Origin of the sequence: uncultured Desulfovibrio sp. (assembly GCF_944327235.1) — a bacterium.
GTDB lineage: Bacteria > Desulfobacterota > Desulfovibrionia > Desulfovibrionales > Desulfovibrionaceae > Desulfovibrio.
Genome location: NZ_CALVHE010000008.1, coordinates 1 through 51,672 on the forward strand (window position 1 = coordinate 1; position 51,672 = coordinate 51,672).

A 51,672-nucleotide genomic window follows, 5' to 3' on the forward strand; every position below is an offset into this window, starting at 1 on the left:
TGCCGCCATATAGTCTCTCCTCATTGTAAGTGAAGAGATTATAACATACTATTTAATTTGACGACACCACCTAGAGCGTTTCACCTTTGAAAAAGGTGAAACGCGAGGCGGCGGACCGCGCCGCCCGGCCCAAAGTGAGCGGAAAAACCGCGCTTTTTCCGCGAAACGACAGGCCGTATGGTTTGAAACGCAACGCGTTTCAAACCGAAATTGCTCTGGCATGGACGGGGGAGGGCGGGGATATCCTGCGAGAGGTGGCGCTTTCCCGATATCGTCAGGGCACGGGAAAGGTGGTCTTTGTCGTCGTCGGCGGGCTGTGGTCCGCCTTTGGGCCTGACAGGGAAACAGGTCGCGATACGGCGGAGCAACGGACAGAAAAACAGCGGGAGGAGGCCAGCTCCTCCCGCTGTGTGGGGACGGGGGGACGCCGCTCGTACGGCGGGCGGGATGCGTCAGGCCGTCTGGTGCATGGCCCGGCGAACGGCGGCGACTTTGCCGACGATGTCTTCAGCGCCGACCAGCTCGGAAACGAGGGCGCAGCATTTGGCGCCATGTGCGGCCACCTCGGCTATGTTATGTTCCTTGATGCCGCCGATGGCCACAAAGGGCGTGTCGATGTTGGCCGCCACCCAGTCCAGATAGGCATAGCCCACGGGCGCGGTCACATCCTCCTTGGTCTGGGTGGCGAAGATGGGGCCGACGCCCAGATAATCCGCCCCGAGGCGGACGGCTTCCTGCGCCTGTTCCGGGCAGTGCGTGGAAAGGCCGATGCACATCTTGCTGCCCACCAGCGCCCGTACGTCCGGCAGGGGGATGTCCTCCTGTCCGATATGCACGCCGTCGGCTTCGGCCAGTATGGCGAGGTCGATGTGGTCGTCCACGATGAAGCAGGCCCCCGCCTCGCGGGTAAGGCGACGCATGAGGCGGCATTGTTCCAGCATCTCGCCGCCCTTCAGCTTTTTTTCCCGATACTGGATGATGCGTACTCCGGCGGCCAGCAGGGCGGACACCACGGTCTCCAGCGGACGCCCCAGAGAAAGGCGGGAATCGGTCAGGGCATAGATGTCGGTCTCATTGGGCAGGATGACGGGCATGGGGACTCCTAGGATTTGAAGGAAAGCCAGAAACGGCGCAGGCAGCTTTTCAGCAGACGCCAGGGACGAAAAGACGTGTGCAGCAAATGTGCGGGAACGCGAAAATCTTCCACGGCGCATCCCGAAGGGTGCAGGAGGGGATAGCGCGGACGACAGCCGTTGGCAAGGCAGTCGGCGTGTCCCCGACGCATCAGGGCCGCGGCCAGCGGCACATCCTCCACGGGACAGCCGAGGACGGCGCACAGGGCTTCGTCCAGCGCCACGCAGGATGAAGAGGCGGCCAGCAGGCCGAGCGGATAGGCGGCTCCGTTGGAAGGGCCGGTCACATGCATGGCCACGATGCCGTCCAGCAGTCCGGCGGCAGGGGGCAGAGCGGTCTGGAGGGCCGCCAGACAGGCGGCAAAAAAGTCGGGGTCCTGCCCCTGTGCGGTATGGATGACGGCCTTGCGCAGGCCGCTGACGCAGCCGAAAAGGTTCTTGGCGCTCAGGGTCAGGCGCATCTGGGAATGCGCCTTGACGCGGGCCGCCGAAAGGATGAGGTCGCTTTCCAGCGCAAGACGGCTGACCGGGAAGCTGACGCCGGTATCCAGCGCAAGACGTTGTGGAGCATCCAGCGCTTCCACTCGCAGGCCCAGCGGGGCGAGGGCATCCGTCAGGCCGATCTTGCGGGCCACGGCCGAAGCTGTGCCGAAGCCGGGCGAATCCGCTACACGGACGCGCGCGCCCTGATCCAGCAGCCAGCGGCAGGCCGACGCCACCACGGCCGGACTGGTGCAGGCCAGGGGACGGGCCGTCACCAGATTGGGCTTGAGCAGTACACGCTTGCCGTAAAGGTCCCGCAGGGGGGCCTCCTCCGCGCAGGCATCCAGCAGGTCGGGCAGCACTGCGGGCGTCTCGTTCTCGTGCGGGCAGCGGGCAAGGGCCACCGTAGGACAGCGTCCGCTCCCTTTTGGAGCGGGGTCCGCCGCGCGGGGCAGGGCAGAGGATGGCGCTTCTTCGTCATGCATGGAAGCACTATGCCGCCCGCTGTGGGGCTTGTAAAGCCTCGCTCGGCAACTCCCCACAGGGGGGCATGTACGCTTTTCAAGGGGCGGGTCTTGGAGTAGGCTCCTCCTGTTTCCGAAACTGGAGCCCGCTTTGCCGGGCACATCCCCTTTTTTCTAGCCGAGCGGAGGGAGGAATGCCCCGTTATCTGCGTCTGTGTCTGACCGTGCTTGCGGTCTGCACCTTGTACATGTGTTTTCAACCCGTCACGGCGGGCTGGGCGGCGGACGCCCCGACTGCCGACGCTAAGGCTGATGCCGGCGCCCAGCAGAAGGACGGCGCAGCCGATGCGGAGAAAAAGAAGGGGCCGGACAAGCCCGCGCCGGATCCGTGGGGAGACATCTGGGAAGGACAGCGCGATTACCTGATCCGCGTCATCAGTGAAGTCCGCCAGATGGATTCCCAGTTTTCGGGGCGTATCACCAGCCTTTCGGTCAGCGAGGAAAATGAGGCCCGCCGTCTGCTGGTGCTGGCCAATACTTTCAAGAAATGGCCCAATGCCCTGGAAGCTGTGGACCGCCGTCTCGGACTGACCTACCGTCGCGTCCAGATGTTGCTGGAGGAACCTCTCCAGCAACGGCTGCAGGTGCAGACTCTGCTGGAGAGGATGCGTACCCTGTCCACCTCCCTGCCGGACGATACCCAGAATGCCGGTCCGGAGATCAAGGGCTATGCCCGGGATATCCGGCAGGCGCGCAGCCGTCTGGAAAGCCTGCTCAAGCGCTACAATACGGCGCTTGCCCCGGCGCAGAACCTGCTGCGGGATCTGGAAGCCGCTCAGAAGGACATCAATGCCCTGTTGCCCGGCTTGTGGAAAAACTACTATCTGAGCGGGGCTGTTTCCTATCTCAATCCCGAGACCTGGGGCAAGGTGCTGCAGCAGCTCCAACTTTTCACGCAGGGTATCAAGCTCCGCCTGCCCGTGGAGTTGCCCACCACCAGCGAACAATGGAAAAGCGTCGCCCTGCGCCTTTTCCTGAGTCTTGCTTTCAGCCTGCTCATCGCCGTACTGCTGCGCCGTCGCTGCCGGAGTTGCCGTACGGACGTCACCATGAAGCATCTCGTCAATATCAGCGTCCCCTGGCTCCTGCTGGGCATGAGCGTGCTGTCCGCCTCCCTGTCCGCGACGGATGATACGTTCCGGCTGTTCCTGGCCGTGGGCAACCTCACTATCATCGTGGCGCTGGTCTTTCTGGCCTGGGATCTGCGGCGGCTGCGCCATACCGAGGTCCCGGCGGAGCCGTCGCCGCTCTGGCGGCTCATACCGCTGACGTTTGCGGCCTATATCCTGCTCTATGTGCCGCTGCCGCGAGCGGTGGCCGTGGTGGCCTGGATCGCGTCCATCATCGTGTACATGATCGTGCAGCGCAAGCGCCGCTTTGATACGGATTTCGGGCCCATGCAGCTGGAGTCCTCCATCTGTACCGGACTGCCCGTGGTCTTGTGGATAGTGCTCGTGCTGGCCCTGCTGGGACTGCATGTCTACAGTATGGCGCTCTATCTCTTGTATGCCTCCGTTTCTCTGGCCATCCAGCTGGGCATGGGCAGCATGTCCATGATCAACAAGATCAATGTGCAGCTCAACAAGGAAGGCGGGACCGCCGCCCTCACCAGCGTGCTGCTGGCGCTGGCCGCGCCGCTCATGCTGGTGCTGGCGGTCTGCAGCATCGGCCTTTGGGTCATAACGCTGCCGGGCGGCTTCTATATCCTGCAGGACTATGTCCTGCAGGGGGTGGATGTGGGCAGCACACGTTTCAACGTGGTGCAGGTGCTGCTGATCTTCAGCATGTTCTTCATCACCCGTACGGCCGTGCGCATGGCCTGCCGCTTCCTCGGCCGTCTGCCCGAAAAGGGCATGACCATCGACGCCACGCTCATCCAGCCGCTCCAGACCGGCGTCACCTATGCGCTCTGGGCTTTCTTCGGCCTGTTCATGCTCCGGGCGCTGGGCATGGAACTGAGCAATCTGGCCATGGTCGCCGGTGGTCTTTCCGTCGGTATCGGTTTCGGTATGCAAACCATCATCAATAACTTCCTTTCCGGCCTCATCCTCATTTTCAGCCGCACCATGCAGGAAGGGGACGTGGTGGAAGTGGGCAACACCACGGGCCGGGTCCGCAAGATCAGCGTGCGCGCCACCATCGTCGAGACGTACGATAACGCCATCATCTACGTCCCCAACGCGGAATTCGTCTCCAGCCGTCTCATCAACTGGACGCGCAACAGCCGTTCCGTGCGTCTGCAGGTGGATGTGGGCGTAGCCTACGGCACCAGTACCGAACTGGTCATGCGCATCATGCGCGATATCGCCAAGAGCCATCCCAGCATCCTCAAGTATCCCGAGCCGGTGGTGCTCTTTACGGCCTTCGGGGACAGCACGCTGAATTTTGCCCTGCGTTTCTGGGTGCAGGACTATGACGTGGGCGTGTCCACCTCGTCCGACATCCGGTTGAGCATGGAGCGCGAGTTCCGCGCCCATAACATCGAAGTGGCCTTCCCGCAGCTCGACGTGCATGTGAAGCAGATGCCGCCGCGGGCCATGACGCCGCGCGATCTGCCGCCCCGGCAGAATCCCCGGACGCCGGCCCTGCGCCGTCCGCGTCCCAAGGTCGCACGGCGGCGGGGCGTTGCGGATGCGCAGCACAGGGAAGCCTGATCCCCGATAATTCATGCCTGACGCCATCCCCGCCGCATGGCTGCCCGTCCGTGAGGGCAGAGGGATCCCGTCAGCAAGCGCGGCAAGGCCGCAAGGAGGTAGATATGATTCGTCGCAAACAGGATGCCGTCACGTTTGAGCGCAGCATGTGGGGTGGGCCCGGGCTGGGCCAGGCCCTGCAGATCCTCAATGAGGGGGAATTTTCCGGCAAGGGCCGGTTGTTCAACCATGTGCGCCTCGCGCCCGGCTGTGCCATAGGCAAACATGCACACCACGGGGAGTTTGAAGTCTATTACATCCTCAAGGGAGAGGGTACTTATGACGACAACGGGACGGAATGCCGCGTCGCCGCCGGCGACGTGACCGTCTGTCCTGACGGGGAGACGCACGGGATCGTGAACACGGGCAGCGAAGATCTGGAACTCATCGCCCTGATCCTGCTCGTGTAGGATGGATGTCCGCCGTGAGCGGAGTGTGACAGACGACAGGCCGTCTGAAGGTGTTCGGGCGGCCTGTCTTGCGTCATGAGCAATTCCACATTGAAATGTGGATTGCTCCGGTAGTCGCGAGAGCGACTACCCGCAATCGAACACACGGAAAAACCACGCTTTTTCCGTAGTGTGAGGGCAGCGTCAGCAGGGAAATTGGACACAATTTCAATGCGAATCCGCTCATGCGCCCCGCCCCGGGACGGCCTTTGTCCCCGTACTTGGCCCGTGGCCCGCTTTGCGCTAGTCTGCCGGGATGCAACATCGTCGACTGCCCCCTGCCGCTCGTTCGTCCCGTTCCGGCCATGCTCCCGCCAGCGCTCCTGTGCGGGAGAGGACCGCTCCTGACACGTCCGCCCGTGAGAGGGGCGGAGGGGGCCCCGTACAGCCGCCGTCCTCCCAGCCGGAATGGCGCAGGCAGCGACGGGAACGGCGTGCCGCCGCACAGGCCGATGAGCGGCGCAAGCTGGCGCAACGCTGGCCCCTGCTGCCGCGTGAGGCATTGCCGCAAGAGGATTTCACCGTACAGCTGGCCCCGTACGGCTATATGGAGCCGTTGCTCGAAGAGCTGGGCGAGCGTGTCCTGACGGTGCGCGGCCGCCTTGTGCTCGCGCGGGGCGGCGAGGCGGCCGCCTGGGCCCAGAACGTCTGGACAGCGCCGCGCTGGCTGGAAGCCGCCTCCATCGGGCAGGCGGTGCGGGCGTTGACGGCCCTGCAGCGCAATTGGCGAGGACATGCGCTGCCCGAAAGCGGCCATCAACGGCGGCAGGCCCTCATGGAAGCGGCCTTGCCGCATGTGGGCTCCCGTCCCCTGCATTTCGGGGAAGCGGCCCCCACGGCCCCGTTGGGAGCCTTTACGCTCTGGGAACATGATCTGCTGCTGGCTTCGCCGTCCACAAGTTCGCCCTTTGCCGATGGTGAGGCCCATTTCGAGGAAAACAGGACAGAGCCGCCGGGGCGGGCGTATCTGAAGCTCTGGGAAGCCTTCACTCTTGATGGACGGCGGCCGCGGCACGGGGAGCTCTGCGTGGATCTGGGCGCATCGCCGGGCGGCTGGACATGGGTGCTGGCCGGGCTGGGGGCGCGGGTATTCAGTCTGGACAAGGTCGAACTGGCTCCGCAGGTGGGCTGTCTGCCCAACGTGAACCACTGTCTCGGCAGCGGATTCGGTCTGGACCCCCGGCATGTGGGGCGCGTGGATTGGTTGTTTTCAGATATGATCTGCTACCCGGAACGTCTCCTGCAGGTCGTCCGTCAGTGGATCGGGGCGCGCGCCTGCGCCCATGTCGTCTGTACGCTCAAGTTCCAGGCGGAAACGGATCATGCGGTGAGCCGGGCCTTTGCCGCCATCCCCGGCGGCAGGCTCCTGCATCTTTTCTGCAACAAGCACGAACTGACCTTCATCTGGCATGAGGATGCCGCCATTTAGGGCCTGTTAGGGTCAGGGCTCATTACGCTTTTTTTGAGGGGGAAGAAATCCCTTTGCTCTGCTGTCGATGCCCGTAGCTTCCTACGTCGCAACGGGCACAGCCCTTCGGGCTGCCTTCCGGTCGCGCTCTGCTGTCGATGCCTGTAAGGCTCCTGCGTCGCCTGACAGGCACGGGCCCTGCGGGCCGCTGCCAGCGCGGGAGCGAGGGAGCTTCCTTCCTGCAAAACGGGCCGCCTTTCTCGACACCCTCAGGCCCGCGCCTGCCCGGCTTCGGCAGGGTGGTCTTTCAGCCAGCGTTCATAGATAGCGGCGAGCGGGGCCTGACGGCGTCGACGCGCCTCCTGCCAGTAACGCTGGATGAGCGCCCGCTTGCGGGATGGATCATCGCCGTGCGCCTCACGTTCAACGCTTGCCGCAAGTTCCGTCTGCCCGCAGCGCAGGGCCAGGCGATGCAGCGGCTGCCAGATGTCCGGCAGGGGGAAAAAGCGGGACGCCCGTTGCAGGATTTCCAGTGCCCGGGCTTCTTCTCCCTGACGTTGGAGCAGGTCGGCCAGACGCCGCCAGCCTCCCAGCCAGAGCGGTTCTTCCCGCAGAAGGCGAATGCCGTCCTCCACCGTCATGGTGGCGGCGTCCGCTTCCAGCGCCTGCATCCGGGCGGGAGGCAGGATCAGATAGGTCCTGCCTGTGGGCCCCAATCGGACTTCATAGCCGTCCACCGCGGCCTGTATATGCAGGTCCGGCTGGATCTTCTCCCCCCAGCGGGAGGAAAAGAGGGCGGCATTTTCTTTGTCTCGGTCAAAGCGGCCCGGCGTCCGGCTGGTGTGATGATAGAGCAGGCTTTGCCCCGCAAGCCGCAACTTTGCGCCGTGGCTGTGCAGATTCAGGCAGAGATCAAGATCTTCGTAGCCGTTGCGGTAGCCTTCGTGAAAGCCGCCTGCCTCCTGAAAAACCGCGCGCGGCAGCAGCAGCGCGGCCCCGGTGAGCGCCTGGAGAGGATGGACGCGCCGCAGGGCGGGATGGTCGCCCGGAAAGCCTTCATAGAGATGACAGAGCGTATACAGCGGGCTGAAGCTCACGCCGCAATGCTGGCAGGTGCCGTCGGGATAGAGCAGCAGCGGCCCCACGGCCCGCACATGCGGCAGAGACAGGGCTTCGCGGAGCGGCGGCAGCCAGCCGGGCGTGAACGTGATGTCGTTATTGACGAAAAAGAGCGCCTCGCCGTCGGCAGCGCGGGCCCCGGCATTGCAGCCCCGTGCAAAGCCCTGGTTCTCCGGCAGGAGCAGCGCCGTGAAGCGGGAGCCGAAGAGCTGTTCCCCCAACGGAGCCAGCGCCTCGCGAGTGGCGTCCGTAGAGCCGTTATCCACCACGATGACCTGTATGTCCTCGCCCTGACTGTGTTCCGCCAGCGAGTGCAGACAGGTGCGCGTGGTCTCCCAGAGATTCCAGGCCGGGATGATGCAGGAAATGGTCATGCGCGCTTCCTTTCCTTTCGATAGGTCGCGGCCAGAGCCGCAAAGCGAGGGGCCCACAGGGGGACGGCAGGGGCAAAGATATGCAGATACGAGGCCCAGACGCGCCCATGTACCAAGCCGTCATGCCCCTGTCCCATACCTGTGCCTTTTTCCAGCGTCAGGGCCGAGGCGGACGGCAGGGCGGCAGCGTCCCCGGCAACACAGCGGGAATAGTGGAATTCGTGGCCGCGCAGGTGGCTTCCCAGAGGGAAATAGGGATTTTCCGCCGTGACGCGGGCCTCCACATAGCCCAGTCCTTGCGGACGCGGGCAAAACTGGGCACAGACCGGAAAAATGCCGCTCATGGGATAGCGGATGCCTTCCTTTTCGATGGCCTCGGCCAGTACCATGAAGCCCCCGCATTCGGCATAGACGGGCAGACCCTGCGCCACGAGGTCCGGCAGACGCCGGACGGCGGCCGAATGTGTGAGCTGTTCGGCAAAGTCTTCGGGAAAGCCGCCCCCCAGATAGAGCCCGTCCAGTTCGGGCCAGTCCACAGATGTCAGCAGGCTCACCGGGAGCAGTTCCGCGCCTGCCCGGCGCAAGGCTTCCAGATTCTCCGGGTAGTAGAACCAGAATGCGGCGTCGTGGACATAGCCGATGCGAGGATGCGAGCTGTCGGCGCGCGGGGCGGGTGCTCCTGTGGCGGTTGCTCGCCCGGCGGAAAATGTTTCACGGGAAGCAAAATCACACTCTTTCCCCAAAAGCGCCTCTTCCGTTTCCGGAGCAGCATAGAGGGCTTCCCCGGCGTCGGCGCGGCCGGGCGGCAAGGGGATCTCCAGAGCGGGCGCGCGGCGGGCGGCGGCCAGCACGGCATCCACATCCACATGTGCGCGCACCAGTTCCGCCAGTTGATCCAGCAGGGCTTCCGTCTCCGGCGAAAAGGCGTCGCCGCTCAGGGTGGCAAGACCCATGTGGCGTTCTGGCAGGGGATTGCGCCGCTGACGCGGCAGACAGCCCAGTACGGGGATGTCCGTATATGTCTCGATGGTCCGGCGAAGGATGTCCTCATGACGGGAGGATGCGGTCTGCCCCAGGATGACGCCCGCAAGCTGCAGGCCGGGCTCGAAGTAGGCCAGTCCGGCGACGACGGCCGCCGCCGTGCGCGTCATCTTGGTGCAGTTGAGACTGAGCAGGACAGGACAGGCGAGGGTACGGGCCAGCTCCGCCGTGGAGCAGCTACCTTGTACGTCCATGCCGTCAAACAGGCCCCGGTTGCCTTCCAGCAGAGCCATGTCCGCCGGAGGGTGGGCGGCAGACGCGGCGGGAGCGTTCTCTCTGTCCGGGGAACCGTTCCCCGTGCGCTCGGCAAAGAGCAGACGCAGCTTTTCGGCGGACAGGAAAAAAGGATCGAGGTTGCAGGCCGGGCGGCTCGTGGCCTGCGTGAGCCAGGCCGCATCGATATAATCCGGGCCTTTCTTGAAAGGTTGTACCCGCAGACCGGCCTTGTGCCAGCAGCGGCCCAGTCCCAGCGACAAGAGGGTCTTGCCGCCGCCGCCGGAAACGGCGGAGATGCAGAGGCGAGGCGTAGGGACGGACAATGTCGCTACGTCAGGCGTACCGGAAGGGGGGAGGGACGGGGAGGGCTGCTTCACTGGTGGCTCCTGTGCCGTTCATGGGGAGAGGTGAGGGCCGCCGTTCGTCCGCTTGCGAAGGGACGGCACGAGGACGTTTTTCGTGGTATCCGGCCTGGTGCGCCGAAACGGGCCGTTCGGAACCTGCCGCCGGTAAAAACGCGCGGGGGAAGGGATGGGGGCTTTGGGGGGAGGGGAAGCCCTTCCCCCCAAACAGATAGTGAATAGTGTTGACAGGCCCTAATGCCGGAAGGAACGCTGCCCCGTAAAGACCATGGCCACCTGCGGATCGGCTTCGTTGCAGGCCATGATGACTTCCGTGTCCCGCAGGGAGCCGCCGGGCTGGGCGATGGCCGTGATGCCGTGCTGCATAGCCGCATCCACGCCGTCCCGGAAGGGGAAGAACCCGTCGGAGACCAGCACCGAGCCGGGCAGCCCGCCGCGGGCTTCCTTCGTGCGGCGCTGGATGTCCTCCAGCGCTTCACGCAGCCCGTCATCCGTGGCGGCTTTCTGCTGCAGCTCGTAGAGGGAAAGTCCCTGTTCCCGGAAGGCCAGCACGTCGGCATATTTGGTATAGGCCTTGTGGGCGGCCAGCTCCACGCAGCCCACGCGGTCCTGTTCGCCGGTGCCGATGGCCACCGTGGCCCCGTTGCGGGCATAGATGACCGAGTTGGAGGTGACGCCCGCTTCCACGGCCCAGGCAAAGCGCAGGTCGGCCATCTCCGCCGGGCTGGGCGTGCGGGCCGTGACGCTGAGGCCGTTCTTGTCCGTGGCCTGCGCCGGGAGGAAGTCCGCATCCTTGAGGATGCGGTTGACGAAGGATTTCTGGACCACGATGCCGCCGTCGGCCAGGCTCTTGATGTCGAGGAAGGCCGACTGCGTCAGTTCTTCGAGGCGGGCGAGGCCGGGAAGCTCCATGATGCGCAGGTTCTTGCGGGCCTTGAGGATGTCCACCACGCCTTCCTCGAAGGCCGGGGCCGCCACCACCTCAAAATAGTTGGCCGCCACCATTTCCGCCGCCTCACGGGTGAAGGGACGGTTGACGACCACCGCGCCCCCGAAGGCCGCGATGCGGTCGCACCAGAAGGCGCGTTCCAGCGCCGTGGCGATGCCCTCTTCGGCCCAGGCAGCGCCGCAGGGATTGTTGTGCTTGAGGATGACCGCCGCGGGCCGTTCCGAAAGATACTGGAGGATGTTGGCCCCGTTGTCCACGTCCGTGAGGTTGGTCTTGCCGGGATGCTTGCCCGCCTGGATCATCTGGGCTTCGGTCAGGGAAGAGACGATGCCCTGGCCGGGGCCGCGCCAGCGCAGGCCGCCGCAGGTGATGCCGCCGTCCACCAGCTCGTAGAGGGCCGCGGGCTGATCGGGGTTCTCCCCGTAGCGCAGGCCCTTTTCCTCGCCGTCCAGTGTCCATGTCCGCTTTTTGTAAACGAGTTTTTCCTCACCCAGCAGAATGGTCATGGAATCGGGAAAGGCATCCTTCTGAACGTCCCGGTACATGGCCTTGAGATCTCGCGTCATGCTTCCTCCAGCAGAAAAACGGTGCAATGCGGTACGGGCGGCCCCGCGCCGCGCCGTCCCGCGTGAGGTCGCAGCATAGCAAAAAGCCCCCCCGCTTGCCAGTCCGCCAGAGTCATGCCATTTGACGGCGGCTGCGCAAGACCGTACAAGAGGGCGCTGGAGGATGTTATGGAGAAGTTGCTTGCCCGCCTTGCCCGACAGCTCGACGCCATCGACGAGGCATCCCTCACGGCGCTCTGGAGCAAATACGCCACTCTGGCCAGCCGCTTTGAGCCGACCCAGCGCTGGGAAGAGGCTGTGCTCATCTTTGCGCTCATCGAAGCCAAGCGCATGAAGAATCAGCTCTTCAACTACTACTGGGCGCAGCAGGTGCGTTCCGAGGGCAGCGGCAACAAGCCGGCTCCCGAAAAGCTTGGCCCCCTCTTCAAACTCGAAACGCCCGCCCGCAAAGCCCCGGGATCCGCTCCCGAGGCCGTCGCGCCGAAACGGCCCTGCCGCGTCCTTGCCTTTTCGCGGCCCGCCGGAGAGGAAAAGCCGAAGGACTGAGCCCGGTTTGACTTGACGGGCTGGAAGCGCTAAGAAAAAATCCCTGTGTGCTGTGCGCACAGCCAGACAGCATGAGTATGGGGAGGACGGACAGAATATGGCCAATATCGTCATCATCGGCGCTCAGTGGGGCGACGAGGGAAAGGGCAAGATCGTCGATATGCTCAGCGCGGAAAGCGATCTCATCGTTCGCTTTCAGGGCGGCAACAATGCCGGGCACACCATCAAGGTGGACAGCAAGGAGACCATCCTGCATCTGATCCCTTCCGGCATCCTGCATGAGGGCAAGACCTGCCTCATCGGCAATGGCGTGGTGCTTGATCCCGAGGTCTTTCTCAAGGAAGTGGACGCGCTGTCGGCCAAGGGGATCGACGTCAGCCCCGCGCGGCTCGGCATCAGCCCCAAGACGCACCTCATCCTTCCCTACCACAAGGTGATCGACCAGGCGCGCGAAGCCAAGCGCGCCGGCAAGAAGATCGGCACCACCGGGCGCGGTATCGGCCCCTGTTATGAGGACAAGGTCGCCCGCATCGGCGTGCGCGCTGGGGATCTGGCGCAGCCCGACCTGCTGCGCGAAAAGGTGCGCTTTGCCCTGCTGGAAAAGAATGTGCTCCTCAAGGAGCTCTACAAATTTGACCCCGTGGACGAAAACAGCGTCCTTGATTCCCTGCTCGCGCAGGCGGCCCGCCTGACGCCCTACCTCACCGACGTTTCCGCGGCCATTGCCGATGCTCAGGCCAAGGGGCAGGTGGTGCTCTTCGAGGGCGCGCAGGGCATCCATCTGGATATCGATCACGGCACCTACCCCTTCGTCACTTCTTCCAATACGGTCGCCAGTTCCGCCGCCGCGGGCAGTGGTACGGGCCCCCACGCCCTGCACCGCATCGTAGGCATCGTCAAGGCTTACAGCACCCGCGTAGGCTCCGGCCCCTTCCCCACCGAACTGGAAGACGACACCGGCAGCTACCTGCGCGCACAGGGGCACGAATTCGGCGCCACCACGGGCCGCCCCCGCCGCTGCGGCTGGCTTGACGCCGTGGTGCTGCGCGAAACGGTGCGTCTCAACAGTCTGACGGAGATCGCCCTTACCAAGCTGGATGTGCTCCAGGGGCTGCCCGCCCTGCAGATCTGCGTGGCCTATGAGCTGGACGGCAAGCGGCTCGACTATATGCCGCAGGGCGAAGGCGAACTGGCCCGCGTGCGGCCCGTCTATGAAGAGCTGCCGGGTTTCGAGCAGGACATCAGCGGCTGCACCTCCTTCGAGCAGCTGCCGGAGAGCGTGCGTCGCTATGTGGAGCGCATCGAGGAGCTTGCCGGGGTGCGCATCAGCATGGTCTCCGTGGGACCTGACCGGCGGGCGACCATCGTCCGTTAGGATCGTTTCCGTAACTACCGGCCCGGCAAGTTCCTTGCCGGGCTTTTCCTTTTTTCGTTGGGAGGATCATGACGACGGACGCCCTCTTTCCTGAGCTTGCCGGAACCGAACTGGGCCGCTTGCGGGAGCGATTGCAGCGTCTGGGCGAGCAGCCGCCGCAGGTGTTGCTGCTGGAAGGCGGCAGCGAGGCCCAGCGTCTTGCCCTCGCCCGCTGGTGGGCTTGCCGCCTGAAGTGCCCCGAGGCTTCCGCTCCCTGCTGTGCCTGTCCGGTCTGTCGGCAGGTCGCCGCCGGCGAGCATCTGGATATCCTGGCCTACGACGGCCGCATCAGCAACAAGGATGATGAGGAGAATCCCGGCCTTGTCCGGGCGTTCAATATGGATCGTGTCCGGGAGCTCAAAAGTCGTCTGCGGGATGCGCCGCATGGGCCGGGCTATCGGGTGGTGATGCTGGCCGGATTGACGCTTGCCCGTGACGAAGCGGCCAATGCCCTGCTGAAGAGCCTCGAAGAGCCGTTGCCTTCCACCCGTTTCGTGCTGCTCTGCGCCCAGCGGGAGCAGCTCCTGCCCACCCTGGTGTCCCGCTCGCTCTGCCTTACCTTGCCCTGGCCGGACAGCGCGGCCCGTGATCCCGAATTGCAGCCCTGGGAAGAGGCCCTCGGAGAATTCCTCCGCAGCGGACGCGGCCTGTTCGAGCGCAGCAGCGCCCGCAATGCGCTGGATGCCGCCCTAGCCGGACGCATCCTCCTTGCCTGTCAGAAATCGCTGGCTCGTGTGCTGGCAGGACGAGAAGATGTGGACGATCCGCTGGATATGGCGTTGGCCGGGCTGGATGTCCCAGCCCGCGCACTATGCGGCCGCTGGCTTGCCGAGGCGCAGGAGGCGCTGACGTTTGCCGTGGGTCCGGCGCGCATCCTGGAAGCTCTTGCGGCCCGTCTTTTTGCCCTGCGGCATGGCGGCGTCTGAGCCGGCAAACCTCAGCCTCTTTTTTCAGCGGTACGGAGAAAGATGGTGCCCTCTTGCCACGGATGCGCTGCCGGGGTGGACACAGGGAGAGGCCGCGAACGCGGGATATCTTTAGGGCCTGTTAATACAATTTTTACAAACAATTTCAATATATAATTCTATCGACCGTACACGCTCCGCTTGCCATGGAGGCGGGGTTGTCTCATGCCCCTGACTCTTTCCCCGGTAAAAGCGCGCTGGGGAAGGGATGGGGTTCCCCTTCCCCCCAAACAGACAGGAAATAGTGTTAACAGGCCCTAAAGCGTTTTGCCATTGAAAAAAAGCGGAACGCGAGGCGGCAGTACAGCCCGCCCTGGCCAAACCAAGCGGAAAAAACGCGTTTTTTTCGCGAAACGACAGGCCGTATGGTTTGAAACGCGAAGTGTTTCAAACTAAAAATATGCTAAATTACACATGGGAGGAGAAAACGATGATGGTTTCCGAGGAAAAATTTCGCAACAAGTTTTGCAACACGGAAATGAGGACACTCAAGTTCTTTTTACTTTCCTTGATATCTATGAATTTCTGGATGTATTTCTAGCTATATAGTTTTGTGAAAACCATCAACAAACATGAAGGGAGAGAGGTCATATCACCTTCTCTACCCATAATTTCAATGGTATCTCATTTCTTTTCCCTTCTCTTTGAAGAGGGTGGTCTGGAATCTGCGGTGATAATGCTGTTTTTTTGTCTTGTTGAATGCATCTTGTTGATTTATATATCATTCAAGTCAAGATCTTCTCTTGAAGCGATGTTTGCAAACAGCGGTATGGCGAGAAGGTTGAGTGGGATATGGTGTTTCTTTTTCCCCGGGATGTATCAATATTATACGATATATAATATCGAAGAGTATTACAAATGGCATTCCGAGGATGAAGAGGAAGAGGATGACGAGGATACGAAAGGGACGCCGGACGGTGCGCAGGCCAGGGACAAGGACTGAATCATCCGTCTGGTGGGGAAAGAGGGGGGCCCTCGTTGCCGTCACATCCTGACGTAACGGCAGGGACCGGCAAAGCACTCCCCCTCCCGCACAAAACGTCTTTGACATGAAAAAAGGGGGGCTCCTTCCATGAAGGAGCCCCCCTTGTACGTTATCGTTCCGCCGCTATTTCCAGAGGTTGCCGTACTTGACGGCGATGCCGTCCGAGCGTTCCACGAGCTTGGCTACCAGCGCGTCGATGTCCTCGCTGCTGATGGTGCCCAGTTCGCGGGCCAGCAAGAAGCCCAGATAGCCTTCGCCCTGCTTGAATACCCAGCAGACCGAATAGACGGAGCCCACATTGGGGCGGCTGGGGAATTCCGGCTGGGTGGTGACCAGCAGCTGGAGCTTGGGCTCGTCCTTTTCGTTGAGGGCGAAAAGGTTGCTCTGGTTGAAGGCTTCCTTGAGGCCGGTGACCAGCTTGGCGCCGATGCTGTCCGTCCCTTCCGCGATGACCGTCACGGCCGTGACACGGGCATCCGCCTTGGCGGGTTTGTCAGGCTGGGGCTTGCCCGCCTGATCGGCCTGAGCGGCAAGAGCCGTCGTGTTGAGGACGCCGCCGCACAGCAGGCACAGCAGGGCAAGGACCGTACAGAGTCTTTTCATGGCATTCTCCTTCCGGGTGGGGCTGCAAGCCTGCCCGGCAGCATGTAGTGTTGAGATAAATGGTAGATAAAGTCTGGAAAAATGCCAAGTCCCGCGTGCGTGGCAGACCTGGCGTCATACCGGCGGTTGTGGGGCGCGGCCTTTCGCGGTAAAGGTCATGCATGGCTGCTCCCGTTCGCCGCGCCATCGCCGCGGCGAGGCGGGAAGCGCGCCATTCCCGTGGGGGGGACAGGCCATGTGCCGTGCCGCCGTCAGGGGCATAAAGGCGTCATCGGCCCCGGAGCCGTGCTTTTCATTCATCCTTTTTCAAGAAGGGCAAGAGATCATGCAACGTACACTCGTCGTCGATGCGCTGGCCGCCACGGCGCCGCAGCGCGAGATAACCATTTGCGGCTGGATACGCACCCGGCGTGATGCCAAGGATTTCAGTTTCGTGGAAGTCAATGACGGCTCATGCCTGACCAATATCCAATGCATCGTGGATGCCGGGACCGCCGCGCAGGCCGGTCTTGGCGAGGCGTCCACCGGCGCGGCGCTCTCCGTCAGCGGCGAGCTGGTGGCTTCTCCGGGCAAGGGGCAGCAGTGGGAGATCCGCGCCGCGGCGATACAGGTATTCGGCGGGGCCGACCCGGAGACCTTCCCGCTGCAGAAAAAGCGGCATTCGGACGAATTCCTGCGCACCATCGCCCATTTGCGGACGCGCACCAACAAGTATGGCGCCGCCTTCCGCATCCGCTCCGAGGCGGCGCGGGCCGTGCACGATTTTTTCCATGAACGGCGTTTCGCCTGGGTGCATACGCCCATCCTTACGGGCTCGGACTGCGAAGGGGCCGGGGAGATGTTCCGCGTGACGACGCTCAACGGTCCGGCCAGTCCGACGGAAGACTTTTTCGGCCGCAATTGTCATTTGACGGTGTCCGGTCAGCTGGAAGCCGAGGCGCTGGCCATGGGGCTGGGCCGCGTCTACACTTTCGGTCCCACCTTCCGGGCGGAGAATTCCAATACGCCGCGCCATGCCGCCGAATTCTGGATGATCGAGCCGGAGATGGCCTTTGCCGGGCTGGAAGATATCATGGAGCTTGGCGAAGGGCTGACGCGCCATGTGGTGGAGCACTGCCTGCGGCATTGCGAGAACGATCTCAAGCTGTTCGACAATTTTGTGGACAAGGGGCTGCTGGAGCGCCTGCAGGGCATGTTGCGCCAGCCCTTTGCGCGCTGTTCCTACGGTGAAGCCATAGATATCCTGCAGGACTGCGGCCGGGAGTTCACCTATCCCGTGGCCTTCGGCGTGGATCTTCAGACCGAGCATGAGCGCTATCTTGCTGAGGAGCATTTCCAGCGTCCTGTCATCGTGTACAACTATCCCAAGGAGATCAAGGCGTTCTACATGCGCGCCAATGATGACGGCGAGACCGTGGCGGCCATGGACGTGCTGGTGCCGCGCATCGGGGAGCTCATCGGCGGATCGCAGCGCGAGGAGCGCCTGGACCGTCTGGAAGCCCGCATTGCCGAGCTGGGGCAGAACCCCGAAGATTACTGGTGGTATCTCGACCTGCGGCGTTTTGGTTCCGCGCCTCATGCGGGCTTCGGGATGGGCTTCGAGCGCCTGCTCATGATGCTGACCGGCATCACCAACATCCGCGATGTCATCCCCTTCCCGCGCACGCCGGGCAGTCTGGAATTCTAGGAAGCGTCTTTTCCCGATTATGAGAAACGGGAGGGCGGCTCGTGCCGTCCTCCCGTTTTGTTGTGACGAATGGCCGGTTTTCTCCAGGGCCTGTTAACATAGATTTTACTAATTATTTAAATTAGTTGATGAAAATCACTTATGCGAGCCCCGCTTGTCCTCCGGGACGGCCTTGCCCCGCCTCCTGCATCTTCCCCCAAACAAAAGCGAGTAGTGCTGGCAGGCTCTACTCCTCCGCAGGTTCAGGCGTCTTGCAGACATCCACCCACTGGCCGCCGGTGAGGCGTTCCAGCTCGTCGAGGTGGAGCTCCACGGCGTTGTTGGGCGCGCCCGCCGCCGGATAGACCGGATCGAAGGCTCGCAGGCTTTCATCCAGATAGACCGGGACGCCCTCCGGCAGGGCAAAGGGGCAGACCCCGCCCTGCGGATGTCCCACAAGCTGTTCCAGCTCCGCGCCGGGGATGAAGGCGGCTTTCTGGTGGAAGCGATCCTTGAATTTACGATTGTCCAGCCGGGCGGTCCCCATGACCACGATGATGGCCGGGCCTTCCTTGAGCAGGACGGAAAGGCTCTTGGCGATACGTCCGGGTTCGCATCGCAGGGCCTGCGCCGCCAGTTCCACCGTGGCGCTGGAAACGGTGAATTCCCGATACCGGTCAGCCAGCCCTTGGGCGGCCAGTTGTTCCTTGACGGCGTCTACGCGCATGATGCGACTCCTTGTCGTACCCTCGTGGCGCGCGGGGAACGTAAGCCCTTCCCCGCGCGAAAGGTCATGCCACAACTGCGTGGCGGATCAGGCAAGTTCTGCGGGCAGCGGACCGAAGGCTTCTTCATAGCGACGGCGGAATTCGGCATAGGTGAAGTGATGGGCCTGCGTGCCGAGCTGCTCGATGGCGTAGCAGGCGCTCACCGCGCCCACCTTGGCCGCCTCCGGCATGGAGAGACCGCGGGAAAGGCCCTTGAGCAGTCCGGAGCGGTGGCTGTCGCCCGCGCCGGTGGGGTCTTTCACTTCGCCGCAGGGGATGGCCGGGATATGCACGTCCACGCCCTGCGCGTTGCGGATGCGCTGGCCCTTGGCCCCGAGGGTGGTCACCAGCCAGCCCGTGAGCTGGAGGAGTTCTTCCTCGGTCTTGCCGGTGGTCTTGCAGACCATGCTGATCTCGTAGTCGTTGGTGACGCAGGCGTAGGAGCCGGTGATGGCGTCCAGCAGGTCATCGGCGCTCAGGACAGGCAGTTGCTGGCCGGGGTCATAGATGTAGCGGACGCCCTTTTCCCGGAAGAAGCGCGGCAGGCGGCGCATGTCCTCCAGATTGCCGGGGGAGACGATGGCCCAGTCCTTGGCCGGGTCAAGATGCGGGAAGTCGTAGCTGGCGGGCAGGGTCATGGCCCCGGGATAGAAACCGGTGATCTGGTTGTTGTTGCGGTCGGTGGTGATGTAGCAGAGCGCGGTGAAGATGTCCGCATCCCGGCGGATGCCTTCCGTGGACAGACCCATTTCTTCGAGCGCGGCGGCATAGCCCGCAAAGTCCCGCCCGGCCGAGGCCACGATGAGCGGTTTTTCTTCCAGCATGGCCAGCGTATAGGCGATGTTGCCCGCGCAGCCGCCGCGCAGTTCGTTCATGTTGTCCACCATGAAGCTCACGCTGAGCGTATGCAGCTTGTCCATGAGCACATGGTCCTGAAAGTTGCCGTCAAAGGTCATGATGCGGTCGAAGGCCAGAGAGCCGGAAACGTAGATGGCCATGAGATTTCCTTACAGGGTTTGGAGGTGGGCGGCGTCATGCCGCAAGGGCAGGCTGTTCTCCCCGATCCAGTGCAGGAAGGCGGCATTGCCGTCCGTAATGGGCACGGCCGTTATGCAGGGCACCTCATGCGGATGGCGCGCCAGCACATGGGCGCGGAAGTCCGCGAAGGCCGCCCAGCTCACCTGAGCCAGCAGCACGATCTCCGCAGCCTGACAGACCTTGTCCTGCCAGCGGTAGACGGAGAGAGCGCCGGGCAGGATGTTTATGCCCGCGGCCAGTCGAGCTTCCACAAGCTCATGGGCCAGCAGCCGGACGGCCTCAAGTCCGCACGGACGTCGGCAAGCGGTCTCCGGCGCATCGGGAGCGTCCCGCAGACGGCCTTCCTGGGGAAAGGTGACATAGACGAGCAGCATGTCCGGGTCGTCGTTAGAGAGGGAATGGAGGACTGACCGATAGCACATCGCGGCGCAAAACAAAAGAGGCGGCCGCCCTCCTCCGTCACGGCAGAGAGCGGCGACGACGGTGGCGGATGGTTTGGCTGTCGCGGTAAATGACTTGTCCCTCCGAGATGCCTGTGGCATAGAAAGCGCATGAGCACCGGAACCTCCCTTCCCCGTGGCGCCCTGGCCCGCGCCGAAGCCGTCCTTGCCGCCCTGAGGGCGCGTTATCCCCGTCCGGCCACGCATCTGGTGGCCGCCAATGCCTGGGAACTGCTGGTGGCCACTGTGCTGGCGGCCCAGTGTACCGATGCCCGCGTCAACACCGTCACGCCCGAACTGTTCCGGCGCTGGCCCGGCCCGGCGGAACTGGCCCGGACCACGCAGGAAGAGCTGGAGTCCGTCATCCGCCCTACCGGCTTTTACCACAGCAAGGCCCGTAACCTGCTGGGGGCCGCCCGCCGCGTCTGCAATGTCTACGGCGGGGAGGTGCCGCCGCGCCTCGACGAGCTGATCACCCTGCCCGGCGTGGCGCGCAAGACGGCCAACGTCGTGCTGTTCGGCGCTTTCGGCATCAATGAAGGGCTGGCGGTGGACACGCACGTCAAGCGCATCAGCTACCGTTTGGGCCTGACCGCCCAGACCGACCCCGTGGCGGTGGAAAAGGACCTCATGCGGCTCTTCCCCCGTACGGAATGGGGCGACGTCAATCACCGCATGGTCTGGTTCGGGCGGGATGTCTGCCATGCCCGTTCCCCCCGCTGCGATGCCTGCGAACTGGCCGGCGTCTGTCCCCGGCGGGAACCCCCGCGCGAGGGACGCGGACGGACAGCGCCTGCCCGTAAAAGGCCCGTCGGATAAGCCTGTCCGGGCACAGGAATTTGATTTGCTGCCATTAAGCTGCCTGTAAAGCGGACGATAAGGTAGCCAGAAGCGCTTTACCGGAAGGGTCTGTCACATGAGCCAAGTCAGCCTGCTTGAAGCCAAAAACAACGAGCTGGAAATCATCGAATTCCTCCTGACGGAAGAACTGCCCGACGGTTCGACCTACACGGGGCACTACGGCATCAATGTCGCCAAGGTGCTGGAGATCATCCGTCTGCCGAGCATCACCAACATGCCGGGCAACAGCGATTGTTCCTCTCTGGGGACCTTCAATCTGCGCGGGCGGGTGCTTCCTCTGGTGGATCTGGCGGCCTGGCTCGGCAAGCGGCTCGTGCAGAGCGAGACCAACAAGGTGCTGGTGACGGAATTCTGCGGCGTGCAGGCGGCCTTCCTCGTTTCGTCGGTGACGAGCATCCATCGGCTGACCTGGGATCGCATGGAAGCTCCCAATGCCTACGTCCACAATTATTCGCGCGAATGCGTCACCAGCGTGCTGCGCATCGAGGACCGCGTCCTTTTCGTGCTGGATATGGAAAAGATCCTCGCCAGTCTCGATCCCTCGCTGGACATGAGCCATGTGGAAGTGGACACCACGCCCATCGAAGGCGCGGCCCACTATCACCTGCTGGTGGTGGACGACTCCTCTTCCCTGCGGCATATCATCCGTTCCTCTCTGGAAAAGTCCGGCTTCCGCGTGACGGACAAGGCCAACGGCAACGAGGCCTGGGAATTCCTGTGCGGACTGCGCGACAAGTGCGCCGGAACGGAGCACACTGTGACCGATGAGATCCAGCTGGTCATCTCGGACATCGAGATGCCGGACATGGACGGTCACAGCCTGACCGCGCATATCCGCAATGACACGAGTATGCGCAACATGCCGGTCATCCTCTTCTCTTCGCTCATCACCGAGGCCCTGCGCGCCAAGGGGGAACGGGTGGGAGCGGACAGACAGGTCTCCAAGCCGGACCTGCCGCGCCTCAACAAGATCATCAAGGAACTCATCACCGAGAAGTTCGGCAACCGGCATCTTGGCGGCTAGGGCCTGTTAACACTATTCGTTGCCTGTTTGGGGGGAAGGGAAACCCCTCCGCCAGCGCGGGAGCGGGTTTCCCTTCCCCCCACCCCCCCATCCCTTCCCCAGCGCGCTTTTACTGGGGGAAAAGTCAGAGACATGAGGCTCTCTCGTCCCAAAAGCAAGCGGCGTGTATACAGCCTGTTTGGATTATCTATTGAAATTGTTTGTAAAATTTGTGTTAACAGGTCCTAGAGCGTTTTGCCTTTGAAAAGGCAAAATGCTGCTGACGGATAAGAAAGCATGAAAAAAGCGGCTGCTTGATACGGCAGCCGCTTTTTTCATGTTCCTGTTGTGCTGTCCCCTCAGCGCAGCGGGCTCATCATGCGCATGAGATTGACGAACAGCCCTTCCATGCCGCGGATGAAGGTCGAGATATGCTCGGCCATGATATAGAGCAGCAGGCTCAGGAAGAAGAAACCCACCGCGATCTTGATGGGGAAACCGAATTCCATGATGTGGATCTGCGGCGAGGTGCGGGCCATCATGCCCAGCGCCACTTCCACGAGGAAGAGGGCCACCATGACCGGCGCGGCGATCTTGAGCGCCAGGACGAATACTTCGGCCGACAGGCGGATGACCTGATCCAGTACAGCTTCTCCCACGACCAGCCCGCCGGGCGGCACGATGCGGAAGCTGGCCACAAAGCCCTGTATCATGTAGAGGTGGCCGTCCAGCACCAGAAAGGTCAGGGCGGACACCATCCAGATGAAGAAGGCGGTCGCGCCGGTCTGGTTGCCCGTGAGGGGGTCGGCAAAGTTGATCATGGTGAAACCCATCTGGAAGCCGAGCAGCTCCCCTCCCGACTGGATGCCCATGAACAGGAAGTTGACCGCCATGCCCAGCACCAGACCGAGCACCACCTCGCCCAGCAGCATGAGCACCACCTCGAACGGGTGCTGCGGCATGACCGCGCCGGAGACCGAGAGATGCGGCCAGACGCCCAGCGTGAAGATGACCGAGATGGCCGCCTTGACGCTGATGGGGATATTGTTGGTGGAGAATATGGGCAACATGAACATGACGATGCTCACCCGCATGATGGTGAGTATCAGACTGAGCACTGTTGCCGGATCATAGGAAAAGATATTCATGCTGACATCGTGGCGTCCCCGTGCGTTGCCGGATGACGCATTTCAGGGCAGTGCCGCCGTCCGTTTTCCCCGCGGCGGAAGGGGGCCGCTCCGGTCCGTTCTCCGGGCGGCGGGACGGTCGTCCGTCCTTTTCCGCGACAAATCAGGCCGTGACCACGGTCCCCAGCGGCGCGTCCTCATAGAGGTAGCGCCGCAGGCTGCCGGGTTCGCGTCCGTCCAGGATGAGCGCCCGGCGACAACCGGCGTCGAGGGCGTGCAGGCAGGAGCCGACCTTGGGGATCATGCCGCCGCAGATGACGCCCTCGGCCATGAGGGCCTGGCTGCGGGCACGGTCCAGGGTGGGGATCAGGTGTTTCTCTCCGTCCAGTACGCCGGGCACGTCGGAGATGAGCACAAAGTAGTCCGCCCGCAGCGCTCCGGCCAATGCGCCGGCCGCGGTATCGGCATTGATGTTCAGCGGCTGTCCCTCGGCATCCGAGGCCACGGGAGCCACCACAGGCACAAAGCCCCCGGCCAGCAGACATTCCACAAGGGCCGGGTCCACCTTGTCCACTTCGCCCACGCGGCCCAGAGAGGGCTGCCGTACCGAGGCCAGCAGGAGACCGCCGTCCCGTCCGGAAATGCCCGCCGCGCGGACGCCGTGCGTGGCGAAACGGCGCACCACGTCCTTGTTGACCTGTCCGCACAGCACCATCTCCACGGCCTGCATGGTGGCGTCGTCCGTGACGCGCAGGCCGTTTTCAAAGCGGCTCTCGATATGCAGGCGTTCCAGCAGGGCACTGATCTGGGGGCCGCCGCCGTGCACGACCACGCAGCGGGTGCCCTCCGCGCTGAGGAAGGCCAGATCCTCGGCAAAGGCCGCGCACAGCGCTTCCTTGTCCATGGCATGTCCGCCGAATTTGATGACCACGGTACGCGACATAGGGCCTCCCTTGCTTGACATTTTGCGAGCGTAACCTGCCGTGCAGGCAAAAAAATGTGTAGCATCGGGGCCGCCGCCCTGCAAGCGCAATTGCCTTGCCGCAACAAATAGGATAGTCCAAGCCTCTGCGGCATCCGCCCGTCGCGACGGCAGCTTTCTTTCGTGCAACCCTGGGGGTCAGGGCGACATGCCACCGCCTGCCGCAAAGCTGCCTTATCCCGCACGGCGGCCCCGCCGGGAGCGGACGACGGACCTCGCATCCGTTGCGCGCGTTGCCGTCCCTTGTTCCCCGGCGTCCCTGCCGCCCGAAAAACAGCATTAGCGGGCGGTATGGTCATGCGCCCTGACCCTGGTTCCGGCGGCAAGGCCGCCCGAGGATTCCCCATGAACGTGGTTACCCGTTTCGCGCCCAGTCCTACCGGACATCTGCATATCGGCGGCGCGCGCACCGCCATTTTCTGTTGGCTGCTGGCCCGTCATTACGGCGGTCAATTCCATCTTCGTATCGAGGATACGGACCTCCTGCGCTCCAAACAGGAATACACGGACTCCATCCTGGCCTCCATGCGCTGGCTGGGGCTGGACTGGGACGGTCCCCTCAATTACCAGACGCAGCGCACCGCCCTCTATAACCAGTATGTGGACAAGCTGCTGGAGAGTGGACATGCCTACTGGTGTTCGTGCACGCCCGAAGAAGTGGAGGCCATGCGCGAGAAGGCACGGGAACAGGGACTCAAGCCCCGCTATAACGGCTGCTGCCGCGAGCGCAACCTCGGCCCCGGCGAAGGGCGTTGCGTCCGTCTCAAGGCTCCGCTTGCCGGGAAGGTGGTCTTTGACGACCTCGTCAAGGGGACCATCGCCGTGGACGTGAGCGAGCTGGACGATATGGTCATCCGGCGGGCCGACGGTATGCCCACCTACAATATGGCCGTGGTGGTCGATGACCACGAGATGGGCATCACCCACGTCATCCGTGGGGATGACCATGTTTCCAATACGCCGCGTCAGATCCTCATTTACGAGGCGCTGGGCCTGCCCGTGCCGCGCTTTGGGCATGTGCCCATGATCCTCGGCCCTGACCGGCAGAAGCTTTCCAAGCGTCACGGCGCGCGGGCGGTCATCGAATATCAGAACGACGGCCTGCTGCCGCAGGCGCTGGTCAACTATCTGGTGCGGCTCGGCTGGTCCCACGGGGATCAGGAGATCTTCACTAGGGAAGAGCTGATCGAATTTTTCGACGGCACCAGCCTCAACCCGGCGGCCGCGGCCTTCGACCCCGCCAAGCTGGAATGGTGCAATGCCCACTTCATGCGTGAGCTGCCGCTGTCGGAGCTGGCCGCGCTGGTGCGTCCCTTTGCCGAACAGGCCGGGTACGACATGACCGGACTGGACGACAGCCGCCTGGAAGCGCTTTGCCACATGTTCCGGGAGCGGGCCGCCAACCTCAAAGTGCTGGCGGAAAGCTTCGCTCCCCTGCTGACCCCTGCGGCCAGTCTGCCGCTTGACGAAAAGGCGGCGGCCAAGAACCTTACCGAGGCCGGCAAGGGACATCTGGCCGCCCTGCGGGAGGTCTTTGCCGCCTGCGACTTCACGCAGGAAGCGCTGGAAGCCGCCTTACAGGGCTATATCGAAGGCAACGGCCTCAAGTTCAAGGACGTGGCCCCGGCTCTGCGGACGGCCCTCATGGGTTTCATGGGCGGCCCTCATCTGCCTGAGATCATGGCTTTCCTCGGTAAGGATGAGACCCTTGCCCGGCTCGCCCGGGCGGCGGCCTGATCTTTGCCGGATGTCCGGCATTTTCGGAAGGGAGGCGGTCCGAGAGGGCTGCCTCCCTTTTTTGTCATGCAGGACTGTCCCCGCGGGGTGAGGGCTCCCTGTCCGCCTCAGGAGGCGTGCCGCCCTGCGGAATGTGAGTCAACCATTTTGTTTTATTGGAGAAAGGTGCTTTTTCGCCACTTGCGCCATGTTTCATGTGAAAACATGGCAGGTCACTCTCGTAGAAATTTCCATTTGCTGTATGACAGGTTAGGCCTTGCCAACACAAATTTTACAAATGATTTCACCTGATACGACAAATGGATCGTAAACGTTACGCTCGTTTTGGGGGCTGGGGCTGCCCTTCCCCCCAAACAGGCAGCAAATAGTGTTAACAGACCCTAAAAAGTTCGTGCCTGTGGACACGGACAGAACGATCCCCTTTCAGGGGCGGGCGCGTTGGTGCGGCGGGTGGAGGACGTGGCGTTAGCCTTTCGTTTCAGCGGAGGAGTTCTCGCCCGGCAGCAGGCGCAGTTCCAGAGAGGGGTCCACCGTCACCTCCCGGGAAAGCCATATCTTGTCCATGCGTACCGTTCCCGGGGCCGCGCCGCGCAGAGCGCGTATGTGGCGGACTTCCGCATAGAGTATGCGGGCGCGGGCGGCATCCCGCAGCCAGCTCTTGTTGGCGGCAAGGGCTCCGGCCTGCTCAAGCGTGCGTTCCGGGACGACCTGCCCGGCATGGGCGCGGCGGATGATGACGTGCGAACCGGGGCCGCCGTCGGCGTGCAACCAGATGTCATGGGGCGCGGCCAGTTTGCGCGCGGCCAGATTGCCCTTGGCGTCACGCCCGCGCAGGAGGACGAAACCGTCCTCACTCACAAAGAGCTGGACGTTTTTGGGCACGCTGGGCGGCAGCGGGAGACGGGTGTTTTCGGCAACGGCGTCCGCCGCTATCCCACCCCGCTGGGCGGCATCGCGGGCAGTCCGCAAGGCGGTCAGCTCCTGTTCGAGCTGGCGGCGGCGTTCCACGAGGTGTTCCTGCCCGCGTCGGCCCCGCCGCGCGGTGTGGAACAGGCGAGCCATGTTGTCACGCAGGTTGTACCGTACATCAAGGGAGATGCTGCGGGCCGGGCCGTGACCGCCGTCGGGGACCTCCACCCGCTCCGCCCGGAAGTCGGCGGGCCAGCGCCAGCAGTTTTCCTGCAGGGCCAGCGCGTCAGGCTGGGCGGCGCACATGCGCGCAAGGCGGGCCTCTTCTTCCTCGAGCTTGTCGAGCAGGCGCTCCAGCTTGCGTTCGCGGCGGGTCAGCGGCAGTGCCGCCGTCTGCGCGGCCTGATGGGAAAGCGGATCCAGCACGAGCAGTTTCCCGGCCTCTTCCACGGCTTCCAGCACGTCTTCCCGGCATGTCTCCTGCCAGCATCCGGGCTGCTGGCCCAGCAGCGCCGCAGGCAGCGGCCAGGCGCTGAGGCGACAGGCTGGTCCTCCGGACGCGGGCGCATCGGCGCGGCGGTAGAGGAAAAGGTCGCCGTCCCCGATGCGCAGATCTTCCAGCAGGGCCTGCTGGTCCAGAGGATCGTCGTAGAGCAGGAGCGTCCGACGCAGGGCCGGGGTCAGCACGGGCCACTCCTGCCAGTGTGCGCAGGCTTCGGCAAGCTCGTGCGGCTCAGGCCAGCGCAAAGTGCCCTCCTGCGGTTGTTCCTCCGGCGTGCAGAAACGCAGGGCCGGGCCTTCCCGCAGATCGAGCAACAGCCAGATGCTCATCCCCTCGGGAGCATCCGCCGCTGCCTGCGACTGTCCGCCCATGAGCAGCCAGAGCTGCCGCTCGGCAAAACGGGGCACGCAGGCCGCGATGCGACGGCCGAGCGTGTACTTGCGTAAACGCATGACAGGCGCTCCCGGCGCTTTCCCGGCCGTCAGGCGGCGGTTGGTGAGGAAGAGGAAAGGCTCCTTGCGCCGGGCACACAGACAGAGCTGTACCTTGCGCTCCGTCTTGCGGTTGGGCAGGGTCAGACTGAAACAGACGAGCCCCGGCAGGGGCTCCTGGATCTTTTCCAGCCAGGCGCCCTCCAGACGGGGAAGGGCCGCGCGGCAGAAGCGGAAAAAAAGGTGTGCGTCCATGCGAGATGTGGGCGGCTCGCCGCCGATGCGTGCTCAGGGCAGGGCCAGCGCCAGGGCGGGCGATCTGCCGGAAAAAAAGGGCGGCCGCCGTCTTCGGCAGCCGCCCGGGAAGCTAATCGCCACGCAGGGTCTCGTCTTCTTCCTGCTTGGCCTTGCAGTTGATGCAGAGTCGGGTGACAGGGCGGGCCTTGAGGCGCGGCACGCCGATCTCTTCCCCGCACTCTTCGCAAATGCCGTAGCTGCCGTCTTCGATACGCTGCAGCGCGGACTGGATTTTGCGGATAAGGCGGCGTTCGCGGTCGCGGATACGCAGGGTGAAGGAACGGTCCGATTCGGCAGTGGCCCGGTCGGCCGGGTCAGCGAAAACTTCGTTGCTGTCGGTCATCTCTTCCAGCGTGCTGTCGCCCTTCTGCTGCGCTTCTTCGAGCATCTGGTTCAACAGATTGCGGAAAAATTCCAAATCCTTGTGATCCATGAAACCTCCCGGGAAGCAAACTGTCGCCTCCCTAGTCAGGGTAAGCTGAACTGACGACTTCTACAGGGTAAATGATACTTTGTAAAGCCGTCGTCTGCCGTCAGATATGTCTGCCGGAGACTCAGTCGGTTTCTTCTTCCTCAACGCCGTCAGGCTGCGGGCCGCACGGCGCTCCGTGCAGACGGATCTTCTGCTCGGCCCGTATGGCTTCGCGGGCGGGCTCCCAGAGCGGTTCCTGCCAGAAGCCTTCACGAGCGGGCATGACCCTGCCCTGCCAGCTGCCTGTCTGTCCTTCGGCCGTGTGCCATTGCGCCCGGACGCCCACGCCGTCCCCGGCCTCGGCTTCGCGCACGGCCCGGCCGGAATACGAGGCCATGAGAGCGGCGGCCGCGGCAAGGATATGGTCGGGCCACCGGGAGGCCAGACGGCCCACGGCCAGCGGGCCGGGGATGTCGGCAAGGAAGATGCGGGCGTCGCCGGGCCGCGTGGCGGCCTGCAGGGCCTGATTGTCGCCGCTGTTGCGGCCGATAGCCAGCCAGTAGCGATCGCCGTTTTCCTCATGCCAGAACTGCCGTCCCAGATTGGCAAGCGCGAAGTCGCCGCTGTCGGGTGCGGGCAGATGGGCCAGTACCGGCCAGTAGCGGCGGGCGTTTTCCTTTTCGGTCAGTTTGCAGCCGCCGCCGGGGGTGGGGATGTCCGTCAGGCCGAAATGCCGGGCAAGTTCAAGCTGGGCATGGCGGCCGCGTCCGCTGATGGCGGGCAGGCGCTCCCGGTCCACGAGGCCGCTTGTTTCCATGGGCGTCGGCTCCAGCAGACGGGCGCTGAGGGGCCGCAGGAGGATGTCGCCCACCCCGGCCTCCCGCCGGATGACATTGAGCACGTCCCGCCGCTGGGACATGGGACGCTGTCCGAGCACTTCCCCGGTGGCCAGGAAGCAGGCTCCCACCTCTTCCATGTACCGGCGTGCCCGGCGCAGGAGGAGGATCTTGCAGTCCACGCAAGGATTGAGGGTCTTGCCGAAACCGTGCGCGGGGCGCTCGCGCAGCATGGCGCAGAAGTCGTCAGCGACATCCAGCGCGTCGATGTCCAGCGCGTGGCGACGACGCCAGCGCGGGACGGCGGAGGGTTCACCGAAAAAGGGAGAATGGCAATGCAGGCAGCGGACGCGCAACCCCTGCTCTTCCAGGACCTTGGCGGCCAGGATACTGTCCAGACCGCCGGAAAACAGCACGATGGCCTGCGGGGATGGTGACATGTCGGGATGATGTGGCATGTCGCCTTGTACGGGATGGACGGGGCGGATGGCAAGCGAAAAGGCCGGTCAACGACGCTCCACCCACCATTGTCTGTCCACGCGGCCGTACCACCAGCGGTTATGGTCGGCGGTCAGCAGTTCCTCGGCCAGCTCCTTTGCCCAGGGGGTCCGCAGGCGCTGTACCGCGCTTTCCAGCCATTGGGCCGCAAAGGCGTTGCCGCGGTCCAGCTCGGCCTTGAGATTGCAGATCAGGTCCAGCTGATCGGCGTCGCGGGCCAGCCGGGCCTCCAGCGTCTCACGGGCCTCGAATTCGTCGTATACGGAGAGGACCTCTTCCTCGAGACCGGTCCCGTCCACGGCATCGGCCAGCGCATCACGGGCCCGGCAGGTGTCGTAACGATGATTGACGTAGTTGAAGTCCCCGGTCCGGGCCTCGTGCAGATCGTGCAACAGGCAGAGCTCCAGCACCCGCCCGGCGTCGGCCCCGGCCAGCCGGGCCAGGACGAGACCGATGACGCTCATGCGATAGCTGTGCTCGGCCACGCTTTCCCTGCCGGAACCAAGGAAGGCATAGCCGCTGCGGGGGGTATGCCGCAACATGCCCGCCTCGTGGAAGAGATCGGCCAGCCGGGCGCGCCGTTCCGTATCCAGAGCGGGCGCGGGCTGTGTGGTGCTGTCGTCGTTCATGGCTTCTCCGTGGACGTGCGCGGTCGGCATCATTCCATGCCGTACTTGCGCAGCTTGTTGTGCAGGGTGGCGCGCGTGATGCCCAGACGGCGGGCGGCTTCGCTCTTGTTGTCGCCGGTCTGGCGCAGGGTCTCCTCGATGGCGCGGCGTTCCACGTCATCGAGCTTGAGCCCGGCCAGCGAGCCGTCGCCCTGCTCGGTCGTCAGTTCGGCCGGGAGCGGCGCGTTGAGGGCCCCGGAAACGCCCTGCGGCAGCTCGCGCAGCGTGATCAGATCCCCCGTGCAGAGGATGGCGGCGCGCTCCACGGCATTTTCCAGCTCCCGGACATTGCCGGGCCAGGGATAACGCAGCATGGCGTCCAGCGCCTGCGGCGAGAAGCCCTTGATGGCCTTGCGGTTCCGTTCGGCATAGCGCTGCAGGAAATGTGCGGCCAGCAGGGGGATGTCCTCCGGACGACGGCGCAGGGGCGGGACCTCGATATTGATGACGTTCAGGCGGAAATACAGGTCCTCGCGAAAGCGCTTTTCCGCCACTTCCGTCTGGAGGTTGCGGTTGGTGGCGGCGATGACGCGCACGTCCACGGTCAACGGCTTGTCCGAGCCCACGCGCTGCACCTCGCCCTGCTGCAGGGCCCGCAGGAGCTTGGCCTGCAGGGCAAGGGGCATCTCCCCTATCTCGTCCAGGAAGAGCGTACCGCCGTCAGCCTGCACGAAGCGCCCTTCCCGGCGCTTGTCCGCTCCGGTGAACGCGCCGCGCTCATGGCCGAAAAGTTCGCTCTCCAGCAGGTTTTCGGCAAGGGCCGCGCAGTTGACCGTCACCAGCGGCCGGGAAGCCCGCTCGCTGGCCATATGTAGGGCGCGGGCCACCAGCTCCTTGCCGGTGCCGGATTCGCCGTTGATGAGCACGGTCGCCTCGGTGGGGGCCACGGTGGCGATGATGGACCGCAGCTCCTCCACGGCCGGGCTGCGGCCGAGGATCTCCGGTCCGGCGGCGGCCTCGGTGAGCTGGCGGCGCAATTCGCGATTCTCCACGCTGCACTGCGACTGTTCGATGGCTTTTTGCAGGCACTGGCGCAGGGCGTCGAAGTCCAGCGGCTTTATGAGGTAGTCGCTGGCGCCGAGCCGCAAGGCGTCCACGGCGGTCTCCACCGACGAATACGCGGTCATGAGGATGACCGGCAGGGCCGGATTATACGCCAGTATGCCCTTGAGGGCGCTGATGCCGTCCATGCGGGCCATGCGGACATCGGTCAGCACGGCATCGTAGGGTTGGGCGCGCACGGAGGCCACGGCGGCTTCGCCGTCGTCGGCCTCGTCCACCTCGTAGCCCCAGGAGCGCAGCATCATGCGCAGCATACCGCGATGGGCGTCGTCGTCATCCACCACAAGAATACGGGAACTCATGCCTTCTCCTTGACGTTGTGCCGGTCTTCCTCGGCCACGGGGAGCCGCAGACTGACGACGGTCTCGCCGCGCCGTCCGTTTTCCGCCTGACGGGAACGAACGGCCACGCTGCCGCCGTGGGCCTCCACGATCTTGTGGACGGTGGCCAGTCCCAGTCCCGTGCCGTGCCCCTTGGTGGTGAAGTAGGGATCGAAGATATGCCGCAGGTTCTCGGGAGCGATACCGTGGCCGTTGTCCGTCACGTCCAGCCGCAGCATACGGCCTTCACGGGCAATGTCCAGCCGCAGGCGCGCCTGCCCTTCCAGCGGCTGGTCGTCCGCACCGCCCTGCAGGGCATCCAGCGCATTGAGGCAGATGTTGAGCAGGGCCTGTCCCAGCCGGTCGGGGTCGATGCTGGCCGGCGGCAGGCCCGCCGCGGCCTCGCTTTCCAGCTCGATATGATGCTGGGCGGCATCCTGCCGGATGAGACGCAGCACATGCCCCACCACATCTTCCAGCCGGGCCGGACGCAGGTGGATGTCCGTGGGCCGGGAAAGGCCGATGAGATCCGTGATGACGCGGTTGAGCCTGTCCACCTCGCGCACCATGACCTCGGCGGCCTTGCGGTCGTCGCTCTCTTCGGGGAAACGCTGGCCGAAATAGGTGGCGTATCCCTTGATGGAGCTGAGGGGATTGCGTATCTCATGGGCCACGCCGGCGGCCAGCGTCCCCACGGCGGCCAGCTTTTCCTTGCGGCGCATCTCCTCTTCCAGACGGCGCACCTGCCCCTCGGCCTTGCGCAGGCCCCGGCGGGACTGCCGGGCGCGTTCGGCATAATACAGCGCCACCAGCAGCGCCAGACCCACCAGCAGCGCCACGCCCGCCAGGATGATCATATAGTCCCTGTCCTGACGGCGGGTGATGTCGAAGGGGGACGGGTCGAGGCCCAGGAAGATGACCGGCGTGGGGAAGCGCCCCACAAGCTCGGGCGGGGGCGGCATGAACTGGCGGTAGACCACGAATACCGGCTTGTTCTCCATGTGCAGGAAGCCGTAGCGCATGTTGCCGTCTGGATGGAGCTCGGCCATGCGGGCCTCGTCCATCTCGCGGCCGTCGAGCAGCAGGATCTCCCCTCTCCGGCTGCGTTCGCTGTGGGCGAGGATGGTGCCGTCCGGCATGGTCACGGCGATGAAACGTACGTCGCGGCTGTTGCCCAGCGTATCCAGCAGGCTTTGCAGGGGGATCCCCGCCTGACTGCGCAGGCCCAGCCCGAGGACGCGTTCCAGCGTCCCCACGAGCGTGGAGCCTTTTTCCGCCAGCAGACGGCCCATGGCATCCTCGTTGCGGTGGATGGATCCCACGGCCAGCAGGGCCACGATGAAAACAAAGATGAAGGCCGCCCCGCCCAGCACGAGACCTATGGGCGGCGCGCTTCCCTGCGGCTCATCAGCCGCGGACGGCGAGACGGCGGGGGCATCCTGTAAAGAAGGGCGTGTCATGGACAGAGTATATGCACGGAGAGCGGCACTGTCATCCGGGCAGCGAAAATTTTAGCGTTACGGGGCGTATGCGCTGTTCCCGCCGCCGTGGAGGCGTCCTTCTGGCGTGATTATTGCAAAATATTTTCATCCGGCCGGACTTGCACGGGCAGCGTGCTTGTTGTTATGCAAAGACTGAGGCCGTATTCTGTTCAAGGATTCGACGATGCAAACTCTGGTGATTGTTTTGCTGCTCCTGCTGAGCCTGACCCTGCCGTCCGCCGCGCTGGCCGGCGGTCATGGTCATGGCGGCGGGCATCGGCAATATCGTGATGTGGAAGAGTGGCTGTCCGAACTGCCCGCGGAACAGCGGGAACGTGCTCGTTCCATACTGGATGAGGAGCGCCCCGCCATCGAGGATCTGCGGGCGCGTATCCACGCCAAGATGGATGAGCTGGACCGCCTGAGCTATAATGCCAACACGCCTTCGGACGCCCTGCCCCGGCTGGGTTGGGAACTGCAAAAATTGCGGGACAGCCTGCGTGGTCAGTACCGGCGGGTGCGGGAACGTCTGCAGGTCGAGGCGGGCGTAATCTTCCCCGTCAATCGGGGAAGGGGCTGCCGAAGCATGATCAAACCGGCTTTTCCGCAATAACGCATTGCGGAAAGTGCCGCACCTCGCTACATTTTTTGAAGTTTGCGCCATGAGCCTCCGTTTCCTGCGGGAACGGAGGCTTTTTTAGGGCCTTTTGCCGTTGAAAAAGGCAAAAGCCGAGGCGGCGGACAGCGCCGTCAGGCCCAAACCAGGCAGAAACCGTATCTTCCCCGCGAAACGACAGACCGCATGGTTTGGAAGGCGAAGCGTTGCAAACTGGAAATGCTCTGGTATGAGCGCCCTGCCTCGGCGGCAGGCCGCGCGTTCTTCGTCGCTGTTTCCTTTGGGTTAGGCTACGCTTTCAAAAGGAGCGATCCCGGACGGACGTCCCCGTGGGGCGGAGATAGGCCGTTTACCGCTGTCTGCATCGGCAGGGCGTGCGAAATTTGAACAGGTGTTTAAAAAATGAACACGGCCGGGCCGAAGGTGTACAAATAGTGCGCAGTATGCGGGGGCTGGGGCGAGATCGTGCCGGGCCTTTGAGTAAAAAGTCAATTTAATATATTGATATTAAAGAATAAATAATGTTTGGCACGCGGGTTGCTAAAAAGAGGGCGAAGGCGACGAGTACGCCGCCTCCTCAAAAAAGAAGACAACAGAATACAGAATACAGGAGACAGGATGACGACCCTGATGGTTGCCGCGGCAGTTCTGGTCATGCTGACCCCCGGCATACGACGGGCGGCATATCAACCGCAGGAACGACGCGTTTCGGGCCGCCGCTGACAGGACGTTTTCTCAAGGAGTATACAATGAGCAAGATGTTGATGATCCCCGTACTCATGGCTGTGATCGCCGGCGGCAGCCTCTTTGCTTCCGAAAGTTTTGCCGCACAGGGTCATGACGTTTTCGATAAGGGAGCGATCTCCTGCCCCGGCAGCTCCGATATGGCCAGTGGCCTTGAAGCGGGCTGGAGGGGACACGGCGACCATCATGGCGATGGTCACGGATGCTGAAACAGACTTTTTTCCCGCTGACAGGCGATATTATTTAGGAGCAGATGATGAACAAGAAGCTGATGATCCCCGTGTTGATGGCAGTTCTCGCAGGCGGCAGCCTCATGACCACTGAAAGTTTTGCCGGTCCCCATCATGGCGGCCCCCGCCACGGCGACGGCTACGGCCCCGGATATGACGGTCGCGGCCCCGGCATGGGCCCCTGCTACGGCGGGCCCGGATATGACGGTCCGGATTTCCGTGGCGGCTGCCCCGGCATGGGCTGGGGACACAAGGGACATCATGGCCACGGTTTCTACCGCGCCATGTCGCCTGAACAGCAGGCTGCCTTTGACAAGATCGTCGATGATTTCAGCCCGCGCATGGAACCTCTGCGTGATCAGATATTCGTGAAGCGGCAGGAACTGCGCGCCCTGCGCAACGCCAGCAATCCCGACGTGAAGCTGGTGCGCCAGACCGCCGAAGAGCTGGTCAAGCTGCACAATCAGATGGCTGATCTGCACGATGAGATGATGGACAAGATCGCCAAGGAAGTGGGCTTCCCCGACAGGCCCGGCCGTCCGGCCAAGGCTCCCGGAGCCGCCGAGGAACGCGTCCAGCAGTAAACGACGACACAACGATATAACGCGCAAAGACACGCATTTCGTGAAACTTCCCGCCAGTGGCGGAAAGCATACATCCTCCTCACACTCGTTCAGTAACCTTCAACCAATGACAACTCCTCCTCACAAGAACAAGAACAGAAACCTCTAACCGTTGGAACATCCTCCCTCTCTCGCGCAGGCCGCCGTCCCCCCGGCGGCCTGTTGCGTTTCATCGTCCCGCCGTCTCGGCCGGTCCGGAGCCGGGAGGCCGCTCTCCTTGGAGTATTTTCAACGGCCTGTCGTTTCGTGAAAAAACGCGGTCATTCCGCGTGGTTTGGGCCGGGCGGCGCTGTGCCGCCGCCTCGCATTTTGCCTTTTTCAACGGCAAAATGCTCTATCGCCGCACATCTTCCTGTACGTCGGCGGCATCGAGCAGGCGCGGGGCCTGCGCGCCGCCATCCCCGGCGGCTTCGGCGGGATGCTCCGTCGGACTGACCGCCGCGAGCGTCTGTTCCCTGATGTCCGGGCGACTGCGCCACTGGGCGAATTTGATGCGCCAGTCGGCAAACTCATGCGGCGTGCGCTCAAGGATGCTCTCCTGTTCCTGCAGCCAGTTGTTGAACAGCTGCAGCCGGAACTGGAAATCCCGGCTGTCCAGTATGGTCGCGGCCGTGCCCTGCGGGATGCTCCGCCCTTCCAGCTCTTCCAGCACGAAGCGGCAAACGGCCTCGCGGGAGTTTTCAAAACTGGCTTCCCGGCCGTCCACGAGCCGGGCCAGCGGCAGGAGGTGGCTTTCCCGTTCGGCCAGACGCTGCCGTGCGGCATCGTCAAGGCGGATCAGCAGCCGCGGTTCATCGTCGGGGCCCTCCCCCGGCGATTCCTCAAGAAAGGAGAAACGCAGCCAGCTTTCAAACATGACCGCCTCGAGTATGCGTTCCGCCGCGTCGGGCATGGGGTCCTTTTCCTGTGTCATACAGCTCTCCTGTTATGATGTGCGCCCAGTGTAGGGAGGGGGCTCCGCCGTCGTCAAGGGCATGTCTGACCGACTTGGTCGCGGGTGGCCGTGCGGGATGGGATGGGCCCGGCCTCTGGAAGGTCCGCCGCCTTTATGCTAGCTTGGAAAAATGATTGATTATGCCAAAGCGCTCAATGAGGCGCAGTATGCGGCCGCCACCTGCGGCGACGGCCCGGTGCTGGTGGTGGCCGGTGCGGGCAGCGGCAAGACGCGCACCATAACCTACCGGCTGGCCTGGCTGGCCGAGCGGGGCGTGGCCCCGGAATCCATGCTCCTGCTGACCTTCACCCGCAAGGCCGCACAGGAGATGCTGCACCGTGCGGGCCTGCTCTGCGATCACGCGCTGGCCGGCGTGCAGGGCGGCACCTTCCACGCCTTCGCCTACGGCATCCTGCGGCGTTTCCGGCCGGAATGGCTCGGTGACCGGCCCTTTACCGTCATGGACAGCGCCGACATCACGGCGGCCGTCAAACATTGCAAGGACGCGCTGGGACTGGGCAAGGGGGACAGGGCCTTCCCCAAGACGCAGGCCATCGTGGGCCTGTTGAGCAAGGCCCGCAACAAGGAATTGCCCCTTGCCGAGATCCTCCAGCGGGAAGCCTTCCATCTGCTGCCCTACGCCGACGGCCTGACGGAGCTGGGCCGCCGCTATGACGCCTTCCGGCGGGAAACGGGCGTCATGGACTACGACGATCTGCTGTTCGAGCTGGAGGCGCTCCTGCGGGAGGACGCGCGGGCGGCGGAGCTCCTGCGCTCGCGCTATCGCCACATCCTCGTCGATGAGTATCAGGACACCAACCTCGTCCAGGCCCGCATCGTTCGTCTGCTGGCCGGTCCGGAAGGCGAAGCGCCGGGCAACGTCATGGCCGTGGGGGACGAGGCCCAGTCCATCTATGCCTTTCGCGGGGCCAATGTCCGCAATATCCTGGATTTCCCCAAACTGTTCCCCGACGCGCGCGTCATCCGGCTGGAAGAGAATTACCGCTCCACGCAGCCCATCCTGGCCGTGGCCAACAATCTGCTGGAACACGCCGCCGAATCCTTCCGCAAGACGCTCTTCACCCGTCGCGAAGGCGGCAGTCCCGTACGGCTGGTGACGCCCTTCAGCGACAAATCGCAGGCCCGGCTGGTGGTGGAGCGTATCCGCGAGCTTTTGCAAACGCATCTGCCGCATGAGATCGCCGTGCTGTTCCGGGCGGGCTTCCATTCCTTTGCGCTGGAGATGGCGCTCAATCAGGCGGGTATCGCCTTCCGCAAGTACGGCGGCCTGCGCTATACCGAGGCCGCCCACGTCAAGGATGTCATCGCCTTCGCGCGTCTGCTGCTCAATCCGCTGGACATGTCCGCATTTGAACGTCTGGCGGCCCTGCATGAGGGCATTGGTCCCAAGACCGCGCAAAAGCTCTACGAGGCCGCCGCGTCCGGCGATACGGCGCGCATGGCCAAGGCCTTCGCCCGGCATGGCGCTTTTCGGGCGGACATGGAATTCATCGAGAGCCTGCGGGCGCGCCCGCAGACCCCGTCCCTGACCCTGGCCGCCATCCTGGAGCAGTACCGGCCCCTGCTGGAGCTGCACTATCCCGAAGACTGGCCCCGGCGGCAGCAGGCTCTGGAAGAATTGCTGCAAATGGCTGCCGGATACACGGAGCTGGATCTCTTTCTGGCCGACCTTGCGCTGGAATCCCCGGAAGAGGAGGAAGGCGGCGGAGAGGACCGCATCACCCTTTCCACCATCCACTCGGCCAAGGGGCTGGAATGGAACGCCGTGCTCATCATCGATCTCGTGGAGGACCGGTTCCCTTCGCGTCATGCGCTGGCCCGGCCGGAGGACTTCGAGGAGGAGCGGCGGCTCATGTATGTGGCCTGTACGCGCGCCCGGCAGCAGCTCGATCTCTATGCGCCGGCCACCATCTTCAGCCGCGCCGAGCAGGGCATGACCCATGTGAACCAGAGTCCCTTCGTGCGCGAGATGGGACCGCAGCTTGCCGAACAGTGGCTGGAAGGTTTCGGCGGCGGCCTGCACCGTCGGGAAAGCGGTCTCGGCACGCAGCGGGAAATGGGGAGCATGTCCGACAGCCGTCCGTCCGCTCCACTCCGTCCCGCTGCCGGTCTTTTCCGGGGAAAGGGTCGTGTGTCCTCGTCTCCCGCCGACGGCGGTGAGGACTGTCAACTGCCGCCGGAGGAACGCCTTTCCGCCGCGCCGTCGCCTGCCGCGCCCGCGGCGGCGTCCGCAGGCGAGTCCCGACTGCCGCGAGGCTACTGCCGCCATCGCATCTTCGGGCGCGGCAAGGTGGTCCGCCATCTGCCGCCGGACAAGGTGCAGGTCAATTTTCCCGGCTTCGGTCTCAAGGTCATTCTTGCGGAATATCTGCTCATGGAGGACGACTAGATGCCCAAACCCGCTTCGTCCGCATTGTCCGAGGACGCCATCCTGCAACTGCTGGCCCGCCATTTCCCGGCGACCCACCCTTCCCTGCTGCTGGGACGCGGCGACGACTGCGCCGTGCTCCGGGGCGGGCAGCCCCTGTGCGTGAGCACGGACCTCTTTCTGGAGGATGTACACTTTCGCCGTTCGTATTTCACCCCGGAAGACATGGGGCACAAGGCGCTGGCCGTCAACATCAGCGACGTGGCGGCCTGCGGCGGGCGACCACTGGCCTTCACGCTGGGGCTGGGCTTGCCGGACTATGCGGACATGGACTGGCTGGACATCTTTTTTCGCGGTATGGCCGCACTGGCCGGACGGCATCGCATGGCGCTGGCCGGGGGCGATCTTTCCCGCAGCGACAGGCTGCACATCTGCATCACGGTCTGGGGCGAACCGCTGAGCGACGGCGCGCCCTTCCTGCTGCGCGGCGGGTCCATGCCCGGCGATTGTCTCTTTCTCGTGGGGCTGCCGGGACTGGCCCGTGTGGGCCTGCAGGAGATGGAAGCCCACGGGCGCGCGGCTCTGGAGCATTGGCCCGCCGCCTGCGCCGCGCATCTGCGGCCGGAGCCGCAGGTGGATGCCGGTCTCATGCTGGCCCGCGCCGGTCTCAATGCCCGCCCGCCGGCACTGATGGACCTGTCCGACGGCATCATGCGCGATCTGCCGCGCCTGCTGGGCATCAGCGGCGCGACCGGGGCCGCCCGCACCGAAGGGGCCGGGCTGGGGGCCTCGCTGTTGTTGCCGCAGGGCCTGCTCCATCCCGAGGTGGTGCGCCACGCCCTGCAGGAAGGTAAAAATCCCGTCCACGAGGCCCTGCTCGGCGGGGAGGACTATTGCCTGCTCGGCTCCTGCGCGCCGGACATGCTGCCGGTGCTGCATACGGCCATCCCCAATTTCCACAGCATCGGCGTGGTGACCGATATCCCCGTCATCGAATGCAACAACGAGAATCTTGCCGGTCTGCACGGCTTTGACCATTTTGCGCCGGAAAAGGACTGAAGATGCACGCGACGCCCCTGCCCGACATCCCCGCCGCCCTGTGTGGTCCGCTGCTGTCCTGCTGTCGTGAAGCCTGGTGTACAGGTGGCCTGCTGGGCTTCAACGGCAATGCCAGTCTCCTCTGGGACAGCCCGGACGGCCCGCGCGTGCTCATGACCCGGTCCGGCGTCTGCAAGGGCCGCATGAGCGCCGCGGACATCTGCCTGCTGCACCCGGACGGTCGTCTGCTTGCCGGGGGGCCGTCCTCGTCGGAAGGAGCCATGCATCTGGCGGTCTATGCCGCCCGCCCTTCCTGCCGGGCCATCCTGCACACCCATCCGCCGCATCTGCTGGCGCTGGGCATACGGCTGGCCGACCGCATGGAGGATCTCCTGCGGCTGCCGTTGTACGAATCCGAAGTCTGGCGGGCGCGTCTGGGCGTGGCCCCGCCGCAGGTCCCCGGCTCACAGGCGCTGGCCGATGGTGTCGCAGAACAGGCGCGGCAGTTCCCCGCCGTCTGGATGAGTGGACACGGCCTGTGCGCCTGCGGGGAAACGCTCGAAGAGGCGCTGGGCCTCACCGAACAGCTTGAACATCTTGCGTGGATACAGCTCTTGAGCGGTATCTGAGAAACGAAAGGAGGCCAGCCATGACGACGGCAGCTCCCTGCGGGACCGCTCCCCGTACCATGCGGCGCGTGAAGATCACGGTGCTCAAGACGACGCTGGATCGAGAACTGGCCGACCAATACGGCATACCCGGACTTGGTCTCTGTCCCATGCATGAGACCGGACAGACCTTCGTTGCGGACTACGCCAAGCCGGACGGCTTGTGTGACGAGGCCTGGAAGGCCATATATCAGTATGTGTTCGCTCTGGCTCACGGCGCGGAGAGCGGACTTTTCTACTACGGGGACTGGATAGACAAGCCGGGCGTGGCCATCGTCTGCTGCAATGACGGCTTGCGGCCCGTCATCTTCAAACTGGAAGCCACGGATGCGGTCTCCGTGCCGCCCTCTTCCGAGTCGGAAGCGGAGGGTGGAGGCGAATGCCGTTGAGCCGACAGGAGCGCCTCCGTCCGGCCCTGCCCGCTGACTGGCCGGGACTGGCGGCCCTCTGGCGGCGCAGCGTGGAGGCCACGCATCACTTTCTGCAGGCGTCCGATCTTGAGAGCATCGGCGCGGCCATGCTGCGCGCCTATCTGCCTGCCATGCGGGAACTCTGGCTGCTGGAGCGGGAAGGCCGTCCGGCCGGGTTCTGGGGCGGCGATGCCCTGCGGGTGGAAATGCTCTTTGTGGACCCGCCGTTTTTCGGACAGGGCGTCGGTTCAACCCTGCTGCGTCATGCCTGTGCGGGCAAGCGGCGCGTGGAACTGGATGTCAACGAACAGAACGCGGGGGCCCGTGCCTTTTATGCCCGTCAGGGTTTTCGGGTGTGCGGCCGCTCGCCGGTGGACAACGACGGCAGGCCGTATCCTCTGCTGCATCTGGTGTGGGAGGGCGACGGCAGGCGCACATCCTGACGCAAGACCCCCATCCCTTCCCCAGCGGGACACGAGGGGACCCCGCCTCTATGGCAAGCGGCGCGTGGACGGAACATAGGCTTATCTGTCGAAATTATTTGTAAAATTAGTGTTGGCGGGCCTTGGGACGAGGTATTCCTCTTCTCTCATCGGCCTTTGCGGTCTTTCAGCACTCGCTTTGCGGCGGCAGATGGAGCAGGCGTTCCAGTTCGGCCAGCGTGGCCGCGCCGTCCAGCCCCTGTCTGCGGGAGAGTTCCGGCAGGTTCTCCACCGCGTCGCAGGGGCGCACATAGAGCGGCTCCACATCTGCGGCAAAATAATCGCCGTGCCGGGCCAGCAGACAAAGGGCCTCTTGCGTGGGCTGGATCAGGCGCGGCAGCGCGGCCAGATCATGCCGTTCATCCAGTGGCGCAAACAGGGCATTGCGCGCCAGCGCGCTGCCGCAGACCAGCGGCAGCCCGGCCCGGCTGTCCGCCGGTTCATGCTTTGCCCTGTCCGTCACGGCGGCGTTGACGGCTTCCAGAGCCTCGGCCGGGGGCAGGAGACGCACTTCCGCCGTGGCGTAGGCCGGGATGACCGGCCCATACGCCATGAACGGCTGATAATGCACAAGATTGCGCCGGGCATGAGTGAGCACATGCACCTGTCCGCCCCAGAGCATCCCCCGCGCCATGACGGCAGAGGTGGCCAGCGCCTGCATATAGTCCAGTCCGGCCAGACGGGCCTTCCCGACCCGGCGCAGGGCGGCCGCGGTGGCCAGCACCAGCCGGATGCCGGTAAAGGAGCCCGGTCCCCGGACGCAGGCGATGCGGCGCAGGTCCGACGGCCGGATCTCCATCCGTTCCAGCATGTCCGCCAGAGCGGGCGCCAGTATCTCCGTGGCGCGTTCCGGCCTGTGCCATTCCTGCGCGGCCAGCGGACGGCCGTCTTCGGTCAGGATGATCTGCAAGGCCCCTTCGGCCGCATTGAGGATGAGTTCCGGTCCGGTACCGCTCATGCCCTACCCCGTGATGATGCGGACGATGTCGTTGTACGTGGCCAGCACCATGAGGGCCACCAGCAGGGCAAGGCCCACACGCATCCCCCATTCCTGCACCTTTTCGTGCACGGGACGGCGGAAGACCATCTCGATGAGGCAGAACAGCACCGTGCCGCCGTCCAGGATGGGGATGGGCAGCAGGTTCAGGATGGCAAGATTGATGCTGATGAGGGCCGCCAGCCCCAGTACGCCGGCCACCCCCTGCTGCGCCTGCTCGCCCACGAGCTGGGCGATCATGATGGGCCCGCCCACCTGATCCAGCGGCACCACCCGCTGCACCAGCTTGAGGAAGCTTTCCGCCGTCAGCTCGGCCATGCCCCAGGTCTGTCGCACCCCGGCCAGCGCCGCCTGCGCGAAGCTCAGATCCTCGTACCTCATGTTGCCGCTGACGCTGATGCCGATGAGCCAGGCGTTTTCCTGCTCGCCAAAAATGGTGGTGCGCATGGCGCGCTTGGGCGTCAGGGTGAGACGCAGCTCCTCGCCGGTCTCCGGCAGGCCGGGCTGGATCTCGCCCGAAGCCGTGGGCAGGGGACGCAGCACATGCAGGGTCACGGGCTGGCCGTTGCTCGCGCCGATGGCGTCGGCCATGCTCTGCCAGTCCGGGGTCTCCGTGTCATTGACGCGCAGGATGAGGTCGCCGCGCTGCAGACCGGCGGCCGCGGCGGGGCTGTCCGCCACGATGCTGCCCACCTGCGGCAGCATGATGGCCTGTCCCCAGCCGAAAGCGAGCATCCAGCAGAGAAGCCAGGCCAGCAGCACATTGGCCAGCGGGCCCGCCGCGGCTACGGCCAGACGTTGCCAGGCGGGCCGTTGCGAAAAGCTTTCCTCCTGGGTGAAGCCTTCCGGCAGCTCGCTGTCGTCGTTTTCGCCCACCAGCGCCACATAACCGCCCAGAGGCACCAGCGACAGGGCGTATTCCGTCTTGCCGCGCTTCATTTTGAGCAGTTTGGGGCCGAAGCCCAGAGAAAAGGTGGTCACGCCCATGCCCAGAGCGCGGGCCGCCAGAAAATGCCCGAGTTCATGAAAGAAGATAAGGCCGCCCAGAACGATGACGACGGCAATGATGGTTATCAGCATATCAGGCTCCGTCACGCGCCAGTTCATGCACCAGCGCGCGGCTTTGAGTGTCGAGTTTTTCTATCCGTTCCACAAAGGTAGCCACTTCCGCGCGAAGGGCAAGGTCATCTCCCTCAGGCGCGGTCAACTTTCCGCACAGCGGCGCATGGCCGGGCGCGGTGGAGGCATGACGCCGCATGGCCTCATCAATGAAGCGGGTGATGTCGGTGAAGGCGCAGTGTCCGGCAAGGAAGAGCTCCACGGCGGCCTCGTTGGCGGCGTTCATGACCACGCACAGGCCGCCGCGTTCGCTGAGGGCCCGCCGGGCAAAGGTGAGCGCCGGAAAACGCTCCGTATCGGGATGCCGGAACTCCAGCGCCGGAGAGGCCGCCAGATCCAGCGGCGGCACACCGCAGTCCAGCGTGTGCGGCCAGAGCAGGCAGTGGGCCAGCGGCAGCCGCATGTCCGCCGTGCCGATCTGGGCCAGCAGACTGCCGTCCCGCAGCTGCACGAGCGAATGGACCAGCGACTGCGGATGCACCAGCACGTCGATGCGATCCACCGGCACGCCGTACAGGTGGAAGGCTTCCACCACTTCCAGCGCCTTGTTCATCATGCTTGCCGAGTCGATGCTGATCTTGGCGCCCATGACCCAGTTGGGATGATTGAGGGCCTGTTCGCGCGTGACATGTTGCAGCTCCTCGAGGCTGCGATCCCGGAAGGGGCCGCCGGAGGCGGTCAGCACGAGGCGCGCCACCTCCTGCTCCCGCGCCGCGAGGCACTGGAAGATGGCGTTGTGTTCCGAGTCCACCGGCAGGATGGATGCCCCGGTGCGGGCGCATATCTGGCGCAGCAGTTCGCCCGCCAGTACCAGCGATTCCTTGTTGGCAAGACAGATGACCTTGCCGGCCAGCGCGGCGGCCAGCGTGCCTTCAAGGCCCGCCGCCCCCACCTGGGCCGAGAGCACGGTATCCGCCTCGGGCAAGGAGGCCGCCGCGGCGTAGCCCTGCGGCCCCACGAGGATCTCCGGCTGATAGTCCGCGGGCAGGAGCGTGCGCAGGTCATAGGCCGATTCCTCGTCCAGCACGGCCAGCAGCCGGGGACGATAGCGGCGGGCCTGTCGGGCCAGCATATCCACATTGCGGGCGCAGGAGAGCGCCAGGATTCGGAAGCGTTGTGGATGTGAGTCCACCACGCCGAGCGCGTTGCGCCCTATGGAGCCGGTGGAGCCGAGGATAACGAGATCATGCCGCTCCCTGTGTTGCCATTCCGGCGAGGGGGCCGCCGAGATGTAGCGGATCGCCGGGCCTTCGCATCCCGGCCAGCAGTTGGACATAGCGTTTCACCTTGCCGCCCGAGGCGGCTGTTCGTGTGCAGGAGGATCGGAGGGCGGGCGTCGTTTGCCCGAAAGACGGCAGGTGGGCTGCGAAAATGACGGGATCCGGCCGTCGGAGAGGGTTTCCGTCAGCCGACCGGAAGGACAGCCCGCCGTATGGCGGGCTGTCCCCTTTTCGGTCATGGCCTGCCCGTCCGGCGGGGCAGGGGCGCTATCCGCCTCAGAAAAAGAAAAACCATTGGTCCACCACGGCAAACATGGGCATGGCAAAAAGCACGCTGTCCGCTCTGTCCAGCACGCCGCCGTGGCCGGGCAGCAGATGGCCGGAGTCCTTGACGTTGACCGAACGTTTGAGGGCGGACTCGAAAAGGTCGCCCACCTGCGCGAACGCGTTGATGGCGACGCCCAGCAGGGCGAAGGCGAACCAGTTCGCCGTACCGAGGCAGGCCCCGTAGATGATGCAGAACAGCGTGCAGGCCACAAGACTGCCCACCGCGCCTTCGGAGCTCTTGTTGGGGCTGACGCGGGGCCAGAGCTTGTGATGGCCGAAACGGGTGCCCACAAAATAGGCGGCGGTGTCGGAGATGGCCACGGCCGCCAGCACGAAAAGCAATTTGACGGAGGAGAGGTAGGTGGCGGGCAGAAGGAGCAGCGGGACATAGGCAAGCCCGGCCATGAAGATGCCGCTGGAAGAAAAGGCGTCCTCCTCGATGACGTCCCAGCGGAAAAGAAAGCTCATGGAGGCCAGCACGAAGCCCGCCCCCAGACAGACCAGCGCGTCCTGCGGCCGGTGCATCCAGCTCAGGATGAGCATACCCCAGCCCAGCGCGATGGCGCAGATACGGCTGGGGATGCGGCCCCGCGGGCCCCAGAACAGGGTGAAGAATTCCCAGAGGCCCAGAGCGCACACGATGAGGATGACACACAGCAACGGCCAGCCGCGTACGGCCAGCACGGCAAGGATGAGCGCCCCCAGAAGGACGCCGGTCAGGGTCCGGCGAATGTCGGTGGCATGGTCAACAGGCATCGATCTGCTCCTGCGTTTTCCCGAAACGGCGGGACCGTCCGGTAAAGGCCCGCAGCGCCTCGTGCAGCGCCTCGACGCCGAAATCGGGCCACGCCACGGGAGTAAAGTAGAATTCGCTGTAGGCGCATTGGTACAGCAGATAATTGCTCAGGCGCTGTTCGCCGCTGGTGCGCACCAGCAGGTCAGGGTCCGGCTGACCGGCCGTGTAGAGATAGTCCGCAAAGCGCTCTTCCGTGTAGTCGGCGGGAGAAAGGCCCGCTTCGGCCATGCGGCGCGCGGCGCGGACGATCTCCGCCCGCCCGCCGTAGTTGAGCGCGAGGTTGAGCGTCATGCTGCGGCAATGCGCGGTGCGGTTCATGCCGTGGCGCAGGGCGGTGCGTTGCGGCATGGGCAGGCCGTCCACATCTCCGAGCACCATGAGGCGGATGTCCTCGCTCTCCATGCGCGGCACTTCCTTGCCCAGGAATTCGAGCAGCAGGCCGAAAAGGGCCGCCACTTCGGCCTTGGGGCGGTTCCAGTTCTCGCTGGAAAAGGCATAGAGGGTCAGATGGGGGATGCCCAGCCTGCGGCATTCGGTCACGACCGTGCGCACGGCCTCCGCTCCGGCCTTGTGGCCTTCGACACGAGCAAGGCCGCGAGCCTGAGCCCAGCGGCCGTTACCGTCCATGATGATGGCAAGATGACGGGGAAGGTGGGAAAATTGCTGTTCCATAGCGCGTGAGCGTCTGTTTGCGGGAAGGCGCGTCGCGAGAGCGGCGGGCCGGGCGTGCCGCGCCATGCGGCGGATACGCCCGCCCTGCCCGACAATCCGTCATGCCCGCGCATCGCGCGCGGGCTGCGCGCCCGCTCTTAGATGTCCATGATCTCTTTTTCCTTGGCCGCGCACTTCTTGTCCACTTCACCGACGAATTTGTCCGTCAGCTTCTGCACGTCGGCTTCGGCCTTCTTCTGCTCGTCCTCGGTGATGGTCTTGTCCTTCTCCAGCTTTTTCAGGCTGTCGTTGGCGTCGCGGCGCACGTTGCGCACAGCCACCTTGGCCTCTTCACCGTACTTGCGGGAGACCTTCACCAGTTCCTTGCGGCGTTCTTCGGTGAGCGGCGGGATGCTGATACGGATGATCTTGCCGTCATTGACCGGCGTAAGGCCCAGATCGGACTTGAGGATGGCTTTTTCCACCACCGCGATGCCGCCCTTGTCCCAGGGCTGGATGGTGATGGTGCGGCTGTCCGGCACGGCGACGGATGCCATCTGGGAAATGGGCGTGGGCGTGCCGTAGTAGTCGGCCTTGATGCCGTCCACCAGCGAGGTGGAGGCGCGGCCCGTGCGCAGCTTGGCGAATTCGCGTTCCAGCGCGCCCATGGCTTTTTCCATGCGGTCTTCGGCATCCAGCAGGATCGTCTCGATATCCATTGAAAACTCCTGAAAGGCTGTTCAGTAGGTTGGGAAAGGCTTCGTCATCCGCGCCGGAGGTCCGGGAAAGCGGTCGTCCGGCGCCGCGTCCCGCCCGGCGGGAAGGGCATCAGCAGTCGTGGACGATGGTGCCCACAGGCTCGCCCAGGACCGCCCGGCGGATATCGCCGCCGAACATGCGGCAGACGATGATGGGGACGTTGTTGTCCCGCACCAGCGCAAAAGCCGCCGCATCCATGACGCCCAGATGACGGGACAGGGTCTCGTCATAGCTGATGCTGTCGAATTTCACGGCATCGCTGTGCTTGGCGGGGTCCTTGTCGTAGATGCCGTCCACCTTGGTGGCCTTGATGATGGCGTCGCACTTCAGTTCCATGCCGCGCAGGGCCGCCGTGGTGTCCGTGGTGAAGTAGGGATTGCCCGTACCTGCGGCGCAGATGACCACCCTGCCCTTTTCCAGATGGCGCAGGGCACGGCGGCGAATGAAGGGCTCGCAGACCTGCTGCATGTCGATGGCGGAAAGCACCCGCGTGGGGAAGCCCTGCTTCTCCAGCCTGTCCTGCACCGCCAGCGCATTGAGCACCGTGGCCAGCATACCCATGTAGTCCGCCGAGGAGCGTTCCATGCCCTTGGCGGAGCCGGAAAGCCCGCGAAAGATGTTGCCGCCGCCGATGACCAGCGCCAGCTCCACGCCCATTTCCAGCAGCCCGCCGATCTCGTCGCAGATAGCCGCCACGGTATCGGGATCGATGCCGGTCTTGTGTTCGCCGGCCAGGGCTTCGCCGCTCAGCTTGAGCAGTACGCGCCTGTATTTCAGATTCGCCATGTGGACCGCCTTTGTTAGGGTTGATGCGTTTTCGGGCAAAGTCGTGTCAGCTTAGCAGAATCGGCGTACATCTCAAAGCGTTTTTGCCCCCCCTCCCCCGCTTGGGGATGTGGCATTTGTCCGCTGGGACAGCGTACGGGGGGAAGGAAGGGGGCTTTTTTGCAAAAAAGCCCCCTTCCTTCCCCCCGTGCCCCCCTTCCATCCCGCAAAAAACCTTGCCGGGGAGGATGACGGGGAGACTTGTCCACACAGGCCGTCACCCGTCCGCCAGTCTCCCGGCGGCATGAGCATTTTGTCTTTTTCAAAGGCAAAATGCGAGGTGGCGACATCGTGCCGACCGTCCAAACCAGGCGGAATGACCGCGTTTTTTCCGCGAAATGACAGAAAATGCTCATAGGGCGGATTCGCATTGAAATCCTGTCCAATCTCAATGCTGACGCTGCCCTCACACTACGGAAAAAGCGTGGTTTTTCCGTGTGTTCGGTTGCGGGTGGTCGCTCTCGCGACTACCAGAGCAATCCACATTTTCCATGTGGAATTGCTCAAGAGCCCCGCCGGGGGACCATCGGGCAAGGGACGCCCTGGCGAGGGCGTGCTCCCTGCCATCCTCCCGAACAAGATTTTTTGAAGGGGAAAGGGGGTGCGGGGGAAAGGGGGGACTTTTTGCAAAAAGTCCCCCCTTTCCCCCGCAAAAAAGAAAGAAGGTTGACCGCTTTACGCTTCGCGGCGGACGGCGCGGACTTCTTCGATGCGCTGGCCGTCCATGCGGCGGATCTCCATAGTCCAGTCGTCGAGGCGGCAGGTCTCGCCTTCCGTGGGGATATGGCCCATCTTTTCCAGCAGCAGACCGGCGAGGGTGGCGCTGCTGCTGCGGGCGGGGATACGGATGTTGAGCCAGGCGGTCACGGCGTCCACGGAGAGGCGTCCGGGCATGAGCCAGCTGCCGTCGGGCTGGCGGCAGGCTTCCGGACCGGCGGGCATGTCGCCCATCTGGCCGGCCAGCACGCCGAGCAGGTCATTGGGCGTGATGACGCCGACGACACTGCCGTATTCGTCGCGGACGAAGGCCAGCGGGACCGGATCATTGCGGAAGATCTCCAGCAGGTCGGACAGTCCGGCGTGCTCGAAAATGTCGGGAGCATGGCGCAGCAGGGGCTTCAGGGACCAGTCCGTCCTGTTGCCGTCAGCGCTGGCGGCCAGGTCGCCCGCATGGACGACGCCCAGCACTTCGTCATTGTCGGTATCCAGCACGGGCAGCCAGGCCAGCGTCGAGGAGGCGGCAAAGGCGCAGGCCGTTTCCCGGTCGGCGTCGCTGGCCAGCCAGCGCACGCGCTGACGGGGCGTCATGATGAAGCGGGCGGTGCGTCCGCTCAAACGGATGACGCGAGCCACCATGTCGCGTTCTTCCGGCGCGAAGAGGGCTTCGCTGTCCGGTTCGGTGGCCAGGGCCGCGGCGTCGAGGCGGGCCTCTTCTTCACCGTAACGGCTGCCGCCCAGCAGGCCCAGTACGGCGCGCGCCGTGGATTCGCGCATGTCACGCATACTGATGCGCTTGCGGCGGTTGCGCAGGGCGATCTGGTTGCAGCATTCCACCAGGACGGAGAAGCAGATGGCCGCGTACAGGTAGCCCTTGGGCAGATGGAAGCCCAGACCGTCCATGACGAGGCTCAGGCCGATCATGAGCAGGAAGCCCAGACAGAGGATGATGACCGTGGGGTGCTTTTCCACGAAGTTGGTCAGGGGAGCGGCGGCCAGCACCATGACGCCCATTGCCGCCATGACGGCCAGCATCATGACCGGAACATGGTTGACCATGCCCACGGAGGTGATGATGGAGTCCAGCGAGAAGACCGCATCGAGCACCAGTATCTGGGCGATGACCTGCCAGAAGTTCGCGTGTCCGTCCTGGGCGTTGTAATCCATCATATGCCCTTCAAGGCGTTCGTGCAGCTCCATGGTGCCCTTGAAGAGCAGGAACACGCCCCCGGTCATGAGGATGAGGTCTCGCCAGGAGAAGGCCTTGCCCGCCAGAGTGAAGATGGGCTCGGTGAGTCCCACGATCCAGGCGATGGCCGAGAGCAGCACCAGCCGCATGGCCAGCGCAAGGCCGAGACCGGTGAGGAAGGCATGACGCCGTTGCCGTTCCGGCAGGCGCTGGGTGAGGATGGAGATGAAAACAAGGTTGTCGATGCCCAGGACCACTTCCAGCAGGACCAGCGTCCCCAGACCGGCCCAGGCCGACGGATCGGCGACCCACGTCATATCCCACATAGTTCTTGCTGACTCCCGCGCGCGGGGCGCGCTGTCTGATGTTGCACGGCGTTACGTTATGCCGTGAATTGTTACAAAAAAAGGGGGGCACGAGCCCCCCGTCTTTCAGAAACGAATCGAAACGCTGTCCGGCATCCGTCGGCCATGCGCGCCTTATTCAGCCGCAAGCTGGATGCGGGTGAAACCGGCCACCTTGATGTCGTCGCCCACGGCCTTGGCCACTTCGCGTACCACATCGGCCACGCTCTTCTTGTCGTCGCGGATGTAGGGCTGTTCCAGCAGGCAGACTTCCTTCTGGAACTTCTTCACCGCGCCGTCAGCGATCTTGTCCACGATTTGGGCGGGCTTGCCTTCTTCCAGAGCCTTCTGGCGGTAGACTTCACGCTCGCGGGCCACGGCTTCCTGATCGAGGCTGTCGGCATCCAGAGCCATGGGGTTGGCGGCGGCCACCTGCATGGCCACGTTCTTGGCCAGTTCCTTCACTTCTTCCTTTTCGGCGGTCTCGGCCTTGCCGCAGTGCAGGTCCACCAGCACGCCGATCTTGCGGTTGGCGTGGATGTACTGGCCGATGACGTCGCCTTCGCCGGCCTTGCTGTGACGGGTGAACTTGCCGAGCTGCATGTTTTCACCGACGGAGGCGATGAGCTGGGTCACTTCGTCACCGATGATGCCCTGGAGGGCGTCGGCATCGGCGGGGTTGGCATCCAGCACGCTCTGGGCGACCTTGAGGGCAAGGGCTTCGAACTGTTCGCCGCGGGCCACGAAGTCGGTCTCGCAGAGCAGAGCGGCCATGGCCACATGCTTGCCGTCAGCGCTGGCGGCCACGGTCACGAGGCCTTCGCTGGTGGCGCGGCCGGACTTCTTGGCGGCCTTGGCCATGCCCTTCTGGCGCAGCCAGTCAACGGCCTTTTCGAGGTCGCCTTCCACTTCCACAAGGGCTTTCTTGCAGTCCATCATGCCCGCGCCGGTCTTTTCGCGCAGTTCTTTCACCAAGCTAGCGGTAATAGCCATTTTTTCTTCTCCATTATCCGGCATGGCCGGTTACGGCAAAAATACGGAAGGCGGAAAGCGCGTCGGGCGTCCTTTCCGCCGGGGACGGCAGGCGCGTGGCAGGATGGTATCCCGTCACGCGCCGACCGGGGAGCTTTCCGCTCCGGCAACAGTTATTCGGCAGCGGCTTCGCCGGCTTCGGCGGCCTTCTGCATGGCCTCTTCGGCGTTGACTTCGCCCTTGGACATGGCGGCGCCTTCCTGGCAGGCTTCGGAGAAAGCAGTCACGAAGAGCTTGATGGCGCGGATGGCGTCGTCATTGCCGGGGATGATGTAGTCGATGACGTCGGGGTCGCAGTTGGTATCGGTCACGGCCACGATCGGGATGCCGAGCTTGCGGCATTCCTTGACCGCGATGTCTTCGCGGTTGGGGTCGATGATGAAGGCGAGCTGCGGCAGGCGGTCCATGTTCTTGATGCCGCCGAGGGTCTGCTCCAGCTTCTGCATCTCGCGTTCCAGCAGGAGGATTTCCTTCTTCTGGTAACGGTTGATGCTGCCGTCGGCAAACATGCCTTCCAGCTTCTTCAGGCGGTCCACGCTCTTCTGGATGGTCACGAAGTTGGTGAGGGTGCCGCCCATCCAGCGGTTGGTGACGTAGTACTGACCGGCCTTGGTGGCTTCAGTGGCCACGGCTTCCTGAGCCTGACGCTTGGTGCCGATGAAGAGCACCTTGCCGCCCTTGGCCACGGTGTCCAC

At 64.2% G+C, this 51,672-nt stretch carries 47 protein-coding genes; 19 read left to right on the plus strand and 28 right to left on the minus strand.

What is annotated here, in order from left to right:
- Positions 1-452: 452 nt before the first annotated feature.
- Positions 453-1,094, minus strand: coding sequence for a thiamine phosphate synthase (gene thiE, locus Q0K00_RS02350; protein WP_297227098.1), 642 nt, complete (start codon positions 1,092-1,094; stop codon positions 453-455).
- Positions 1,095-1,102: 8 nt separating this feature from the next.
- Positions 1,103-2,101, minus strand: coding sequence for a DUF362 domain-containing protein (locus Q0K00_RS02355; protein WP_297227099.1), 999 nt, complete (start codon positions 2,099-2,101; stop codon positions 1,103-1,105).
- A 173-nt stretch (positions 2,102-2,274) separates the two neighbouring features.
- Between Q0K00_RS02355 and Q0K00_RS02360 the strand changes: the two genes are divergently transcribed.
- The 3 genes from Q0K00_RS02360 (at position 2,275) to Q0K00_RS02370 (ending at position 6,711) form a co-directional block, all read left to right on the plus strand.
- Positions 2,275-4,794, plus strand: a complete 2,520-nt coding sequence (locus Q0K00_RS02360; RefSeq protein ID WP_297227100.1) for a mechanosensitive ion channel domain-containing protein — start codon at positions 2,275-2,277, stop codon at positions 4,792-4,794.
- A 104-nt stretch (positions 4,795-4,898) separates the two neighbouring features.
- Positions 4,899-5,243 (plus strand): cupin domain-containing protein, encoded by a 345-nt coding sequence (locus Q0K00_RS02365; RefSeq protein WP_297227101.1) that lies wholly within the window; start codon positions 4,899-4,901, stop codon positions 5,241-5,243.
- A 586-nt stretch (positions 5,244-5,829) separates the two neighbouring features.
- Entirely contained in the window at positions 5,830-6,711 is an 882-nt protein-coding gene (locus tag Q0K00_RS02370) for an SAM-dependent methyltransferase (protein ID WP_297227151.1), read from the plus strand.
- Positions 6,712-6,959: 248 nt separating this feature from the next.
- Here the strand turns inward: Q0K00_RS02370 and Q0K00_RS02375 are convergent, their stop codons facing one another.
- From Q0K00_RS02375 to Q0K00_RS02385, 3 genes are all read right to left on the minus strand, one after another.
- Positions 6,960-8,183 (minus strand): glycosyltransferase, encoded by a 1,224-nt coding sequence (locus Q0K00_RS02375; RefSeq protein ID WP_297227102.1) that lies wholly within the window; start codon positions 8,181-8,183, stop codon positions 6,960-6,962.
- Positions 8,180-9,817: a cobyrinate a,c-diamide synthase gene (locus Q0K00_RS02380; RefSeq protein WP_297227103.1), complete on the minus strand. Its 1,638-nt coding sequence runs from the start codon at positions 9,815-9,817 to the stop codon at positions 8,180-8,182. Before Q0K00_RS02380 ends, Q0K00_RS02375 begins: the two co-directional genes overlap by 4 nt.
- Positions 9,818-10,036: 219 nt before the next feature.
- Entirely contained in the window at positions 10,037-11,317 is a 1,281-nt protein-coding gene (locus tag Q0K00_RS02385; RefSeq protein ID WP_297227104.1) for an IMP cyclohydrolase, read from the minus strand.
- Positions 11,318-11,485: 168 nt separating this feature from the next.
- Here Q0K00_RS02385 and Q0K00_RS02390 point away from each other — a divergent pair, with 168 nt between their 5' ends.
- From Q0K00_RS02390 to Q0K00_RS02405, 4 genes are all read left to right on the plus strand, one after another.
- Positions 11,486-11,863, plus strand: coding sequence for a hypothetical protein (locus Q0K00_RS02390; protein WP_297227105.1), 378 nt, complete (start codon positions 11,486-11,488; stop codon positions 11,861-11,863).
- Positions 11,864-11,960: 97 nt separating this feature from the next.
- Complete coding sequence (locus Q0K00_RS02395; RefSeq protein ID WP_297227106.1) at positions 11,961-13,238, plus strand: adenylosuccinate synthase; 1,278 nt, start codon at positions 11,961-11,963, stop codon at positions 13,236-13,238.
- Positions 13,239-13,306: 68 nt separating this feature from the next.
- Positions 13,307-14,203 (plus strand): DNA polymerase III subunit delta', encoded by an 897-nt coding sequence (locus Q0K00_RS02400; protein WP_297227107.1) that lies wholly within the window; start codon positions 13,307-13,309, stop codon positions 14,201-14,203.
- A 592-nt stretch (positions 14,204-14,795) separates the two neighbouring features.
- Positions 14,796-15,185 (plus strand): hypothetical protein, encoded by a 390-nt coding sequence (locus Q0K00_RS02405; protein ID WP_297227108.1) that lies wholly within the window; start codon positions 14,796-14,798, stop codon positions 15,183-15,185.
- A gap of 165 nt (positions 15,186-15,350) precedes the next feature.
- Here the strand turns inward: Q0K00_RS02405 and Q0K00_RS02410 are convergent, their stop codons facing one another.
- Positions 15,351-15,830 carry a hypothetical protein gene (locus tag Q0K00_RS02410; RefSeq protein ID WP_297227109.1) on the minus strand — a complete coding sequence of 160 codons (480 nt, stop codon included), beginning with the start codon at positions 15,828-15,830 and terminating at the stop codon, positions 15,351-15,353.
- A gap of 325 nt (positions 15,831-16,155) precedes the next feature.
- Between Q0K00_RS02410 and asnS the strand changes: the two genes are divergently transcribed.
- Positions 16,156-17,517: an asparagine--tRNA ligase gene (gene asnS, locus Q0K00_RS02415; protein ID WP_297227111.1), complete on the plus strand. Its 1,362-nt coding sequence runs from the start codon at positions 16,156-16,158 to the stop codon at positions 17,515-17,517.
- A 226-nt stretch (positions 17,518-17,743) separates the two neighbouring features.
- On the opposite strand, the gene Q0K00_RS02420 is transcribed toward asnS, so the two are convergent.
- The 3 genes from Q0K00_RS02420 to cutA form a co-directional block, all read right to left on the minus strand.
- Complete coding sequence (locus tag Q0K00_RS02420) at positions 17,744-18,223, minus strand: YbaK/EbsC family protein (protein WP_297227112.1); 480 nt, start codon at positions 18,221-18,223, stop codon at positions 17,744-17,746.
- An 87-nt stretch (positions 18,224-18,310) separates the two neighbouring features.
- Entirely contained in the window at positions 18,311-19,261 is a 951-nt protein-coding gene (locus Q0K00_RS02425) for a carbohydrate kinase family protein (RefSeq protein ID WP_297227113.1), read from the minus strand.
- Between the two features lie 9 nt (positions 19,262-19,270).
- Entirely contained in the window at positions 19,271-19,675 is a 405-nt protein-coding gene (gene cutA, locus Q0K00_RS02430) for a divalent-cation tolerance protein CutA (protein WP_297227114.1), read from the minus strand.
- A 177-nt stretch (positions 19,676-19,852) separates the two neighbouring features.
- Here cutA and nth point away from each other — a divergent pair, with 177 nt between their 5' ends.
- Together nth and Q0K00_RS02440 are read left to right on the plus strand one after the other, a co-directional pair.
- Positions 19,853-20,560, plus strand: coding sequence for an endonuclease III (nth, locus tag Q0K00_RS02435; protein ID WP_297227115.1), 708 nt, complete (start codon positions 19,853-19,855; stop codon positions 20,558-20,560).
- 97 nt (positions 20,561-20,657) lie between these two features.
- Positions 20,658-21,626, plus strand: a complete 969-nt coding sequence (locus Q0K00_RS02440) for a chemotaxis protein (RefSeq protein ID WP_297227117.1) — start codon at positions 20,658-20,660, stop codon at positions 21,624-21,626.
- A gap of 338 nt (positions 21,627-21,964) precedes the next feature.
- Here Q0K00_RS02440 and fliR read toward each other — a convergent pair whose 3' ends face one another.
- Both fliR and argB read right to left on the minus strand, forming a co-directional pair.
- The gene (gene fliR / locus Q0K00_RS02445; protein ID WP_297227118.1) at positions 21,965-22,753 is read right to left on the minus strand and encodes a flagellar biosynthetic protein FliR; all 789 of its coding nucleotides are present in this window, start codon (positions 22,751-22,753) and stop codon (positions 21,965-21,967) included.
- A 142-nt stretch (positions 22,754-22,895) separates the two neighbouring features.
- On the minus strand, positions 22,896-23,675 hold the full coding sequence (argB, locus tag Q0K00_RS02450; RefSeq protein ID WP_297227119.1) for an acetylglutamate kinase: 780 nt from the start codon (positions 23,673-23,675) through the stop codon (positions 22,896-22,898).
- Positions 23,676-24,059: 384 nt separating this feature from the next.
- Between argB and gltX the strand changes: the two genes are divergently transcribed.
- Positions 24,060-25,451: a glutamate--tRNA ligase gene (gene gltX, locus Q0K00_RS02455; protein ID WP_297227120.1), complete on the plus strand. Its 1,392-nt coding sequence runs from the start codon at positions 24,060-24,062 to the stop codon at positions 25,449-25,451.
- 465 nt (positions 25,452-25,916) lie between these two features.
- On the opposite strand, the gene Q0K00_RS02460 is transcribed toward gltX, so the two are convergent.
- From Q0K00_RS02460 to zraS, 6 genes are all read right to left on the minus strand, one after another.
- Positions 25,917-27,548, minus strand: a complete 1,632-nt coding sequence (locus Q0K00_RS02460; protein ID WP_297227121.1) for an NFACT RNA binding domain-containing protein — start codon at positions 27,546-27,548, stop codon at positions 25,917-25,919.
- Positions 27,549-27,660: 112 nt separating this feature from the next.
- Complete coding sequence (dksA, locus tag Q0K00_RS02465; RefSeq protein WP_297227122.1) at positions 27,661-28,023, minus strand: RNA polymerase-binding protein DksA; 363 nt, start codon at positions 28,021-28,023, stop codon at positions 27,661-27,663.
- A 121-nt stretch (positions 28,024-28,144) separates the two neighbouring features.
- On the minus strand, positions 28,145-29,296 hold the full coding sequence (locus Q0K00_RS02470) for a tRNA(5-methylaminomethyl-2-thiouridylate) methyltransferase (protein ID WP_297227124.1): 1,152 nt from the start codon (positions 29,294-29,296) through the stop codon (positions 28,145-28,147).
- A gap of 48 nt (positions 29,297-29,344) precedes the next feature.
- Positions 29,345-29,965: an HD domain-containing protein gene (locus Q0K00_RS02475; RefSeq protein ID WP_297227125.1), complete on the minus strand. Its 621-nt coding sequence runs from the start codon at positions 29,963-29,965 to the stop codon at positions 29,345-29,347.
- Between the two features lie 29 nt (positions 29,966-29,994).
- On the minus strand, positions 29,995-31,368 hold the full coding sequence (locus Q0K00_RS02480) for a sigma-54 dependent transcriptional regulator (RefSeq protein ID WP_297227126.1): 1,374 nt from the start codon (positions 31,366-31,368) through the stop codon (positions 29,995-29,997).
- Entirely contained in the window at positions 31,365-32,846 is a 1,482-nt protein-coding gene (gene zraS / locus Q0K00_RS02485) for a two-component system sensor histidine kinase ZraS (protein WP_297227127.1), read from the minus strand. Before zraS ends, Q0K00_RS02480 begins: the two co-directional genes overlap by 4 nt.
- 205 nt (positions 32,847-33,051) lie before the next feature.
- On the opposite strand from zraS, the gene Q0K00_RS02490 reads away from it, so the two are divergent.
- The 3 genes from Q0K00_RS02490 (at position 33,052) to Q0K00_RS02500 (ending at position 35,041) form a co-directional block, all read left to right on the plus strand.
- Entirely contained in the window at positions 33,052-33,480 is a 429-nt protein-coding gene (locus tag Q0K00_RS02490; protein WP_297227128.1) for a periplasmic heavy metal sensor, read from the plus strand.
- Between the two features lie 752 nt (positions 33,481-34,232).
- A complete protein-coding gene (locus Q0K00_RS02495; RefSeq protein ID WP_297227129.1) occupies positions 34,233-34,436 on the plus strand; it encodes a hypothetical protein in 204 nt (67 codons plus the stop codon).
- A 47-nt stretch (positions 34,437-34,483) separates the two neighbouring features.
- On the plus strand, positions 34,484-35,041 hold the full coding sequence (locus Q0K00_RS02500; protein ID WP_297227130.1) for a periplasmic heavy metal sensor: 558 nt from the start codon (positions 34,484-34,486) through the stop codon (positions 35,039-35,041).
- 373 nt (positions 35,042-35,414) lie between these two features.
- Here Q0K00_RS02500 and Q0K00_RS02505 read toward each other — a convergent pair whose 3' ends face one another.
- Positions 35,415-35,993 carry a hypothetical protein gene (locus Q0K00_RS02505; protein ID WP_297227131.1) on the minus strand — a complete coding sequence of 193 codons (579 nt, stop codon included), beginning with the start codon at positions 35,991-35,993 and terminating at the stop codon, positions 35,415-35,417.
- 151 nt (positions 35,994-36,144) lie between these two features.
- Here Q0K00_RS02505 and Q0K00_RS02510 point away from each other — a divergent pair, with 151 nt between their 5' ends.
- From Q0K00_RS02510 to Q0K00_RS02530, 5 genes are read left to right on the plus strand one after another with little or no spacing between them, the layout of a single operon-like run.
- Entirely contained in the window at positions 36,145-38,424 is a 2,280-nt protein-coding gene (locus Q0K00_RS02510) for an ATP-dependent helicase (RefSeq protein ID WP_297227132.1), read from the plus strand.
- On the plus strand, positions 38,425-39,462 hold the full coding sequence (thiL, locus tag Q0K00_RS02515; protein ID WP_297227134.1) for a thiamine-phosphate kinase: 1,038 nt from the start codon (positions 38,425-38,427) through the stop codon (positions 39,460-39,462).
- Positions 39,463-39,464: 2 nt separating this feature from the next.
- Positions 39,465-40,070: a class II aldolase/adducin family protein gene (locus Q0K00_RS02520; protein ID WP_297227135.1), complete on the plus strand. Its 606-nt coding sequence runs from the start codon at positions 39,465-39,467 to the stop codon at positions 40,068-40,070.
- A gap of 20 nt (positions 40,071-40,090) precedes the next feature.
- The gene (locus Q0K00_RS02525; RefSeq protein ID WP_297227136.1) at positions 40,091-40,498 is read left to right on the plus strand and encodes a TIGR04076 family protein; all 408 of its coding nucleotides are present in this window, start codon (positions 40,091-40,093) and stop codon (positions 40,496-40,498) included.
- Positions 40,489-40,962 carry a GNAT family N-acetyltransferase gene (locus Q0K00_RS02530; protein ID WP_297227138.1) on the plus strand — a complete coding sequence of 158 codons (474 nt, stop codon included), beginning with the start codon at positions 40,489-40,491 and terminating at the stop codon, positions 40,960-40,962. The genes Q0K00_RS02525 and Q0K00_RS02530 overlap by 10 nt, the downstream gene beginning before the upstream one ends.
- A 166-nt stretch (positions 40,963-41,128) precedes the next feature.
- Here Q0K00_RS02530 and tsaB read toward each other — a convergent pair whose 3' ends face one another.
- The 10 genes from tsaB to rpsB all read right to left on the minus strand — a co-directional run.
- The gene (gene tsaB, locus Q0K00_RS02535; protein WP_297227139.1) at positions 41,129-41,959 is read right to left on the minus strand and encodes a tRNA (adenosine(37)-N6)-threonylcarbamoyltransferase complex dimerization subunit type 1 TsaB; all 831 of its coding nucleotides are present in this window, start codon (positions 41,957-41,959) and stop codon (positions 41,129-41,131) included.
- A gap of 3 nt (positions 41,960-41,962) precedes the next feature.
- On the minus strand, positions 41,963-43,078 hold the full coding sequence (rseP, locus tag Q0K00_RS02540) for an RIP metalloprotease RseP (protein WP_297227140.1): 1,116 nt from the start codon (positions 43,076-43,078) through the stop codon (positions 41,963-41,965).
- Between the two features lies 1 nt (position 43,079).
- Entirely contained in the window at positions 43,080-44,393 is a 1,314-nt protein-coding gene (dxr, locus tag Q0K00_RS02545) for a 1-deoxy-D-xylulose-5-phosphate reductoisomerase (protein WP_297227142.1), read from the minus strand.
- 220 nt (positions 44,394-44,613) lie between these two features.
- Positions 44,614-45,420, minus strand: coding sequence for a phosphatidate cytidylyltransferase (locus Q0K00_RS02550; RefSeq protein WP_297227144.1), 807 nt, complete (start codon positions 45,418-45,420; stop codon positions 44,614-44,616).
- Positions 45,410-46,132: an isoprenyl transferase gene (locus tag Q0K00_RS02555; RefSeq protein ID WP_297227145.1), complete on the minus strand. Its 723-nt coding sequence runs from the start codon at positions 46,130-46,132 to the stop codon at positions 45,410-45,412. The genes Q0K00_RS02550 and Q0K00_RS02555 overlap by 11 nt, the downstream gene beginning before the upstream one ends.
- 137 nt (positions 46,133-46,269) lie before the next feature.
- The gene (frr, locus tag Q0K00_RS02560) at positions 46,270-46,830 is read right to left on the minus strand and encodes a ribosome recycling factor (RefSeq protein ID WP_297227146.1); all 561 of its coding nucleotides are present in this window, start codon (positions 46,828-46,830) and stop codon (positions 46,270-46,272) included.
- A 109-nt stretch (positions 46,831-46,939) separates the two neighbouring features.
- A complete protein-coding gene (gene pyrH, locus Q0K00_RS02565) occupies positions 46,940-47,656 on the minus strand; it encodes a UMP kinase (RefSeq protein WP_297227147.1) in 717 nt (238 codons plus the stop codon).
- Positions 47,657-48,370: 714 nt separating this feature from the next.
- Complete coding sequence (locus tag Q0K00_RS02570; RefSeq protein WP_297227148.1) at positions 48,371-49,927, minus strand: transporter associated domain-containing protein; 1,557 nt, start codon at positions 49,925-49,927, stop codon at positions 48,371-48,373.
- Between the two features lie 153 nt (positions 49,928-50,080).
- On the minus strand, positions 50,081-50,938 hold the full coding sequence (gene tsf / locus Q0K00_RS02575) for a translation elongation factor Ts (RefSeq protein ID WP_297227149.1): 858 nt from the start codon (positions 50,936-50,938) through the stop codon (positions 50,081-50,083).
- Between the two features lie 152 nt (positions 50,939-51,090).
- A partial coding sequence (gene rpsB, locus Q0K00_RS02580; protein WP_297227150.1) for a 30S ribosomal protein S2 occupies positions 51,091-51,672 on the minus strand: 582 nt, incomplete at its 5' end.

Bases quoted from the DNA above. Each gene is read 5' to 3' on its own strand.
- thiE (WP_297227098.1), bottom strand. From the start codon at position 1,094: ATGCCCGTCATCCTGCCCAATGAGACCGACATCTATGCCCTGACCGAT.
- Q0K00_RS02355 (WP_297227099.1), bottom strand. From the start codon at position 2,101: ATGCATGACGAAGAAGCGCCATCCTCTGCCCTGCCCCGCGCGGCGGAC.
- Q0K00_RS02360 (WP_297227100.1), top strand. From the start codon at position 2,275: ATGCCCCGTTATCTGCGTCTGTGTCTGACCGTGCTTGCGGTCTGCACC.
- Q0K00_RS02365 (WP_297227101.1), top strand. From the start codon at position 4,899: ATGATTCGTCGCAAACAGGATGCCGTCACGTTTGAGCGCAGCATGTGG.
- Q0K00_RS02370 (WP_297227151.1), top strand. From the start codon at position 5,830: ATGGAGCCGTTGCTCGAAGAGCTGGGCGAGCGTGTCCTGACGGTGCGC.
- Q0K00_RS02375 (WP_297227102.1), bottom strand. From the start codon at position 8,183: ATGACCATTTCCTGCATCATCCCGGCCTGGAATCTCTGGGAGACCACG.
- Q0K00_RS02385 (WP_297227104.1), bottom strand. From the start codon at position 11,317: ATGACGCGAGATCTCAAGGCCATGTACCGGGACGTTCAGAAGGATGCC.
- Q0K00_RS02390 (WP_297227105.1), top strand. From the start codon at position 11,486: ATGGAGAAGTTGCTTGCCCGCCTTGCCCGACAGCTCGACGCCATCGAC.
- Q0K00_RS02395 (WP_297227106.1), top strand. From the start codon at position 11,961: ATGGCCAATATCGTCATCATCGGCGCTCAGTGGGGCGACGAGGGAAAG.
- Q0K00_RS02400 (WP_297227107.1), top strand. From the start codon at position 13,307: ATGACGACGGACGCCCTCTTTCCTGAGCTTGCCGGAACCGAACTGGGC.
- Q0K00_RS02410 (WP_297227109.1), bottom strand. From the start codon at position 15,830: ATGAAAAGACTCTGTACGGTCCTTGCCCTGCTGTGCCTGCTGTGCGGC.
- asnS (WP_297227111.1), top strand. From the start codon at position 16,156: ATGCAACGTACACTCGTCGTCGATGCGCTGGCCGCCACGGCGCCGCAG.
- Q0K00_RS02420 (WP_297227112.1), bottom strand. From the start codon at position 18,223: ATGCGCGTAGACGCCGTCAAGGAACAACTGGCCGCCCAAGGGCTGGCT.
- Q0K00_RS02425 (WP_297227113.1), bottom strand. From the start codon at position 19,261: ATGGCCATCTACGTTTCCGGCTCTCTGGCCTTCGACCGCATCATGACC.
- cutA (WP_297227114.1), bottom strand. From the start codon at position 19,675: ATGCTGCTCGTCTATGTCACCTTTCCCCAGGAAGGCCGTCTGCGGGAC.
- nth (WP_297227115.1), top strand. From the start codon at position 19,853: ATGAGCACCGGAACCTCCCTTCCCCGTGGCGCCCTGGCCCGCGCCGAA.
- Q0K00_RS02440 (WP_297227117.1), top strand. From the start codon at position 20,658: ATGAGCCAAGTCAGCCTGCTTGAAGCCAAAAACAACGAGCTGGAAATC.
- fliR (WP_297227118.1), bottom strand. From the start codon at position 22,753: ATGAATATCTTTTCCTATGATCCGGCAACAGTGCTCAGTCTGATACTC.
- argB (WP_297227119.1), bottom strand. From the start codon at position 23,675: ATGTCGCGTACCGTGGTCATCAAATTCGGCGGACATGCCATGGACAAG.
- gltX (WP_297227120.1), top strand. From the start codon at position 24,060: ATGAACGTGGTTACCCGTTTCGCGCCCAGTCCTACCGGACATCTGCAT.
- Q0K00_RS02460 (WP_297227121.1), bottom strand. From the start codon at position 27,548: ATGGACGCACACCTTTTTTTCCGCTTCTGCCGCGCGGCCCTTCCCCGT.
- dksA (WP_297227122.1), bottom strand. From the start codon at position 28,023: ATGGATCACAAGGATTTGGAATTTTTCCGCAATCTGTTGAACCAGATG.
- Q0K00_RS02470 (WP_297227124.1), bottom strand. From the start codon at position 29,296: ATGCCACATCATCCCGACATGTCACCATCCCCGCAGGCCATCGTGCTG.
- Q0K00_RS02475 (WP_297227125.1), bottom strand. From the start codon at position 29,965: ATGAACGACGACAGCACCACACAGCCCGCGCCCGCTCTGGATACGGAA.
- Q0K00_RS02480 (WP_297227126.1), bottom strand. From the start codon at position 31,368: ATGAGTTCCCGTATTCTTGTGGTGGATGACGACGACGCCCATCGCGGT.
- zraS (WP_297227127.1), bottom strand. From the start codon at position 32,846: ATGACACGCCCTTCTTTACAGGATGCCCCCGCCGTCTCGCCGTCCGCG.
- Q0K00_RS02490 (WP_297227128.1), top strand. From the start codon at position 33,052: ATGCAAACTCTGGTGATTGTTTTGCTGCTCCTGCTGAGCCTGACCCTG.
- Q0K00_RS02495 (WP_297227129.1), top strand. From the start codon at position 34,233: ATGAGCAAGATGTTGATGATCCCCGTACTCATGGCTGTGATCGCCGGC.
- Q0K00_RS02500 (WP_297227130.1), top strand. From the start codon at position 34,484: ATGAACAAGAAGCTGATGATCCCCGTGTTGATGGCAGTTCTCGCAGGC.
- Q0K00_RS02505 (WP_297227131.1), bottom strand. From the start codon at position 35,993: ATGACACAGGAAAAGGACCCCATGCCCGACGCGGCGGAACGCATACTC.
- Q0K00_RS02510 (WP_297227132.1), top strand. From the start codon at position 36,145: ATGATTGATTATGCCAAAGCGCTCAATGAGGCGCAGTATGCGGCCGCC.
- thiL (WP_297227134.1), top strand. From the start codon at position 38,425: ATGCCCAAACCCGCTTCGTCCGCATTGTCCGAGGACGCCATCCTGCAA.
- Q0K00_RS02520 (WP_297227135.1), top strand. From the start codon at position 39,465: ATGCACGCGACGCCCCTGCCCGACATCCCCGCCGCCCTGTGTGGTCCG.
- Q0K00_RS02525 (WP_297227136.1), top strand. From the start codon at position 40,091: ATGACGACGGCAGCTCCCTGCGGGACCGCTCCCCGTACCATGCGGCGC.
- Q0K00_RS02530 (WP_297227138.1), top strand. From the start codon at position 40,489: ATGCCGTTGAGCCGACAGGAGCGCCTCCGTCCGGCCCTGCCCGCTGAC.
- tsaB (WP_297227139.1), bottom strand. From the start codon at position 41,959: ATGAGCGGTACCGGACCGGAACTCATCCTCAATGCGGCCGAAGGGGCC.
- rseP (WP_297227140.1), bottom strand. From the start codon at position 43,078: ATGCTGATAACCATCATTGCCGTCGTCATCGTTCTGGGCGGCCTTATC.
- dxr (WP_297227142.1), bottom strand. From the start codon at position 44,393: ATGTCCAACTGCTGGCCGGGATGCGAAGGCCCGGCGATCCGCTACATC.
- Q0K00_RS02550 (WP_297227144.1), bottom strand. From the start codon at position 45,420: ATGCCTGTTGACCATGCCACCGACATTCGCCGGACCCTGACCGGCGTC.
- Q0K00_RS02555 (WP_297227145.1), bottom strand. From the start codon at position 46,132: ATGGAACAGCAATTTTCCCACCTTCCCCGTCATCTTGCCATCATCATG.
- frr (WP_297227146.1), bottom strand. From the start codon at position 46,830: ATGGATATCGAGACGATCCTGCTGGATGCCGAAGACCGCATGGAAAAA.
- pyrH (WP_297227147.1), bottom strand. From the start codon at position 47,656: ATGGCGAATCTGAAATACAGGCGCGTACTGCTCAAGCTGAGCGGCGAA.
- Q0K00_RS02570 (WP_297227148.1), bottom strand. From the start codon at position 49,927: ATGTGGGATATGACGTGGGTCGCCGATCCGTCGGCCTGGGCCGGTCTG.
- tsf (WP_297227149.1), bottom strand. From the start codon at position 50,938: ATGGCTATTACCGCTAGCTTGGTGAAAGAACTGCGCGAAAAGACCGGC.